This window comes from Priestia aryabhattai (genome assembly GCF_023715685.1).
In the GTDB taxonomy this organism is placed as follows: domain Bacteria; phylum Bacillota; class Bacilli; order Bacillales; family Bacillaceae_H; genus Priestia; species Priestia aryabhattai_B.
Map to the genome: position 1 here is coordinate 1 of NZ_JAMBOQ010000003.1, position 57,671 is coordinate 57,671.

The following is a 57,671-nucleotide window of genomic DNA, read 5'->3' on the forward strand; positions in this document are numbered from 1 at the left end:
ACTATATTACCTATTACAACAATGCCCGTATTCAAACGAAACTAAACAACCGGTCACCAGTACAATACCGGCAAATGGTTGTTTAAAAGGTGCTTTGATTCCTGTCTCACAAACAGGGTGCAGTCCCACGGTTCCGCCGAGGGTTCTTTTTCCGGAGTATGCAGCTTTTTATACATCGTTGATAAATCAACGTTTTCTCAGTAGGTGGAGAAGAAACTAATGTATAAGAAGTGCACCTTTTATTCATATGCTCGTTCCTATAAGAATAGTCTTTTTGAATGATTACAGATGAGGAAATAACCCGTGAATACCTTCTGCAATCATTTGTATAGCCATCACTGCCAGTATTAATCCCATTAACCTTGAGATAACATTTAAACCATTCTGTCCGAGCTTGTTGATAATAGATGTAGAATAATAGAAAAGGATAAAAGTAACTCCTAATATAAGGGTGTAACTAATGAATACACTCCCTAGATTTGCTATCGAATAAGAACTGTGAGACATGACTGTCGCAATTGTTCCGGGTCCAGCCATAATCGGCAGAGCAAGGGGGGTGATGGAAATATCATTTTGGGAAGCTGCAGCTTTTTGTTCATGCGAATGAGGACTTTGTGCATTAGAAGGTTTAGCATGAAGCAAGCTATAGGCGATGCCAAAGATTAAGATTCCTCCTGCTACACGAAAAGCATGTATGGTGATCCCAAAGGCGGAAAAGATAAAACTTCCTAAAAGTAAAAATAGGGTAAGAATAATAAAAGAGATAAAGACAGCCTTCCTTGCACTATGACGTCTTTCTTGAATAGAATAATCATTCGTAAGAGTAATGAAAATAGGTATGTTTCCTAGTGGATTCATAACAGCAAAAAATGAGATAGTAAGTTTAAGAATTAAAGCTAACACTGTAAAAACTCCTTTCATCTTAATAGTACATACCCATTTAGCTTACTTCGTTAACCTATCCACCTATATTTTCACTTTTTAATAGAAAAAAGGACCCTGTAAGGTCCTTCTAGTATTTGCTTAGTTGACTAATGCAGCATTTAATTTAAGTGAATGCCTTAAAATTATGTAGATTAATTAGTCAATTATCAAAACAAGTTTACCATTTCCTATACCTTTTTCTAGTTGTTTAAAGCCCTGCGATACTTGCTGTAGTGGAAAAGTTGTACCAATAACTGGACGAAGTGCACCACTTGTTAGCATGCCAATTACACCATGAATACTTTGTTCATATTCATCCTTTGGTGCATTCCAAAGAGCTGTTGCTAAAATATCACATTCTTTTTGCATTGCAAGGCGTGGGTTTATGTCTATTGAACCACGGTTTCCAACAATTATAATTTTACCGAATGGTGCAATCAGCTTTAAATCTGTTTCTAAATTCTTATTTGCTAAAAACTCAATAATTACATCAGGTCCATTGCCATCCATTAAGGCTAACATATCTTCAATCGTTGCTTCTGTCACATGATCAGTGACAAAATCTGCACCAGCTTGCTGAACCATTTTTTTACCCTCTGGCTTGCTTGCTGTTCCAATCACTTTAGCACCGTTAGATTTCGCCATTTGTACAACCTGCAATCCAACTCCACCACTGGCTCCATGAATAAGCACGGTTTGACCGGGCTTCAGGCAGGCACGTTGAAATAGCGCACGATAGGCGGTTAGTGCAGGTACCCCTAATGCCGCACCTTGTTCAAAAGATACATGGGATGGTAATGGATGAACCAACGTTGCATCACATACTACTTTTTGGGCAAAGGTGCCTGTATTTTTACTTCCCATTAAAGACGCAATAAATACACGATCACCGACATGAACATTTGTAACTTCTTCTCCAATCGCCTCCACAACCCCTGCCCCGTCTAATCCTGGAGTATAAGGCAACTGAGGTATACTAAACGCATATGTACCTGATAATGTGTAAGTATCACTCGGATTGACACCTGCCGCATACAAACGAACACATACTTCTCCCTTTTCTGCTACTACATCCTTAACGTCCGTAAATACTAATTTCTCAGGTCCACCAAATTGTGTGACTTGAATTGATTTCATGTTCCAAACCTCCTTGTTAATTATTATATATCGAAAGGTTTGAAATTACAGTAATATCAAGGTTTGAATTACTAGTTTTCACAAATTTGGACATTTTGAAACAAAATCAAATACACCGGCCGTAAAAGTATACGTTTACGGACTTTTCTTTTGTATAAGAAATCTATCATTTTTATCGTTCGTTTAAACTTTAAAATAAATTACGAACGTATTCTAAAATACACACACTTTTACGAACGTTTTTAGTAGGTTAAGAGGAAGAGAAAAACAAAAGGAGTATAAAAATGGAAAACAGAAGATGTGGATACATACGTGTGAGCAGTCGAGATCAAAATGAAGGTCGTCAACTTCAAACAATGCAAGAAGTTGGTATTTCTCCCCGTGATATTTTTTAGAAAGAGACTCGTCAATAAGAAGTCTTTGCTTAATAAAACAAAGACTTCTTAAAGAGAGAAGTAGTTCACAAGTGTAACTACTTCCTTATAGTTTTATAATAGTCTTTTATGATGATACTACTGTATGTTGTTAATTCTTGATTGGTTGAAGATACTCAGTTTTGGGTAGTAAAATTTGATGAGATACGGGAGAAGCAATAATCAAAGATGTATTGACTTTACCATAAAGGGTTAAACGGTTTGTAAAGTCTTCTACCTGTTTTATGGATGAAACTGCCGTTTTCATAAAATAACTGTTTATTCCGGTTATCCGATGACATTCTAAAATATCTTTTTCCTCTTTGATAATTTCTTCAAATTGCTGAGTTTTTATTTTTAAATTCTCTATTTGAATAATTGCTTTTACACTTTTTCCAATTGCGTCAGGTGGAATAATTACCATAAAACCTTGTATCACACCATTTTTTTCTAAACGTTGTAGTCTTTTTCTTATACTTAATTGACTTAGAAGTAATTTTTTAGACAATTCATTGACAGTAATTCTACTGTCTTCTTGTATAAATTGCAGTAAGCTACGATCAATCAAATCCATTTTCATCACTCCATCTTCAAATGAAATTGTTCCTATATTCCTTTATAAAGACACTATTAGCATGAACCTAAAAAGGATACTTGACTATAGATGATTATTATATTAATAAATTAATCGTTAAATTCATTTTTAATCTTGATGATTAGAAATAAACCGAATTTAAGATAATAAGTTAAAAAATTAAATAGGTGACTTGTAATACCATAACAGAAAATTCTTCCACGCAAGACGATACTATACTATAAGTCCAACATTATATACCTAATATGTATCAAAGGTTCAACGAAGCACTTGTTGTTTATTAGAATTACAACTTCCACACCCTCCACAATTCACCTGTAGATTTGTTTTGCTGCAATTTGTCTTTGTTTCTTCGAGATGTTCTAAAATATTTCCAAGAAGATCATTGACACTATCGCTGACAATGTTTTTACCGTTGACTATTGCAAATGGCTGTACTAAACATTGGCCGCAATAAAGTAAACATTTTTCTTCTATAATTTCTGCATTTGAAATTTGTTGCAATTTCTCTTTTACATCATAGAGCTCTTCTTCAAAATTACAAGGGCAAAATTTAACAGTATATTCCATTTCATTCTCTCCTTTAGGCTAATGATTTGTTGATAAGATTTAGAATGATTTTACAAATTATTTTTAAAAAGATGCAAGAGTATACAGCGACGCAGTCGTGCTTTAGCACGTTAAGGAGGAAACCTTTCACAGAATAAACGCTTCAATGTAAGCGCTTGCTTAATGAGAAAACTAGTTATAATATTTAGATTGTTGGAAATATTATCCCCTTATTTGGGAATAAAACTATTCATCTATTAAAAAATAGGAGGTTGTTTCAATGTCAGAAAAAGTATTAGAAACGAAAAAAACAAAAAAAGAAGAAATCTTTCCGGTGCAAAGCATCCACCACTTAGAACTATATGTAGGGAATGCAAAGCAAGCTGCTTATTATTATTCAAATGCCTTTGGTTTCAAAATTAAGGCTTACCGCGGATTAGAGACAGGTTGTCGTGATCGTGTTTCTTATGTGCTTGAACAAGGAGCAATTCGTCTAGTGGTTACGGGAAGTCTTGAGGAGAGCACAGATATCGCTGCATTTGTAAAACTACATGGTGAGGGAACAAAAGACATTGCATTAAAAGTTTCTGATATTGAAAAGACATATAAGGGAGCAGTTGAGCGAGGAGCAATTGCCATTCGAGAGCCATGGTCTGAAGAAGATGAGAATGGAATTGTTAAGAAAGCGATTATTGGTACGTATGGGGACACTGTTCATACGTTAGTCGAGACAGTAAATTACAAAGGCAGTTTCTTACCAGGGTATCAATCTTATGAATTAGAGACTGGTACATCTTCTACGGGAATCATTGGCATTGACCATATCGTAGGAAACGTAGAGATTATGGATGAGTGGACAACTTATTACGAAAAAGTATTTGGTTTCAATGTACTTAAACACTTTGATGATGAAAACATCTCAACAGAGTATTCAGCTCTTATGTCTAAAGTAATGATGAATGGAACAGGGCGTATTAAGTTTCCGATTAATGAGCCAGCGGAAGGAAAAAGAAAATCACAAATTCAAGAATACCTAGACTTTTACAAAGGCCCAGGTGTTCAGCATCTAGCATTACTTACAAACGATATTATTAAAACAGTTAAAGCGTTGAAAGACAATGGTGTAGAGTTTCTTGACACACCAGCTACTTATTATGAAGAACTAAGTGAACGAGTAGGAAAAATTGATGAAGATCTACAAAAGCTTCAAGAACTTAGTATTTTAGTTGATCGCGATGATGAAGGATATTTACTTCAAATTTTCACAAAACCTATTGTAGATCGTCCGACTTTGTTTATTGAAATTATCCAACGTAAAGGTGCCCTAGGATTTGGAGATGGAAATTTTAAAGCACTATTTGAATCCATTGAACGTGAACAAGAACGTCGAGGAAATATTTAAGGTATAGTTAAAGCTAACTCAAGATTTGTTGTTTGGTAAATATGAGAAAGAAAGGAGGAATACGTCATGAATATAAAGAGTATAGCTGAAAGTGGTGTTGAGATGAGCGAGAGCTCGAAATTGAAAGCTAGTATCCATGCTTTTTTATCAAATCTAATTGATTATGCTGGGTTGTTTCCACCCGCTAATTTATCCCTGGACATCTCAATAAAAAATTACAAAGAATTTCAAATGTGTAAAGATTCATGGATGCTAGGACGGTTTATCATTCCTATCTCACAACTAAATCAACTTACTCCGTATGTATCAATGTTTTCAAAAGAACGTCCATTAATTATCTCAACTTTAGGATCTAGGAGTAATAATAAGATAGAATGTCTAAATAGCCTACATGCGGATCTTGAAGTAGTTAGGGCTTTTCATAATGAATATAAGAGGAATATCAAAATTGACATATGTGAGATTCCTCTCCCGCCTCATATACCTGACCGTGCTTTATTGCAAACTATTGCAAAAGCAACAGACAAGAGTGGGCTCCAAACCTTTTGTGAAGCGACAATGCCTTTAGATAGGGACTGGAAATCTAAGATACTTGAAACTCTGGATATTATTGCTGCGCATAATAATGAAAGCGATCTCTTACTAGGGTTTAAATTACGGACTGGCGGAGTTACAGCAGAAGCATTTCCAACTTCTCAGCAAGTAGCAACCGTACTTGTTGGATGTCGTGATCGAGATATTCCCTTAAAGTTTACAGCGGGATTACATCATCCAATTCGTATGTATCGTGAAGAAGTGAATACACAGATGCATGGTTTCCTCAATGTTTTTACAGCGGGGATGCTAGCTTATGTCAAAAAACTAGATATAGTATCAACAGTAAAAATTCTTGCTGATGAGAAATCAAAGAATTTCAAATTTACTGATAAAGGATTACAATGGCACGATTTAACCGTCCCAACTTCTGAAATTATAAGATTACGAGAAAAATTACTTTGTTCCTATGGAAGCTGTAGTTTCGACGAGCCCCGTGAAGACTTACGTACATTAGGAATTTATAGTATAGAGGAGGATTTGAGATGATGAAGTCATTTATAGAGGTAGATCCCAAATCTCATTTTCCCATTCAAAACCTTCCTTACGGTGTATTTCGCCCCCTTATGATGGGGGTTCCCCGTATTGGAGTTGCTATTGGTGATTATGTATTGGATCTTTCCGTGCTAGACGCTGAGGGATATTTTGATGGTACGGCTGTAGAGGGGAAAGGAGTTTTTGAACAAGCTTCCCTTAATGAATTTATGGCTCTTGGAACTAAAGCATGGCGGGAGGTAAGGGGACGTATCCAACAATTACTACGTGAAGATGAGTCAATTTTACGGGATAACTATGCTCTTCGTGATATTGCTTTAATTCCTCAAAAAAATGTCAAAATGCTTTTGCCTGCACAAATTGGGGATTATACAGATTTTTATGCTTCAAAAGAGCATGCAACTAATGTAGGGATTATGTTTAGAGGAAAGGAAAATGCCCTCATGCCGAATTGGACTCACTTGCCAGTTGGGTATCATGGACGAGCTAGTTCAGTGGTTCTTAGTGGTACTGATGTAAGGCGTCCACAAGGACAAATGAAACCAGCGAATGCAAATGCACCTTTATTTGGTCCAAGTTGTCAACTTGATTTGGAATTAGAGATGGGATGGTTTATTGGTCCAGGTAATGAGAGAGGGGAAAACATTGCTTTAGAAAATGCTGAGGAACAAATCTTCGGTCTTGTATTAGTCAATGACTGGAGCGCTCGAGATATCCAATCCTGGGAATATCAACCGCTTGGGCCATTCTTATCCAAGAGCTTTGCTACTTCAATTTCTCCTTGGGTGGTGCCACTTGAAGCTCTCGAGCCTTTTAGAGTAGCTGGACCAGAGCAGGAGCCAGAACCGTTACCTTATTTACGTACAAATAAACCTGGTTCATTTGATATTCATTTAGAGGTGAATCTTAAGGGAGAAGGAATGAAAAATTCCAAAACCATCTCTACAAGTAACTTTCGTTATCTTTACTGGTCCATGGCTCAACAGGTTGCTCATCATACAGTAGGGGGGTGTAATTTACGTCCTGGTGATTTGCTTGCTTCGGGAACAATTAGTGGACCTGAAAAAGAGATGCGAGGAAGTTTATTGGAGCTAACATGGCGGGGAACTGAGCCGATAGAAATAGAAAATGGAGAGCAAAGAGTTTGGTTAGAAGACGGAGATCAGCTAACGATTACAGGGTGGTGTCAGGGAGAGGGATATAGGATTGGATTTGGGGAAGTGACAGGTCGTGTTCTACCAGCCCTTAAACAATCTTATACCTTATCCCACATTTAACTCGTAAAGCTCGTTCAGTATGCTCCAAGACAGATGTGTTTGGGAATGACCAAAGGGATTAGAGTGAACTGATGGGCTTTACGACTAGGTAGAACTTATGTTTGAAGGTAGAGAAAAAGAGTTGGAGAGCTCACTGTATCAGTCTGTAACAAAATTACATAGAACAGGGTGGGGGAAAGCATGGAATTACTGGAACATAAAATCATCTCACGGAAAGAATTAGAAGGTCTTGATGTTTATAAACCAGGTAAGCCTATTGAAGAAGTGAAGCGAGAATTAGGTCTTAATCGCATTATTAAACTTGCTTCGAATGAAAATCCATTAGGTTATTCACCAATGGCAAAAGAGGCCATGATAAAAGAAATGGAAAATTTAATGTTTTACCCGGAAGGAACAGCGCCTGTTCTGGTAAAAAAGATAGCGGAACAATTAGAAGTTAAGGAAGAGCAAGTTATAACAGGGAATGGGTCAGATGAAGTACTTCGTTTGCTCACACGCAGCTATATCCGTTCTGGAGACGAGGCTATCATGGCAGACGTCACATTCCCTCGTTATGAAACGAATGTCATCATCGAAGGGGGCAGGGCGATTAAAGTACCACTTGTGAACGGGGGGCACGATCTTGGAGGTATGCTCGCTGCTATTACGGACAAAACGCGCATGATTTTTGTGTGTAACCCAAACAATCCTACTGGAACGATTGTTGGAAAGAGGGAACTGACATCATTTATTGATCAAGTTCCTAATCATATACTGCTTGTTGTTGATGAAGCTTATTTTGAATATGTGACAGCAGAAGACCACTTGGATACGGTGCCACTTATTCACTCTCATGCAAACTTGATTGTCTTACGTACTTTTTCAAAAATTTATGGATTGGCTGCTCTACGTATTGGTTACGGAGTGATGCATTCAAATTTTGTACAGGAACTTATTAAGGTAAAGGAACCCTTTAACACTAATCGTATGGCACAAGTTGCAGCCATTACCTCTTTGGAAGATTTAGAGTTTGTTAGCAAGTGTAAAAAAGAGAATGAGAAAGGAAGATTATATATTTCAGCAGAGGTCGAAAAAATGGGTCTCAGCTATTTTCCATCCCAAGGTAATTTTGTAATGATAAAGCTAAATTCATCTGGTGATAATGTGTTTCAATCGTTACTGCATAAAGGAATTATCGTTCGTTCCGGAGGAGTATTGGGACTTTCAAACACAATTCGTGTATCAATCGGAACAAAAGAAGAAAACGAAGCGTTTATCCAAGCACTTCGCGAAGTAATACAATAAGAGAGGAGCAGTGTTTATGCCGCATTATGTAAAGATGGGGAAGGTTCCTGCTAAACGCCATACACAATTCCGAAAAGAAGACGGGAGCTTATACTATGAGCAAGTGATGGGAACAAAAGGTTTTTCGGGTATTCAATCACTCATTTATCATATCAATCCCCCAACACAAGTAAGAGAGGCTAAAAAAATCACAGAAATCCATTATGAGATTGAAGAAAAAGAGGCACTTAAGCATCGTCACTTTCACACTTGGGAAACCGAAGCAGGAGGAGATTTCCTTGAAGCAAGAAAAATCTTTATGGTTAATGATGATGTAGCGATTGGAGTTGCCCGGCCAACACAACAAATGTCATATTTTTATCGCAATGGAGAAGGCGATGAAATGCTGTATGTTCATGAAGGAAAAGGAAAAATAGAGAGTATCTTTGGTGAACTGTCTTTCCTTCCAGGTGATTACCTAGTTATTCCTATTGGTACTACATATAGAGTAGTTCTAGAATCAGAACAAGCACGATTTCTCATTGTGGAATCAAACTCAGCTATCATGCCTCCAAAACGCTATCGTAATGAGCATGGTCAACTTCTAGAGCACTCTCCCTATTGTGAGCGTGATTTAAGAACACCAGAAAAACTAGAACCAAAGGATGAACGAGGAGAATTCGAGGTTCGTGTGCGGGCTCAAGGTATGTTGACTTCTTATTTATTTGACTTTCATCCATTAGACGCTGTAGGTTGGGATGGGTATTTATTTCCTTATGCTTTTAGTATTCATGATTTCGAACCAATTACAGGTAGAATTCATCAGCCACCTCCAGTTCACCAAACATTTGAAGCTCATAACTATGTAATTTGTTCATTTGTGCCACGATTATATGATTATCATCCAGAGGCCGTTCCGGCTCCTTATGTGCACAGCAACGTAGAAAGTGATGAAGTATTATACTATGTGGATGGAGAGTTTATGAGTAGGCGTGGAATTGAAGAGGGATCTATTACTCTTCATCCAAGTGGGCTGCCACACGGTCCACACCCAGGGAAAATGGAAGAAAGCATCGGGAAAAAAGAAACGCGAGAACTAGCTGTTATGATTGATACATTCCGACCGCTTCATGTCGTTAAGCAAGCGCATCGTTATGAAGATTCTTCTTACATGCAGAGCTGGTATAAATAGAAAAAATATACTGGGTTAAATTTTAGAGCAGATATCATAACCTTTATGCTTTTTGTGCCGGGCGTTATTTAAACGCCCCGCTCCCTTTTATTTAATCATTATTGAAGATAACTTGAAGCATGCTATTAAACTTTTTAAAGATGAGTATTCATGAAAACAGAAAAGTGGTATGGGAATAATCTAATAGATATATTAGTGAATTTTTTCCTTTTTTAATTATTAAGGCCACTAATACGCTTATTCTAGAAGAAGTGCAAATCATAAAACAAATATTCCATTTTTGAGGGGAGAACCTACATGGATTTATTTCGAAAAAAGTCAATTTCTCATATGTTGGCCAGTGTTCAAGAAACAGATAAATCTTTGAACAAAGTACTTGGAGCTAAAGATTTAACAATGATGGGGATTGGCTGCATTATTGGCACAGGAATTTTTGTTTTGACAGGAGTAGCCGCTGCAGAACACGCAGGACCGGCTCTTGTTCTTTCGTTTATCTTTTCAGGACTTGCCTGTATATTTGCTGCGCTATGTTATTCAGAGTTTGCTTCTTCTATACCGATTTCTGGTAGCGCTTACACTTACAGTTATGTTACTTTCGGTGAAATGGTGGCCTGGATTCTTGGTTGGGCATTACTGTTGGAATATGGACTTGCAGCTTCGGCGGTTGCTAGTGGCTGGTCAGGTTATTTTCAAGGCTTATTAAGTGGGTTCGGGTTGAAATTACCACTTGCTATAACAAGTGCTTACGATCCCGGAAAAGGGACCTTTATTGATGTTCCAGCTATTACCGCTGTTTTAGTTATTACCTTTCTGCTCTCTCGTGGTTTACGTGAATCTACACGTGCAAATAATATTATGGTTGTGATTAAGATTGCTGTTGTTCTCTTATTCATCGTCGTTGGAATGTGGTATGTAAAGCCAGAAAACTGGACACCATTTATGCCATTTGGTTTCTCTGGGGTAACAGCGGGTGCTGCATCTGTCTTTTTTGCTTACCTTGGCTTTGATTCTATAGCTTCTGCAGCCGAAGAAGTAAAAAATCCTCAGCGCAATATGCCTATCGGGATTATTTCTTCCCTTGCTATATGTACGATCTTATATATTATTGTTTCCTTCATTCTAACAGGTATTGTTCCCTTTACTGAATTAAATGTGAAAAACCCGGTAGCTTTTGCTTTAAGCTATATTCACCAAGATTGGGTAGCAGGCTTTATTTCGGTAGGAGCTTTGACAGGAATGACAACAGTGTTACTTGTACTTTTATACGCACAAACACGTTTGTTTTTTGCTATGAGTCGGGATGGCTTATTGCCTAAAACAATGTCTAAAGTCGATTCAGTAAAGAAAGCCCCTATTATAAATACGTGGATTACAGGAGTCCTAGTTGCAATTTTTGTTGGATTCATCCCTTTACATAGATTAGCTGAACTAGTTAATATCGGAACACTCTTTGCGTACTTGGTTGTTTCGGTAGGCGTATTGGTTTTGCGTAAAACACAACCTGAACTACCACGTGCTTTCAAAGTCCCATTTGTTCCGTTTATACCTATTATCTCTATGTTATTTTGTGGCTACCTTATGTTTAATTTACCAATGGCCACTTGGATTGGATTCGGAACCTGGTTGGTGATTGGCCTTATTGTTTACTTTATATTTGGTTACAGAAATAGTGAATTAGGAAAAAGGGAGAAAAATTTGAAAGCTGATAAAGAAATAGATAAGAGAGAGATTCTATAAGCCTTTTGCATGCACTTATCTAATTAATATATTCAAGTTAATTAAAAAAGTCTATCTTAATACACGTAATCTTCTATTCATTAACTGCCTTAGGACAAACAATTTCGTGCAGTAGAATCTGTTCAATCAAACATTTTATTATAAATAAAGCTAAAAAGGATGCCTATTGGCATCCTTTTTGTAGGTGAAAATCGTTTCATTTACCGTCTCTCTAAATACGAATATTTTTTATGCGATTTGTTCACACTAAGTGCCTGACTATATTGTGTGTTATCTAGAATTTTTAAGTAGCTTACTTATTGGTTCCTTTTACCGCCCTTGTAATCCATTTCTTCCTTTTCTCTAATTATGTTTAATAACTATGGATTTTTTGAAGGATTTTAGGTTTTTAAGTCCAAGTAATAGGTTAATATTGACTTATAAAGCGACTGAAGGGTGTAGAAATGGAGGAGAGTAAGTTGCCTAACAAAGAATATCGATACTATTTTATAAAGTTAGGTAAGTTATATTATGTAACTGAATTATGTAGACACATAAAAAGGAAAGAAATATCCAGTTACGAATTTACAAATGATGAATTGGTTGCGTTCCCCTTTGACACACAGTCCATTGCGAAACAGACCGCAGATGAATGTGGTGGTTATATTGTAGTCAGAAACGCTACATTTGAGGATTATATTAGTCAAGGAGAACGATGGAGCAATTATATAGATTATAAAGAGAAAAATACCTGTAAGGTCTATACTGTTAAGTAAATGGTAAACTATTTCTGCTATAATACTTTTAATATTTATATAAAATGTAGAAAAAGCGCCCATTTGGGATGATGGATACAGTCAATCAAAAAAATTAACAGAAGAAATGGTCAACGAAGCAGAAAAGAAGTTGGGTGTGAAGTTACCAGAATCCTATATTGAGTTATGTAAAATGCAGAATGGGGGCTATTTAAAATACTGTAACTACCCTACCTCTATTCCAACAAATTGGGCAGACGATCATGTAAATCTCCCTGAGATTTATGGAATAGGGAAAGAAGGCATTTTATCTAGTGATTATTATATAGAAGAATGGGAGTTACCAAAAGATATTGTTCTACTATGCGGAGAGGGACATTGGTGGGGTGCATTCGACTATTGGAATACAAAAGATAATCCTCCTATAATTTATATGGATTTAGAATGGGGAACAGACACACTTATTTTTGAATTAGCTCCTGATTTTGAGACCTTGGTAAATAGCTTATTTATTTATGAAGATGAAGAATGATTACATTTATACAATACAAAGGAACTGGCATTCAATTGTCGGTTTTTTTGTATTAGTTTCATATGATTTGATTCACCAAGCTCTCCCTTCTCCTCATTACGTTCTACTTTAGTCCTTGAGACATCTTTTAATCTCTCGTCCATTGCATGAAAAAATAAACCTCTAGGCCAATCCCCGACATAAAAAAAGAGCACATATTCTATGACCATCTATCGATTACCTACTGCGGTAAATTTTCCTTTTCGTTTATTAGGGTAAACATGCAACCTTACTGCGGTAGCTATTTAGTATCTAAAGAATAGCTACTTCATTCGGTAATCAGTATCTACTTCGTTAGTGTTCCTAATTGCAGACTAAAAAAATCAATCTCTATCCGTCTTTCTTTCATTTAAATAGTCTTCTGCTCTATAGCATGTAGTCAAATTATTGTTGGAGAAATATAGCTTTACCTTTTAATTGATGCATCGCAGGGACATACTAAAAAATGAGGTGATCACATGGAAATAAATCGAGCTAAACAAATTCTTTCTTCTCCTAAGGAAATTGATGTTCATTACCACGGAGTTCCTATTTGGATTAAGAGTGTAGATGAAACATCAAGTATGGCTACCGTACATGCGAGAGGAACACATGATGAAGACCGTATGGTGCCAGTCCTTGATTTAGAAGAAAAATAAAAAGTTGGAAAGAAAGAATGTAGGTTTTTACATTCTTTTCTTCCCAACTTTTTAAATTAAAACAGAAAGCTTTAAATAGAAATATCCAGATAAGGTAAGTGACAGATGCGACAGCTGTAACTCAACTTACTTCAAAAGTTCCGTAACAGGCGGCGTTTTCTTGAGGGAATGCAGAGAGTGTGGAATGAAGAAGAGTATCTAAGGATAGAGGATTATATAGCCAAAAGAGAAGGAGTTGTGCCCTTCTCTTTTCTATTTGCATTTATTTGCTTCACTTTAGGATCTGGAACATACAATTTGTCATGCTTCTCCTGATCCTTACTACGTTCGGTTCTATTCGTTTAGGCATCTTTCAATCCCTCGTCCAGTTCATAAAAAAGATAAGCTATTAGGCCAACCACCAGCTTATAAAAGCCAACCACATATTTTTTTATGTAAGGTGTTTGAATTTTATTTTTTTGGTTAAAATCTATAATCAACTAACTTTTTTTAGCAGTATGTGATCCATGTGACCTTCTACTCTCTATGAGTAGAAGGGTTTTTTATTTGTTTAAGTTCTTTCCTTTTGGGTATAAAAATAAATGTAAAGTTATCTAAGTCATCTACCTTTGTTTATAGTATGTTTCTATCTTGCCTTCTATCTATAGGATAGAGGGCTTTCCTATGTAATCTGTTTAAATTATGAGTTTATTGGCAATGAATAAAGGTGTTACCTTTCTCGCAGGTTATACAATGACATTTCAATCACACAAATGACCTTCTACCTGACAGGAGTAGAAGGTTTTTTGGTATCAATTATTTATCAATATTAACATTAAATGCTGAATTATCTATATTATTTAAAGTAGTTTTATTTTTATCATCTACTTCATTACGTAAAAGTGAATCACGTGTAGCTTCGTAAGCTCATCGCTTTACATCATTATTTCAGCTTTATTAATCAGGGTTACATGTTATCTTTCCATATCTCAATGCATCATAAATAGCACGCCCATCGCTTGAATTAGTTTCTGAAAATTTAATGGGCAGTAGCGAAAAAATAATATAATAAACAGAAAAATAGACAAACTGGTAAAAAAAGAGATTTGCTGGAAGGATGTCAGCTATAATTAAACTATTTATAAGGAAAATAGAAGCTAAATTAGCAATGGCACCTCCAGCATAGACACAAGCATGGGTAAATCGGTTGTCGTATTTTAGTTTTTCATATACACAAAAAGAATCCAAAAAGTAAACTGATTTTATTTTAACTTTTCTCCATTTAAAAATCGTTTTTCCTTTTCCAATTGTAAAATCCACTCTCCCTCCAAAAAAGATTGCCATGATAGAATGACCTAATTGATGAACAAGAGATACAAGTGGTAGTACAAGTAAGAATGAAAACAAGAACTTAGGCATATCACTGAATCCAAACACACTTCCATCTCCTTTATTATGAAATGATTTAATAAATAGCTAACTTATTAAGATATGTACATTCTTTTTGATAGTGGACAGACTTTTGTCAGCAGAGAGTCTCCCTTTTTTAATCATATGTGCAATCATCCGTTTGGCACTCCGAAAGGGCTTCAATCGAAGGATAGGACCACCAAAGCAGTAGTTAAAGTTATCAATAATCTTTAAGCATTGCCTATAAAGAAGAATATCTTCACTTTATTTTTAAACATTCTCCATAACAATAAACGACCCTATATATTGTAAACAAAGTTACTAAGGTCGCTTATGCTATATTCTGATTTATTATTTTTTTGTCTTTTTCTTTATAATAAAATATCTGGTTTCTCATTAAGCTTCTGACAGAACTTTGATATCATGATTAATTTGATCGAACAAATAAGTAAGGTAAGAATCTAATTCAAATTGATTATCTTCAACAAAATCATCTAACACAGACTTACTTTCTTCTCTCATCTTTAGTCCCTCCAATTTAGGTTTTTCAATTTTTTATGCATGATGACCATGATTCTTTTTTTGGCCCATTTTTCTTAGAACAAAGCTTACAATTAACACCAAAATGATTGATCCAATAATGGCTGGGATGATTGCAAAACCACCAACGACTGGTCCCCAACTTCCCAAGATCAGACTACCTAACCAAGAGCCAATAAAACCTGCGATAATATTACCGATAATACCTCCAGGAACATCACGCCCTGTGATTAAACCAGCGAGCCACCCAATAATTCCACCTACAATTAGCATCCATATAATTCCCATAAATCATTCTCTCCTTTAAAATAGTTAGTTGACTTTACCCCCGACTAAAACCCATTAATCCTGTTATTTTTTTCCTTAATAAAGTTTTTCTCCTTATGTAATAAGGTGAATTTATATAACTTTTCTTACTCTCTACTTTATTCTTTTGGACATCTTCCAATGTCTCGTCGATTTCATAAAAAGAATAAACCATTAGGACAACCCTCAGCATATAAAAACAAACACATCTTACATCATTATCTATTCATCCCTTACTTCAGTAAGGGTTCTTTGTTATTTTTTGAGTGGACAGGTAAGCTTACTGCGGTAGCTACATAGTATCTAAAGAATCACTACTTCACTCATTAATCAGTATCTATTTATTTAATGGTAATGATTAAATATGCGCGATGATATGTAAAAACTAAGCATTGCTATCTTATAAACAATGACATCAATATAAGCTTCTTTTCATACTATATTTTGGGGGTGAATAAATGCCAAGAGTAAATTACCGAAGTTCAGACATTAACTTAATGGCAAGAATGATGCGAGCAGAAGCTGAAGGTGAAGGAAGACAAGGGATGTTATATGTTGGAAATGTAATTGTTAATCGTCTTGCAGCAAATTGTTTAGACTTTAGAAATTTAAGAACCGTGTCACAAGTCATTTATCAAGTACAGGGGGGGAATTATTCGTTTGAAGCTGTTCAAAAAGGGAATGTATTTTATCAAAGAGCGAGAGGTGTTGAAAGAAGATTAGCAAAGCAGAATTTGGATTATTGGAGACAACACCCAGCGAAATTTGCTCTTTGGTATTTTAATCCACATGCTCCGTGCCCTCCAACATGGTACGGGCAACCTGCATCTGGTCAATTTAAAAATCATTGTTATTATGAACCAAAACCTGATACATGTGCTAGTGTTTATGGAGGTTAGGTTATCGAGGAGTTATGATTAACTCTGGAGTAGTATGGTAGAGCTGCGAATACAACATTTTAGTTGTAGGTGATGGTAGCTATCCCTATTTATTCAATGCAACTCCTATAGATCATATAACAGTAGTCGGTTGAAAAAAACTTTGCCCCCCATCGTAGCCTATTTAATCTTTGTTTTAATGTATTTTTATCTGGCGAAATAAAAAGGGAACTTCCTGGTTAGCAGGTGTTCCCTTTTTTATATGAAACATAATAATCATTTATCCAAGAAATTTGTTTCAAAATAAATTCGACTGTGCAATGAGCTTTTTAAATAGATGCGCAAAATGTAGGCGTCATGAATATTTAATGTAGATTAAAAGTCCGTAGAAAGAATTGAAGAACTTGAGGATAATGGTTAGCTAACTAAAAGGTTGAAAAGGAGTGTTCCTCAATGATAATTAGTTTTTTATTAATATAAGAAATTAATTATTAATTTCTTAATAGATGGTATTATAAGGTAGTTAAAATAAACTGTCTTGGAGGATGAAGGACCTCAATGAAACTATCTCAGCTAGAAGAGGAGATTATAGCTTTACAAAAAATGATTTATAACTTAGCAAAGGAAAATCACGAATATTGTGATGGAGACATCCTTAAAATAAGTCAAGAATTAGATAAGAAAATTTTCACTTATCAAAAAATGATAAATTCCATTGACTAATATATATCTAGATATCAAACTAGTCATAAAGTAATATCTCGTAAGATAATGGATTAATATTTAAAAATGTACTTAATTAAGAAGAATATGCGGATATATAAGTTTGGGAGGCATCAACTTTGGAAACTACAGAAAAGTATATAATACAATCACATGAAAGATGTGAAACATTATATCATTTAAACCCTAAAGATATACCAATTCCCAAAGTGTGTTTAGTAAGAAAAGAATTACAACGACAAAATTCTAAATATGAAAGTATCCTCCAAGTAACAAGGTATTTCATGGAGAAAATTTTAGAATATTCAAAAGGAATTCCTACATTAGTGGTAGTTTCTAATGAAAGTGGATTTATCTTAGACATGTATGGAGACAAAACTATTCAACAAATGGTTGATAATCTAGGAATAACACCTGGAGTGCGGTTTGATGAGAAAGATGTTGGAACTAATTCTATTTCGTTAGCTCTTCAGTTAAAGAAGCCTGTTGAGATTATTGGTAAAAATCATTTTCAAGAAGTACTACATAGCGCAGCATGTTTTTCTGCACCTTTTTATTATTCTCCTTCTAAAGTATTAAGTGGCACTATCTCGTTAATGACGACTATTGATTATGCTAGCTCTTTACATTTAGGGCTTCTATCTTCAGCTATTGATTCAATCGAACGTGAATTAAAGCTCCAAGAACAAAATTACAAGTTAGATTTATTAAATCAAATACTTATGCATTCAACTCAAGATGGTGTTTTGATCACAGATACAAAAGGGAAAATAAGAGATTTTAATGAGGCTGCAAAGAATTTATTTGAAGCCCAAGAGAATTTCACAGGTTGTTTTGAAAATGAACAAGCGGAGATAGTTCAGAAATATATTGACTCTGTTCTTCAAACTAAAAAACCTCTTAAAAATATCGAAATTGATATAGATAATGAACATAAAGAAAACTTAATTAGGTGCTTAGTAGATGTCTTACCTTTATTTGATAGTTATCAAAAGTTAAATGGGGCTTTTCTACAATTTAGAGATATGAGTGAATTTTATAAACTACAGGAGCAAGTTATTGCATCAGAAAAGCTATCTACCTTAGGGGTACTGGGAACTGGCTTTGCACATGAAATTAAAAATCCTCTAACAGCTATTATTGGTTTGATTCAACTTTTACAGAAGCAAGATATAGACCTCAATACCCAAGAAAAATATTTAAACATTATATCTAAAGAATTGGAAAGAATAAAAGATTTAACTAATCAATTTGCTTCATTAGGGAAGCCTACGTTATTTAAACGAAAGTCATGTGATATTGATGTATTAATAAAAAATACAATTGCCCTTGTAAAAAGTCATGCTCTATTACATAATATTGCAATTAAATATGAAAATAAGAGAAATTCGTTAAAAACTAAAGTAGATGAATCACAAATTAAACAAGTGCTGATTAATCTACTTCAAAATGCTATTGATGCAATGCAAGATGGTGGAGAAATAACAGTATCTCTAGATTTTAACGAAGAAACAGAACAAATAAAAATTGTCGTTCGAGATAATGGGGTTGGAATGACCGCAAAAGAGCTAAAAAGCATATCTAAGCCCTTTTTTTCCACAAAAGAAAGGGGAATAGGGCTTGGTTTACATATTTCTTATCAAATTATTGAATCCCATGGTGGAAAAATTAGGGTTAATTCTATAAAAGATAAGGGTTCAACTTTTACGCTTTATTTGCCAGCTTACTCTCAACAGGAAGGTATATGACTAACATGAAAACAGTAGTTTCTTTATTGATTGATCATTTTAAAGAATGGGGAGTTACTCATATCTTTGGGATCCCTGGTAAATCTATCGTTCCTATATTAACTGAAATAGAGGACAACGGGCTAGAATTTATAGTTACTAGGCATGAAAATGGAGCAGGTTTTGCAGCATCAGGCTATTCATTGATAAAAGATACTATTGGGGTTGCAATAGGAACCTCTGGTCCTGGAGGAACAAATCTTTTGACATCTGCTGGTCAGGCTAAAGCCTATCATCTTCCTGTTTTGTTTATTACAGGCCATCCGTCCATAAAAGATACGGGAAAAGCTTTAGGGCAAGATTCCTCAATGTTTGGAACAGATTTAGTAAAAATGTTTGAGCCCGTAACGTTATTTAGTGCACGAGTTGAGCGCAAAGAACAGTTTGAATTATATTTTAAACATGCTATTGAAAAAGCATGTGTGGGGGTTAAAGGTCCGGTGCATCTTTCTATTCCCTTTGAAGTTTTATTAGAAGAAATTAATCCTTTCAAATTTGAATTACCGAGAGAGGTTCCTGTCGTATCAACACAATTGGAGAAAGTAATACACCAATTAAATCAAGCTGAAAATCCAATATTATTTTTAGGAAAAGGTGTACAGATTTCTAAAGCTTATGAGGAAGTGAAATGGCTTGCTGAAAAATGGGGGATTCCGGTGATTACAACTCCTGGTGGAAAAGGTACTTTTTCTACTAATCATTCTTTATCTTTAGGTGCATTTGGCTTAGGTGGTACAGAAAGAGCGACGAAGTATTTGCAATCTAATATAGATCTCATGATTGTAATTGGAAGCAAGTTAAGCGATATGTCTTTAGCAGGATTCAAGGAGAGTTATAAGCCTAAGAAAATTATTCAATTTGATATAGACTCCACCTTTTCAGGGAAATCAATTTCAGTTCCAACCCTAGTTATCCAAGGAGATGCAAAAAGAAACTTAGAAGAGCTCAAAAAGAAAGTGAATGGTATGAGATCAACTCCCTTAGCACCAATTAATTTACTTGCTCAAGAACAAGGGAATGAAAAAAATCAAACTGAAGAGCTAAGTGAAAGTTCACATTATATATCAGCAGCTAGTGCAATTAAAGAGCTTCGTAGATATTTACCAGATGAAACAATATTATTTGGGGATGATGGAAGTCATACTTTTTTTGCTATTAAGCACTATGATATCTATGAGCCTGGCACTTTCTTTTTTGATGATGTGTTTGGTACTATGGGACATGCTATTGGTTATGCAATAGGTGCTAAAATAGCTTCACCACAGAAACCTATTGTATGCCTCACTGGCGATGGATGTACACTCATGCATGGTACCGAAATCGCATCAGCTGTAAATGAAGGCGTTGCAGTAGTATTTGTTGTATTTAACAATGGCGGTTTAGATATGGTTGATAAAGGGATGAAACAATGGTTAAATCGCTCGGTTGGAGCCAAGTATAAAGAAAAAACTAATATTAAGAAATTTGCAGAATCATTGGGAGCTATTGCTTATAGGTGTAGAAATAAAAGCGAAATAGAGGATGCTATTAGACAAACGTTGGAATATAAAAATATCCCTTCAGTTATAGAGGTTATGGTTGATCCCAAAGAAATACCACCTATCTTAGATAGGATATAAAGATTCAGGTTCTAGTGTAAAAATACCACGAAAATTTCAAAAGATCTCTAAACCTTTGATATGATAATAACATTATTTGAAAAAGGTTTGTTTTCAGTAGAATAAAGTTTAATTTGTTGTAGCTGAAATTTTATAATGCTGAGCAATAACAAATGTAATTACCTTAAATTTCACACATAAAAACCACTTGCATATCGCAAGTGGTTTCTATTTCTAAGATTACATATATCCATGTGGTGAATCCATTCAAGGAGAGATTTCGCAAGCATGCCAGAACAGTACATAGGGTTAAAGAAAGTTATAAACAGGCAAGTAGATGTCCCTCAACCTCTTTAAACAGACGATCAAATAGAATTAATTAATTTCACGTTGATTGAAGAAGGGCATTTCATAAATTTGGAGAATATTATCACAGTCAAATAATTTGATGATGGACTGTACGGGTGTTAGGGTGACTGATTGAAAAATTGAACAGGAGTGTTCCTTAATGGCAAATAGTAGAACAAATCCTAAAGTTGATGAATTTTTAAGTAAAGCTAAAAAGTGGAAAGAAGAATATGAGACGCTGAGAAACATTGTTCTTGACTGTGAGTTGATTGAAGAATTTAAGTGGATGAATCCTTGCTACACGTTTGAGAAAAAAATATCGTTTTAATACATGGGTTTAAAGAATATTGTGCACTTCTGTTTCCTAAGGGTGCTTTGTTACAGGATTCTCATGGCGTTCTAATCCAACAAACAGAGAATGTACAAGGAGCGCGTCAGATTCGGTTTACCAATGTGCAGGAAATAGTTGAAAAGGAAGCCATCTTGAAAGCTTATATTTATGAGGCCATTGAAGTTGAAAAAGCCGGTTTGAAAGTGAAAGTTAAAAAACCGGAAGAATTGATGATCCCTGAAGAACTTCAACATAAATTTGATGAAATTCCTTCTCTGAAAACATCTTTTGAAGCATTGACTCCAGGACGGCAAAGAGCATATATTCTTTATTTTTCTACAGCTAAACAATCTAAGACTCGAGAAGCAAGGATTGAGAAATATATGGAGAACATTCTCAACGGAAAAGGGTTAAATGATTAGTAGGTTTTATTTAAAACATAGCTAATATAAGAAGCCACTTGTATAAAACAAGTGGCTCTTTGCTACGTTGAATACATTAAAACATTCACGTATCATTCCCGTTACCGTTATAGCATAAATTCTATATTTCTCATTAAATATATGAAATAAAAGGGCTATTAAAACCTTTATAATCATATTTTAAGGCATAAAATACGCATTACAAGACAAGGAGTTCGTATTTCTATATGCTTACTGTTGATATATAAACAATGCCTATTAGAGGGATGTAAATAAAAAATACCCCAAAAAGGGGGCGCTTTTTATGAAATACATACTATACACAAAGGTAATGAGTCGTTAGTAAAAGGATATAGTCAAGCTCCTTTTATATTCATTATTGCATTTTCTCTTTGAAACTATACCCCATAAAAATCAAAAACACTCGTACAGGAGGGTGTTTTTACAACTTTAAACTTGAAAGGAGAAACGATCCGTCAGCAAAGCAAGTTGCCGACCATTCGTAGTTTGTGCCCTTTAATTGTTTTTTATACTATATATCTTTTCATTAATCTTATACCAGCACCCTTCTAAGCCAATAATCTTTTGTCTACCCCTCATAATGGTCTTACATTTCTCTCTTGACTTATTTTCATTACCAATTTTGTAAGCCAATAAGAGATAAAAACGACCCCTACATCGATTACAAAGAAATAAAATAAGTTCATTGGACTTCTAAAGTGGAATAAGTATATATTAGCAATCACAGTCTTTGCTTTTTTTGCTTCCTTTGTGGGGGAAGCATTTTTAAATGGTTAGGAATATATAAATTACTGAAATGGGAACACATTTATTCTGTACCATTTTATATTTTGATTGGAATCTTTGTGAAAATTGTATTGCAAAAATTTATTTCTATTGAGGGAAAATCGAGACATGGAATTTAATTACGTAATCTGTAACAAAAAGATATTATAAAGAAAGTATAGGAAATATTCATTTTAATTGATACCCTCTTTACAAATGTAAAACTCAGGCGTATAGTACCTAACATACATATATGATCTTGCTATTTTCATACCTTTTATCGCTTAATCCACTAAGGAGTGGGGGACCCATTTTTGTGCACTTGCACTTGGGGTGAATCCTTCTAAAAGAAGGTAGGGCTACTCTAAAGGCCCGAATCCGACAGCTAACCTCATCAGCGTTTGGAGAGAAGGTTTGCTTTTATTTGTCCTGGAAAGAACACTAAGCAGAACCTTAGTGTTCTTTTTTGTGTTTTTTTTCTGAGATAGGGAATGATGAGAGTAAACCAATATAGGTAAATGGCAAAGGTTCCAGGAGGAGTTTAGATGAGTTATTCATCCATAAAACGTTTATTAATTGGGAGGCCACTTAAATCAAAGGAGCTAGGTGAACAAAAGTTAAATAAGATCAAGGCCTTAGCTATTCTTTCATCCGATGCACTTTCATCCGTGGCGTACGGCCCAGAACAAGTCCTTATTGTGCTTGCCACAATTGGGATGATAGCATTTTGGTACTCTATCCCAATTGGTATTGGTGTACTTATTCTTTTAACAGCACTTATCCTTTCTTACCGACAAATTATTTATGCCTTTCCAGAAGGTGGTGGCGCTTATGTTGTATCTAAACATAACCTTGGAGAGAATGCAGGGCTTATTGCTGGAGGATCTCTATTAGTAGACTATATTTTAACCGTATCTGTAAGTATTTCATCTGGAACTGATGCGTTAACGTCTGCTTTTCCTGTTCTTCATGACTATAGGGTCATAATCGCTTGCTTATTGGTTATTTTTATTATGGTTTTGAATCTAAGAGGAGTAACGGAATCTGCGTCAGCATTAGCGTATCCTGTTTATTTGTTTGTTCTTGCATTACTTTTATTAATAGGGATAGGAATGTGGAAAGTAGCGACTGGTCAGATCTCTCCTGACATTCATCCTGCCATCGGGACTGCAGTGCCAGGAATCAGCTTATTTTTACTATTACGAGCTTTTTCATCAGGGTGTTCAGCTCTTACAGGCGTAGAAGCTATTTCAAATGCTGTAACAAACTTTAGACAGCCAGCTGCAAGAAATGCGGTTCGTACGCTTGTTGCAATGGGCGTTATTTTAGCTATTCTGTTTTCAGGTGTAATGTTCTTGGCTTATTGGTTTGGAATTGTACCTAAAGCAGAGGAGACGGTTGTTTCACAGCTTGCTTCCCAAGTGTTTGGACGAAATGGTTTCTATTATTTTGTTCAGGGTACAACGGCTTTAATTTTAGTATTAGCTGCTAATACAGGCTTTTCAGCCTTTCCTTTACTGGCTGTTAATTTAGCTGTAGATAAGTATATTCCTCGTATGTTTACGATACGTGGTGATCGTTTAGGCTATTCAAATGGGATTGTGACCCTTGGAATTGCCTCTATTGCGCTCATCATAGCATTTCAAGGTAATACAGAACGGTTAATTCCTTTATATGCCGTTGGAGTATTCATTCCATTTACGCTATCTCAAACAGGCATGATTGTAAAATGGCTAAGAGAAAAACCAGCTGGCTGGCAAGGGAAATTAGTGACTAATTTTATAGGGGCTTTTATTAGCTTCACTGTACTGATTATTTTCTTTACAACAAAATTCTCACAAGTGTGGGCTGTTTTAATCTTCTTACCTCTTATCGTCTATCTGTTTCACCGTATTAAGAACCATTACGTAGAGGTAGGAAAGCAACTTCGCATCAAGCCAGGAGACAAAGAAGCATTAGCACTAGAAGGAAATGTAGTCATTATACCGGTTGCAGGCTTAACAAGGGCTGTCGAGAATTCAATTAACTATGCGAAAATTATTGGAGACACAGTTATTGCGGTCCATGTGGCATTTGACCGTGAAAGTGAAAAGAGAATGGAAGAGATATGGAACGAACGATATCCTGATATACGCTTAGTTACATTCTACTCACAATATCGAAGCTTAGTTGGACCTCTTTTACGCTTTATTGATCGTGTAGAAGAGCGAGCTGATGATAGCCATATGGCTGTCACTGTTTTAATTCCGCAATTTATCACAAGAAAAAGCTGGCATAACGCGTTGCATAACCAATCAAGCTTATTACTAAGAGCACACCTTCTTTACCGGAAAAATGTCATTGTAACCACATTGCCTTATAAATTTAAAAAGTAAAGTGAACAAAAAGCCCATTTACTTAATAAGTTGATGGGCTTTATCTTTCCTATATGAATTGCTAGTCTAACTAACGCGTTTTTTAGTTTCTGATTCCGGTTTGATTAGTAGAGAAGATAAAAATTCATAAATAATTGCAAATACCAAGGGTTGTTTACCCTCCTTCAGTTTATATTTAATTTAGCTTAGATATAACCATAAAAATCAAGATTTAAAAATTATTGGTATTATGTTAATTAGGCATGAAGTTGCATAGCAACATCGTACAGATAGATTATAATAAAAAAAGATAATTTCCCATAGCCCTATTTTAAAAAATTGTTAATTAATTTTTTCCTTTTTTCTCTTTCGTTAGTTGAAGATAGAGGATATAGGAAGAATTCCATATTGTAAATCGTAATCATTGCGTTTATAATAAATGAAACGATGATTTGTTGTAACGATGAAGGGTGGAGCGACGATGAATGAAAAGATGATGGAGGTTTTCGCAAGAAATATTATTGCTTCTCTTTCGATTAACAAACGAATGCTATATCAATTTATTGAAGGAGTCGAAGATCATTTAGCACAAAAGGCTGAGACGAAAGAACAGTTTTTAACACTTCTTAAAGAACAGTCTCCTCATCACCAAGCAGCCAATCGTTTTGGAATGACTATTTTTGAAACGGTTACTTTAATGCACGAAATTGAAGACGAAATTAATGAAAAGTTAGAAAGGAAATTAGATAGATACGAGTGGATAGATTACACGGATTACATTACATATTCAAAACAAGCCATTAATAGTACCCGTTATTACCTTATTATTTCCTAGTTATTTTACTGACTTTTTTATATTGTAGATGTATGAGATGAAAATAAGTTTGACTTCAAAAATGAGTGTATATACAAAAGCCGCTTTTGCATTAGAAGAAAAGCGGCTTTTATGATTTTGAATTTTGAGCGCGTATAGAAGAATTAAAGTATAATGAAACATAGTGCATCGGGTCATGATAAAGATAATCACTAATTTAAAATAAATGAGGGTACAAAATGAATCAAAGAAGTTTTAGTCAATACGGTCTTAGTGATAAGGTAGTTAAGGCACTTTCTAGTTTGCAATACAATCATCCTACAGAAGTACAAAGCAAGGTGCTTCCTATTGCGCTAGAAGAGAGAGATGTTGTCGTGAAGTCTCAAACAGGAAGTGGAAAAACAGCTTCCTTTGGCATTCCACTGTGTGAATTAGTTAACTGGGAAGAAAATAAACCCCAAGCCCTAGTGTTAACACCTACACGAGAGCTGGCTGCGCAAGTAAAAGAAGATATTACAAATATCGGCCGTTTTAAGCGAATTAAAGCAGCAGCTGTCTACGGAAAATCACCATTTGCCAAGCAAAAAGTAGAATTAAAACAAAAAACACATATTGTCGTGGGTACGCCTGGACGAGTACTTGATCATATTGAAAAAGAAACGCTTGCATTAGAGAAAATTCGTTATTTAGTTATTGATGAAGCAGATGAAATGCTAAATATGGGTTTTATTGATCAAGTAGAAGCAATTATTCAACATCTTCCTAGTGAGCGTGTAACTATGCTTTTCTCGGCTACACTTCCTGAAGATATTGAAGAGCTGTCTCGCAAATATATGAAAGAGCCGGTTGATGTTGAAATCAAAGCGAATGGTTTGACAACAAGCACGATTGACCATTCTATTATATCAGTAGAAAATGAACGTAAATTTAAACTGCTGAAAGACGTAATCACAGTAGAAAACCCGGACAGCTGCATCATTTTTTGCCGCACGCAAGAGCAGGTGAACACCCTGTTAGATGATTTGGATAATCTTGGATATCCTTGTGATAAAATTCATGGTGCAATGGTGCAAGAAGACCGTTTTGAGGTTATGAATGATTTCAAAAAAGGAAAATTCCGCTATTTAGTGGCGACAGATGTAGCTGCGAGAGGAATTGATATTGATAATATCACACACGTTATTAACTATGACCTTCCGTTAGAAAAAGAAAGTTACGTTCACCGTACAGGAAGAACGGGACGTGCCGGTAAAAAAGGGAAAGCTATCACATTTGTAACGCCTTATGAAGAGAGAATGCTATCGGAAATTGAAGAATATATCGGTTTTTCGATTCCAACATCCATTCCTCCTTCTGAAGAAGAAGTACAGCAGGCAGCAGCAGCTTTTACTGAAAAAATCAATGAGCGTCCAGAAGTCAAAAAAGATAAAAGCGAGTCATTAAATAAAGACATTATGAAGCTGTATTTTAACGGAGGAAAGAAAAAGAAAATTCGCGCGGTCGATTTTGTAGGAACAATTGCGAAGTTAGACGGGGTAACCGCAGACGATATTGGGATTATTACGATTCAAGAAAATGTCTCTTATGTGGAGATTTTGAATGGAAAAGGCCCAAAAGTGTTACAAGCAATGAAAAACAAAACAATTAAAGGAAAGAAATTAAAAGTTCATAAAGCGATTAAATAGCAGAAGGAAGTCCATCTTTTTAAAGATGGGCTTTATTTGTACAGCCAATAAGGGAGTTGAGAGTATGAAGTACATAAAAGAAGCGTGTGTAGAAGGGTATGAGCAAGCAAAAAAAGCCGAAAAGCTAGGAGCAGAACGCATCGAATTATGTGACAATCTCAGTCAAGGAGGCACTACGCCAAGTTATGGCACCATTCAATATGCAAGCGAACATCTTTATACAGATATCAATGTGATTATTCGCCCAAGAAGCGGTAACTTTGTATATTCCGAAGCAGAATTTCAAATTATGAAAAAAGACGTTAAAGCATGTAAGGACCTTGGAGTAAATGGAGTAGTATTTGGTATTTTAACAGAAGAAAGTGAAATCGATTATGGGCGTACTAAAGAGTTAATAACAGAAGCTCGTCCTTTAAGCGTTACGTTTCATATGGCATTTGATGAGATTCATGATAAATACAAAGCAATTGATGCACTTAGCGAATTGGGAGCAGACCGTATTTTGACCAAAGGTGGGAAAGGATCTGCTTTACAAAACTTGCATATGATTCGAGAACTTATCATATATGCTAATGACCGTATTGTTATTCTGCCAGGCGGAGGAATTCATGAAGGCAACGCGGATCGGGTTATGAAAGAAACAAAAGCAACTGAATTACACGGAACAAAAATTGTAGGGGATTTATCCGGTTAACGAAAAAAAGCTGTTCCAAAAGGAACAGCTTCTTTTATTTTGATGTATTTTCTTTTGCTGCTAAGCTGCTTGTCACTTTTGTACGTTGAAAGAAAAAAGAACCTACGACGAGTACAGCAATTAAAAGAGTTAAGAAGAACTGGGAACGTAATGAATCAATAAATGCCATGGCAATAAAAATACTAGTGATAGCAAGAATTGTAGCGTAAGTTAAGTAAGGAAATAACCACATTCTAATTTTTAATGCTTCAGGATTTTCTTTTTCATATTTTTTTCTCATTTTAATCTGTGAAAATGCAATAACAAGATATACAAGAAGCGCTACGCCGCCTGATGCATTCACTAAGAACAAAAAGATTTTATCTGGTGAAATGTAGTTAAAGATGACGCTAATGTACGAGATAACTGTACATGCTAATATCGCGCTAACCGGTACGCTTTTTTTATTTAATTTTGAAAATCTTGTTGGCGCATCACCATTTTGAGACATGGAAAACAGCATGCGAGAACTTGTGTAGAGACCAGAATTCAGACAGGAAAGGACGGCTGTTAAAATAATAAAGTTCATAATTTGAGCTGCGGCAGGTATATTCACTAATTCAAGAATAGATACAAATGGGCTTTTCATTAAGCTTGATGAATTCCATGGAAGAACCGTTACTAAAATAAAAATAGATCCTAAATAGAAAAACAAAATGCGATAAATAACGGTATTGGTCGCGATGGTAATGGCTTTTTCAGGCTGAGAAGATTCACCTGCCGCGGTTGCGACAATTTCTGTTCCCATAAAGGAGAACATGACAAGGGCAATGCCTAAAAATACAGAGCTAATTCCATTTGGTAAAAAACCGCCTTTGTGCAAAAGGTTGGAAGTGCCGGGAGAATCGATTCCTGGAATGAATCCACAAATAATAGCTATACCTAAAAGTAAAAAAAGAACGATGCTGACGACTTTAATGAGAGAAAACCAATATTCAAATTCTCCGAAAGATTTAACAGAGTACAGGTTAGTCATCGTTAATAAAAAAGTAAGAGCAAGGCTTACTCCCCAAGACGGTAAAGACGGGAACCAGTATTGAATAATATTTGCACCTGCAATGGCTTCAACAGCAATGACGATAACCCAGAAAAACCAGTAGAGCCAGCCAATCGTGTAGCCGGCCCAAGGGCCTAATGCCTCTTTTGCATAAGTGGAAAAAGAACCGCTGGAAGGATTTGCAGTAGACATTTCGCCAAGCATTCGCATGACTAAAATAACGAGCAAACCAGCAAATGCGTACGAAAAAATAGAGCCCGGTCCAGCGGTGTTAATGAGTGATCCGCTTCCGATAAACAATCCAGCCCCAATAATTCCTCCAAGAGAAATCATGGTGATGTGCCGGATCTTTAACTCTTTTTTTAACTGTGGTTGTGGATGGCTGTTCATTTGTGAAACCTCCTATATAACCTGAATTTTTAGTTAATATGGAGAATTATAGTATGTTGTCAAGCGCAAGAACAGGATATTGTTAGAAGTTCTTTCATGTAAAAAACCGGGCATGAATTATTCAATTCATATCCGGCTTACTCTGACACAGACATTCATTATGCGTATAAAGTATCTAATTAGCGTCTTTTTCCTTTATTATGATAAGCAATGTAGATGAATTTCTTATGAAAGTTAACTGAAAATCAGCTGAATGATCGTTTTAGATACTTTAAACGAAAGAGGTATACATCTAACTAAGTAAAGGATACTGTGGAATAAGTTTCAAACTCTCTGCAAAGCGCTAAATGCGGGTTTTCCTTTCTGAAAACGGGTATATATAGTAGTAATAAGTTTATTCTTTTGCTAAGTATAAAAAAAGATGTGCGATAGAAACAGGAGGTTATAAATAAGGAAACATGTTGAAGTAGTAGAAAACGGAGCGAATATTAACGAAGCAGTTAATCAATTTGCAGACAAAGGTTTTGAGAAGAATGAAGTATACGTGTTTACTTATGACAAGGAAAATTCTAAAGATTTAACAGAAGTAACGGACACAAATATTATTCGACTGTCTGAAGAAGGTCCTTTACATTCAGCAGCGAGTTTATTTTTAACAAGAGAAGATGAGCTTCGAACAAAAATGGCTTCACTAGGCTTATCAAAAGACGAAACAAAAAAATATGAAGAAGAGTTAAAGAAAGGCAGTGTGATCGTAGTGGCTGCTACAGGAGAAAGAAAAGACGTTTAGTTTTGATAGATGGGTGCTAATGCACCTATCTTTTTTTTGTTTTTTTTCAATCTATGATTGATAAAACTAATGGTGTTAGTTAAAATAAAAACTAATATCATTAGTTTTTATTTTAATAATAGGGGATGAGGAAATGAGAATAGTTCGTGAGAAAATGTTGTATCAACTGACGTTTTTGTCTCGCTTTTTTCCAGTGAATTGTTATTTAATCGAAGAGAAAGATAGCCTTACATTAATTGATGCAGCTCTTCCTTACAGCGCGTCAGGTATTTTGAAAGCTGCAGATCAAATTGGAAAACCGATTACTCGAATTGTTTTTACACATACTCATGAAGATCACATCGGAGCGATTGATACTTTGAAGAAAAGTTTGCCAAATGCTTCTGTTTATATGTCGCAAAGAGATTATCGATTATTTTCAGGAGATTTCACACTCGATTCTGAAGAACCTCAACACCCAATTCGTGGAGGAGTACCAAAACTAGGAAAGATTTCAACTAAAATTGATCATTTCATCGAAGAAGAGTCTTATATAGGCTCACTTGCTCCTATTTCTACACCTGGACATACACCTGGGTCTATGGCTTTTTTAGACCAGAGAACGAACGCATTAATTGCCGGAGATTCTTTCCAAGTGCGAGGAGGAGTTGCGGTATCAGGTCAGTTAAAACCATTGTTTCCGTTTCCTGCTTTTGGAACGTGGAGCAAGGAGCTGTCGCTTAAAAGTGCAGAAAAGCTATATCAACTAAACCCGTCACTTCTTGCTGTTGGACACGGAAGTCTCCTTTCTCAGCCGCTAAAATCGATGGGAAAAGCAATACAACAAGCAAAAGTAAAAATGGGAAAAAGGAGATGAAGAGATGTCGCCAAGACAGGGACTAGATTTCAGAAAGGTTGTTCAAACGGGTGTAAACTTAGCTAATCGTGAAGGGTTTTATGCTGTTACAATTGCTTCATTAGCCAAAGAATTAGGTGTACGTCCCCCGTCTTTATATAATCATATACAAGGGTTAGAAGAACTGCGTAAAGAACTGGCTTTAAGTGGACTGCAACAGCTATATCATCTTCTAAAAAGTGCTGTTGAACATGCTTCTGCAGAAGACGCTGTTTATCAGTTAAGTAAAGCGTACGTTTCATTTGTAAGAAAGTCTCCGGGAATATACGAAGCAACGGCAACGGTAGCATCAAGGATACAAGATGAAGAAGTACAAAAAGCATCTGATCACATTGTGTTTTTAGTGTTGGATGTGTTAAAACCGTATCATCTTCCGGAAAATGAAGCTCTTCATGCTGTTAGAAGTCTTCGTAGCATTTTACATGGTTTTTCTTCTTTGGAGCAGCAAGGGGGATTTGGAATGCCGTTAAGTACTGATGAGACACTAGATTTTTTAATTCGTACATTTGTATTGGGGCTACATCGGCATGAACAGACCACATAAATTCTATTAATGCCACTAAGCCTAACGCTTTAGTTGAAATTGAAAAAAAACAGAAAGAATGATAGATTACAAATAAAGACATTTATTTCTATTGTTTTAGGGTTGTTACTGATGGAGCAGGCAAAACCTAAGCTGCAAGGACAGAAAAGGTAGTTTCTGTTTGTTGCTGTTTAGGTGTTTTTTGTTTTTGTTTAAAATAACCAGCCCTTTTAATTTGTTTTATAAGGGGAAAATCTTCTGGGAATGGAGAGAAGCAAACATGCTTAATTCAAGAATGATCGTCATATTACGAGAACTAATGTCCGTACATTCTACATTATCAACCGTTACGAGCGAATATTTAGCAACAGTAAATCAGGTATCTTCTCGAACTATTCGAACCGATATAAAACAGCTAGATGACATTTTGTCTCAGTACGGAGCCAAAATTAAATCAGCTCGAGGGACGGGATATGAACTTAACGTTTTAGATGAAAAACAGTTTCATCAGCTATTAAAAGAACTTTCGGCTAATCAATTATTTGATTCAACTTCTATTCCAACCGTTCCTGATGACCGCGTGCATTATTTAATTAAAAGACTGCTGCTAGCAGACGAATATTTGAAGCTCGAAGATTTAGCAGACGAGTTGTATATTAGCAAGTCAACGGTTCAAAACGATTTAAGAGATGTTAAAAAACAGCTGTGTAAGTATGATATTCTTTTAGAAAAACGTCCTAACTATGGCTTGAAAGCTAAAGGGGACGAAATGAAAATGAGATTTTGTATGTCTGAGTACATATTCAACCGAAAAGATAAAGAAGTAGATATGGTATACAATGAAATATCCATTCTTCCCCAAGAATCAATCTTAACGATTAAAGCCCACATTTTAAATCAAATAAAACAATACAATATTATGGTTTCAGACATTGGATTAAACAATTTAATCATTCATTTAGCAATAGCTTGTAAGCGAATACAAGAAGAAAATTTTATCTCTTTGTATTCAGAAGACTTACTTGAGATTATGGAGCACAAAGAATATGAAGTAGCAGGTGAAATTGTGCGGGAAATTGAAAAGGCATTCAAGATTCGTTTTCCGAAGTCAGAAACAGCATATATCGCCATCCATTTGTTAGGTACAAAAATGCTCAACAGTAGCAATCATGAAGAAAAAGAAGTTAAGCAGTTTATTGACACAAATATTTATGAATTAACAGCGGCTATATTAGAAGCAATTGAAAAAGAGCTTCATTTAGGAATTAGTGAAGATTCAGAGTTGATTCTTGGCATGAGCTTGCATTTGAAACCGGCTATCAACCGCTATAAATATGGAATGAATCTACGAAACCCGATGCTTGAAGGAATTAAGAGCCATTACCCTCTGGCTTTTGAAGCTGGGATTATAGCTGGAAAAGTGTTAAAAAATCGCCTTGAAATTGACATGCATGAAACGGAAATTGGCTATTTAGCTTTACATATTGGAGGGGCCATTGAACGTCGGAAAATTATCAATCAGCCTAAGCGCTGTTTGATTGTATGCGCATCGGGGGTAGGGAGTGCCAAGCTATTATCATATAAGCTGCAGGCTACGTTTGGATTAAATCTTACTATTTTAGGAACAACACAGTATTATAAGCTTCACCAAATGTCGCTGCATTCTTTAGATTTTATTGTTAGTACCATTCCAATTCCAGATCATCTTCCTGTTCCTGTAGTAGAAGTAAGTACCATTCTAGGAAACAATGATTTTAAAAAAATTGAATGTTTAATGAAGAATAAACCGCAGCCTTCCTTAGAATACACGAAAAAAGAATTAGTATATTTACAGCAAGAATTTCAAGCAAGAGAAGAAGTGCTTCATTTTTTAGGAGAGAAATTAACTCATCTAGGACTAGTTCCTTCTCAATTTATAGAATCCGTTTTTGAAAGAGAAGCTGCATCACCAACAAGTTTTGGCAATCTCGTTGCGATTCCTCATCCTATGGTTCCTCAAACGGATACGACGTTTTGGGCCATTTGCACGTTGAAAAAACCGATTATGTGGGAAGGAAACCTCGTACAATTTATTTGCCTTTTAAGTGTGAAAGCGAATAATCAAGGCGATTTGCAAAAAATGTACAGTTTGTTAGTCCGCGTTGTGGATGATAAGCAGGTCGTGCAGCGCTTAGTAAAGTGCAAGGATTATGAGGAATTTATAGAGGTGTTTATGAAAAATATTAGATGAAAAAAGAAGTCCAAGAGAGGGGCTTCTTTTTTATCTGAATGTTCAAATATAATTTTTCCGTTAGTAACGGAAAAAGGTTGTGTATAAATGTAAGCGCTTTTATTTTAAGATAAAGCTATCAATAAAACAGATAGCAAAATAAAAAAACGGGGGAATGACAAATGAATATTCTATTATGTTGTGCAGCTGGAATGTCTACAAGTTTACTAGTAACAAAAATGGAAAAAAGCGCTCAGGACCAAAGCACGGAGTATAAAATTTGGGCGGTCCCTGGTGAATCTGTTCGCAACCATATTGATCAAGCGGATGTACTTTTATTAGGACCTCAAGTGCGCTACTTGTTGCCGCAGCTTAAAAAGCTAGGTGAAGAAAAAGGAGTACCAGTTGACGTTATTAATCCTGTTCACTACGGGACATGCAATGGAGAACAAGTGTTAAAATTTGCGGTTCAACTAGTTTCAAAATAGGAGCGTGGACTACATGAGCAAATTTAATAGTATGCTTGAAAACAAAATCATGCCTATCGCCGGAAAAATGGCGGGTCAACGCCATTTACAAGCACTTCGAGACGGTATTGTTCTGACAATGCCGCTCATTATTATCGGTTCAGTATTTTTAATTTTATCCAATTTACCGATACCAGGTTACAACGACTTTATGGCAGGGATTTTCGGAAAAGAATGGGCAGCAAAAATGGCCTATCCAGTTGGAGCTACATTCGATATTATGGCGCTGCTTGCTTGTTTCGGGATAGCCTATCGGTTAGCTGAAAAATACGGAGTGGATGCTTTGTCCGCAGGAGCAATTTCACTTGCAGCTTTTTTACTTGCTACTCCGTATAAAGTTTCCTTTCTTCCAAGTGGAGCCAAAGAAGCTATTTTAGTAGACGGTGGAATTCCCACCGCTTTAATGGGAAGTAAAGGGCTCTTTGTAGCGATGATTGTCGCAATTCTTTCTACGGAAATTTACAGATGGTTTATTCAAAAGGACATTGTCATCAAGATGCCTGATGGAGTTCCTCCTGCTGTTGGAAAATCGTTTGCGGCTCTTATTCCTGGCTTTACGGTAATAGCATTTATTTGGATTTTACGTTTGTTAGTAGAACAAACGCATTTTGGAAGTCTGCATAATATTGTTGGAGAATTGCTTGGAAAGCCTTTAGGTGTATTGGGCGGCAGTTTAGGCGGTACGCTAGTTGCCGAGCTTGTTATTATGCTCATGTGGTCTTGTGGACTTCATGGAGCGAATATTGTTGGTGGAATTATGGCTCCGATTTGGTATGGAGCTATGGATGAAAACCGAATTGCATTTGCTAATCATGAAGCATTACCAAATATTTTTACACAGCAGTTCTTTGATATTTGGATCAATATTGGAGGAAGCGGAGCAACGTTAGCTCTAGTTGTTGCTATGATTTTAAAAGCGCGCAGTCAGCAAATGAAGCAGCTTGGTAAATTAGGAATAGGACCAGCTCTTTTTAATATCAATGAGCCTATCATTTTTGGACTTCCGATGGTGATGAATCCAATGATGCTTATTCCGTTTATTATTACCCCTCTTGTAACGGTAGTAGCAACCTATATTGCGATGTCGACAGGACTGGTAGCAAAACCAGCAGGTATTGCGGTTCCTTGGACCATGCCTCCAATTATTTCTGGCTATTTAGCAACAGGAGGGAAATTATCGGGTGCAGTTATGCAAGCTATTAACATTGGGATCTCTGTTTGCATTTATTATCCTTTCTTTAGAATGTGGGATAAACAAAAATTCGCTGAAGAAAATGGGATACAGTCTACAGTTGAAGAGGTACCAAGTGATACACAGAAAGATATTGTGTGAGGAGGGATAAAGAATGGAAAGCGTTCAAGAATATATTTTTAAACTAATCTTACACGGTGGAAACGGCAGGAGTTCAGCAATGGAAGCGATAGCGGCTGCTAAAAACGGAAATTTTTCAGAAGCACGTGAAAAGCTTACACAAGCTGCGGAAGAATTAAATGCAGCTCATCATATTCAAACTTCGTTAATTCAAGGAGAAATTAGAGGGGAAAGCACAGAAATTTCTCTGCTCATGATTCATGCTCAAGATCATTTAATGAATGCGATGACAGTAAAAGAAATGGCTACTGAATTTGTAGATTTATATGAAACAATCAAAATTTCTGGGGGGATTACATTATGACAAAAGGTATTAAGATTGTAACGATTGGCGGAGGTTCAAGCTATACGCCTGAACTAATAGAAGGTTTTATTAAACGATATGATGAACTTCCAGTTCGAGAACTGTGGCTAGTAGACGTGGAAGAAGGAAAAGAAAAATTAGAGATTGTTGGGAATTTAGCGAAGCGAATGGTGAAAAAATCAGGTTTGCCAATTGATGTTCATTTAACGTTAGATCGAAGAGAAGCACTAAAAGATGCAGATTTCGTAACGACTCAGTTTCGCGTTGGTTTGTTAGATGCACGAGCGAAAGATGAAAGAATACCGCTTAAATACGGGGTGCTCGGTCAAGAGACAAACGGACCGGGCGGATTATTTAAAGGACTTCGTACGATTCCTATTATTTTAGATATCTGCCGTGACATTGAAGAGTTATGTCCAGAAGCTTGGCTGATTAACTTCACAAATCCTGCGGGAATGGTAACAGAAGCAGTACTTCGCTATAGTAACATTAAAAAGATTGTAGGACTTTGTAATGTGCCAATCGGAATGGAAATGGGGATTGCTAAACTGCTTGATGTAGACCACTCTCGCATCCGAATTGACTTTGCTGGTTTAAATCACATGGTCTATGGATTAGATGTATATGTAGATGGCGTAAGTGTCAAAGATCAAGTTATTGATTTATTGAGTGATCCAAATAACAGCAGCTTTGTAAAAAATGTAGCGGGACTTGGATGGGAGCCAGAATTTACAAAAGCGCTAAGTGCGTTAACTTGTCCATACCACATGTACTATTATAAAACGCGTGAAATGGTAGAAAAAGAAATTGTTAATTATGAAAAAGGTGAAACGAGAGCAGAAGTGGTAAAACAGTTGGAAAAAGAGCTATTTGAACTGTACAAAGATCCTAACTTAGACAGTAAACCGCCTCAATTAGAACAGCGCGGTGGCGCCTATTATAGTGATGCAGCCGTTCGGTTGATTACATCCATTTATACGGATAAAGGCGATATTCAGCCTGTAAATACCATTAATAATGGTGCTATAGCAAGCATTCCAGCTGATTCTGCCGTAGAAGTAAGCTGTATCATTACAAAAGATGGTCCGAAACCAATTTCAGTCGGCGACCTCCCTGTACCTGTCCGCGGTCTTGTTCAAACAATTAAGTCATTTGAGCGGATTGCAGCTGAAGCAGCAGTGACAGGGGATTATGACAAAGCTATTTTAGCATTAACCATTAATCCTCTTGTGGCTTCTGATAAACTAGCTAAGCAAATTGTAGATGAGATGTTAGAAGCTCATAAAGATTACTTGCCTCAATTTTTTAAAACTGTTCAAGCCTGAGAAAGAGCTGTTCGAATATATTATGTATTCGAACAGCTCTCTTTTTTCTGTTTGTACAGCTAGATTTCTGGCATCATCAATGTAACAATATAAGATAGAAACAGACAGCAAAGGGTGGCTAGAAATGATTCATTTATTAATTATGATGGTAGAACGAGTCGGAGTTATTGTCATTATAGGTTTTTTGCTGGCACATACAAAAGTTTTTCGGCAATTTCTCCGCAAACAGCAAGGTTATAAAGGAAAAGCTGTACTTATTTTCATCTTTTCTCTTTTTAGCATTATTAGTAACTACACGGGAATTGAAATTCAAGGAACGATTATTCGAAATGAAGATTTATTATTAAAGGTAGATCCATCAAGCTCGATTGCAAATACGCGAATTATGGGTGTGGAAATGGGCGGTCTGCTTGGCGGTCCTTTTGTTGGTTTAGGAGTAGGACTACTTGCTGGCGTTCATCGCTTTATGTTAGGAGGAAGTACGGCGTTTAGCTGTGCGGTTTCATCCGTTTTGGCAGGGGTGTTAACTGGATATATCGGCTATGCATACCGAAAAAAACATCGAACGATTACACCGCGCTTTGCTGCACTTGTAGGCATAGCGATGGAAACGCTTCAGATGCTAATTATTTTATTGTTTGCTAAACCATTTGATTCGGCATGGACGCTAGTGAGTATTATTGCTATTCCAATGATCATTGTTAATGGTACGGGAAGCTATATCTTCTTATCCATTATTCAGTCCATTTTACGACAAGAGGAGCAAATGAGAGCGCTTCAGACACACAAAGTATTATTAATCGCGGATCAAACTCTTCCTCATTTTCGTCAGGGTCTCACTGCTGAATCATGTGAAAATGTTGCAAACATTATTCATCGCTTCACAGGTACGGATGCTGTTTCGTTAACTGATACGCACAAAATTTTAGCTCATGTAGGAGAAGGAATTGATCACCACGTTCCTTCGCATAGTTTAATTACCGGGCTGTCTCACGAAGTGCTGAAGACAGGAAAAATTATGAAAGCGAAATCTAGAGAACAAATTGATTGTCAGCATAAAGACTGCCCGCTTCATGCTGCTATTGTAATGCCGCTTACTTCTCACGGTATCACAATTGGAACACTAAAAATGTATTTTAAAGATGCAAGCGGGTTAAGCCGGGTGGAGGAAGAGCTGGCAGAAGGATTGGCTAAACTTTTTTCAACTCAGCTAGAGCTCGGCGAAGCAGAGCTTCGAAGTAAATTGCTAAAAGATGCGGAGATTAAAGCCTTACAGGCACAGGTGAATCCTCACTTTTTATTTAATGCCATTAATACGATATCGGCGCTGTGCAGACAAGACGTAGAAAAAGCCAGAAAGCTGCTTTTGCAGCTAAGCATTTATTTTCGTTCCAATTTGCAGGGGGCAAGGCAGCTGTTGATTCCGTTATCAAAAGAGCTTGATCATGTTCACGCGTATTTATCGCTTGAACAAGCCAGGTTTCCTAATAAATACGAAATTGACATGTATATTGAACAAGGACTAGATGATGTCTTGCTTCCGCCGTTTATTCTCCAAGTGCTTGTGGAGAATGCAATTCGGCACGCATTTCCGCGTAAACAAAAGCACTGTCGTGTAGAAATTTATATTGAGACAAAAGATAAATATGTATACGTAAAGGTAAAAGATAATGGACAAGGTATAGACGCAAAACGATTGCAAATGCTTGGCAATCAGCCCGTTTTTTCAGAAAAAGGAACGGGGACAGCTCTTTACAATATTAAACAACGTTTGCATGGATTGTTTGGAAAAGAAACAACGCTGGAGTTTGACGTAACAGAAGGAACAACGGTTTCGTTTGTTATACCAATTGAATTAAAAAGCGAGGGTATGTAATATGCTGCGAGTACTAATAGTAGACGATGAAATGTTAGCGCGAGATGAATTAAAATATTTGCTGCACCGAACGAAAGAAGTAGACCTTATTGAAGAGGCGGAGAGTATCGAAGAGGCTTTGGATAAAATGATGGATGAAAAGCCGGATTTATTATTCTTAGATATACAATTGTCAGATGACAGCGGTTTTGATATTGCTAAAAGGCTTAAAAAAATGAAAAATCCGCCAGCTATTATATTTGCAACGGCGTACGATCAGTACGCTTTACAAGCCTTTGAAGTGGATGCAATTGACTACATTTTGAAGCCTTTTGATGAAGAAAGAGTGGTGCAGGCCATTCATAAATATAAAAAAATGCATGTCCCTCATCACGCTGTCAAAGAAGAAGAATCGATAGGAGAGTCTTCTTCTCAAACTGGAAAGTTAGCGATTTCTGTAGACGATTCGATTGTATTAGTGAATGTAGAGGATATTTTATTTACAGGATTGATAGAAGGAGAAGTCACGATTCAGACCATAACAGAATCCTATCATACTGCTGATACGCTGGCTATGCTAGAAAAAAAGCTCCCTTCTCAGTCGTTTATTCGTGTGCACCGGGCGTATATCGTTAACGTACATTATATTTCCGAAGTACAGCCATGGTTTAATTCTACGTATAATTTAGTGATGAAAAACGATGAGCGAGTTCCTGTCAGCCGTACATATGCTAAAGAATTGAAGAAACGTTTAGGAATTTAAGAAAAAAACAGCTTGCGTATGCATTTCGGCAAGCTGTTTTTTGTATTTCAAGGCTCAATTTTTGTAAGTGAGCACAAATATTTGACTCTTTAGTTTGAAAACGCTTTCTTGTTGATTTTCATTTTATATAATGAAGTCAACAAACAGAGAGAGGTGAAAGAAATGAGTGCTAAAAAAGTGTATGGCTTTTTAACACAAGCATTTATTTTTTCCGTAATTATGTTGATTTCAGATTTTATTGCAGAGCATTTGCCTTTTCCAATGCCAGCTTCAGTCATTGGACTTGTACTGTTATTTCTTGCGCTGTGCTTGAAAATTATTAAACTAGAGCAAGTTGAATCACTGGGAACGGCTTTAACTTCTTTGATCGGATTTTTATTTGTGCCAGCAGGTATTTCTGTTATGAATTCATTAGGTGTGATGCAGCAGTACGGCATTCAAATTTGTTTAGTTATCATCGTGGCAACGATTATTTTGTTAGGCGTTACGGGCTTATTTTCACAGCTTATACTTGGCATGACAAAAGATAATAAAGTAAAAGAAGAAATAAAAGATGTAGATATGAGTAAAAAAACGAAAAAACAAGACATTGCTTAATATCAATTATAAAGAGACAAGGTGGTTGGAAAGATGAATCCGTATTTTGGAATCGTGGTTTCTTTAGCTGCGTACGGTATTGGAACGTATTTATTTAAAAAGTCAAAAGGGTTTTTCTTATTTACTCCTTTATTTGTGGCAATGGTACTCGGGATTGCTTTTTTGAAAATTGGTCACTTTTCTTATGAGGAATATAGTAGCGGTGGGAAAATTATCAGCTTCTTTTTAGAACCGGCAACAATTGCTTTTGCCATCCCTTTATATAAGCAAGCCGATAAATTAAAAAAGTACTGGTGGCAAATTCTTTCTTCTATTGCGGTAGGATCAGTTTGTTCGGTGGCGATTATTTTTGCGATTGCTAAAGGTATTCATATGGATGAAGTCGTGATGAAATCAATGCTTCCACAAGCAGCTACAACAGCGATTGCGCTGCCATTGTCTCAAGATATTGGAGGGATTCCTGCTATTACTTCCTTTGCTGTTATTTTTAATGCAGTCATCGTATATGCACTGGGCGCTTTATTTTTAAAAGTATTCAAAGTGAAAAATCCAATTTCGAAAGGATTAGCTCTTGGAACTTCTGGACATGCGCTCGGTGTAGCCGTGGGGATTGAAATGGGAGAAGTAGAGGCAGCCATGGCAAGTATTGCAGTTGTTATTGTAGGCGTCGTCACAGTTGCAGTTATTCCAATTTTTGTTCAGTTAGTCATGTAGCAAAAGCCTGAAGAAGTCAGAGATTTTCTGACATCTTCAGGCTTTTATTTGTTAATAGACCACTCCAAAATGTCGTGATGCGCAGTTTTGGCAAGTTGTATGGTCGAAAAGACTCTCAGGAATGATAAATTCAAAACAAAATTGACATTGTTTGAATTGACTTTGTCTATAAAACATTGTCTCTAAGAAAATAGCTGTAATATGTTCGGTTATGTGCTTAAAGGAACGTTGTTCTAAAGTGGACCATGGAATAGACTGATGTTCTATGTAAACCGGAGAGGAAGTATAGGGTGTATCCCATTGAATTGTTTGATATCCAAACGTAAGGCCATAACGAGTTGCTGATGTAAATATGATTAGGTTTTGATGGAATTCTGGTAGAGGTAATTCTAGTTTTTGATCTTTGAGTGATCTAGTTTTGGAATGAAGGTTATACAATTTAATTTGAAAATGAATCCACTGAGTGGCATGAACGGTTATTGACATGTTTTAAACCTCCAATTCAGAATCTTTCTTTTATCATAATTGATTTCAAAATAAATAAATAGTAGGCAAAAGGAAGATAACAAAATTTTATATAGATTACTTATAAGGCGTAGGGAAAGGTGGTACAAGCACAGCATTCTTTTTTCTACCCCTTTTTAAAGCATATTAATCCTCTATATAAAACCCTGCTTTCAACGAACGATATCGGCGTACTCAAACGCTTTAAACAGATTTTAATGTTAGAAGTTATAACAAGGTTCATTTCTTTTAGAGAAGTTTATGAAATAATAAAAAATGTATATTTTACGGTCTTAATCTATGTGTTGGAGGTTTTTATATGAGGAAACAAAAGCTGATATTAATCGGAAACGGAATGGCAGGAATGCGCTGTATTGAAGAAATTCTTATTCATTCTCCAGATTGTTTTGATATTACTGTTTTTGGAAGTGAGCCTCACGTTAACTATAATCGAATTTTATTATCAACCGTTTTGCAAGGCAGTACAAAGCTTGAAGATATCAATATTCATTCTTTTGCATGGTATAAGGAAAATAATATAACCTTATTTAAAGGAGAAAGCGTCACGCGCATAGACACCGAGAGAAAAATAATAAAAACAGATAAAAACAGAGAGACGGTGTACGACAAGCTTATTATTGCTACTGGTTCAAGCCCGTATATGCTCCCCGTTAAAGGGTCTGAAAAAGAAGGTGTCCTCGGTTTTCGTACCATCGAAGACTGTCAGGAAATGATTAAAATCTCTAAACAGTATAAAAAAGCAGCGGTTATTGGAGGAGGTCTGTTAGGGCTGGAAGCTGCTAGAGGACTATTAAATTTAGGAATGGATGTTCAAGTTATCCATCATTCGGGTTTCTTAATGGAGCGACAGTTAGACAGAGCAGCATCTGCTATGTTAAGAGAAGAATTGGAAAAGCAAGGTATGAGTTTTCTATTAAACAAACATACGGATGAGATTATAGGGAAAAGCCGAGTAGAAGGCGTCCGATTTAATGATAACAGTAAAATTGCAGCTGATTTAGTTGTAATGGCTACAGGGGTAAGGCCAAATGTTAATCTAGCTAAAAAAAGCGGAATAGAAACAAATAGAGCAATCATCGTAAATGATTATTTAGAAACGAGCATCCCGGATATCTATGCAGTAGGTGAATGCGCTGAACATCGAGGGATGACATACGGCCTTGTTGCTCCTCTTTACGAACAAGGAAAAGTCTTAGCGCGACACCTTTGCCAAATAAAAAACAAAGGTTATCGCGGGTCCGTTCTTTCCACTCAATTAAAAATATCAGGAATAGACGTTTACTCAGTCGGAGAGTTTAAGGGAAATCAAGGTGCAAAAGCTATTACGATTTCGAATATGTTAGATGGTATATACAAAAAAGTAGTTTTTCGCGAAGGGAAAGTAGTGGGGGCTGTTCTTTTTGGAGATACCAGTGATGCTATAAAGCTATCACAAATGATTAGTGAAAAAAAGGATTTGTCGCAAGCGGAAAAAGTACAATTATTTCCTTCTCAACAAGAAAAAGAAAATGCAGTAGCTTCTATGCCACTTACAAATATCGTATGCAACTGTAACGGTGTAACAAAGGGAGCTATTATTGAAGCAGTACAGAAAAATGATTTAACGACAGTAGATGAAATAAAAAATTGCACAAAAGCTTCTGGTTCATGCGGAGGATGCAAACCCCTTGTAGCAGACCTTTTAACATATATTCAAAGCGATGAGTTTGATGAAATCATTGAACAAAAAACTTTTTGTACATGTACACATTTATCAGAAGATGAGCTGGTAAGAGAAATGCAGCAATACCAATTTGAGACGGTTCAGCAAGTAAGAGAAATGTTAAAGTTTAAAGACATGAAAGGCTGCTCGTTATGTGAAAGCGGTCTTCATTACTATTTAGATATGATGAATCCTCATTATGAAAACAATCGACATTCTTTATTTACTACGGAGAATGAACAGGCCGTTCTGCTTCACGACGGGACTTATGCAGTGGTACCACAAATTCACGGTGGTCTGACAAATGTACAGGAATTAAGGAACATAGCAAATGTAGCTGAAAGGTACAACATCTCTAATATTCGTTTAACAAGCGATCAACGCATTCAACTCATGGGAGTGAAAAAAGAATATCTTCAGTTGGTAAGTGAGGAAATAGATAGAGGACTTCAACGGCTATATGAACGTACAGTTAAAAATGTATCTGTTTATATAGGAAAAGGAACGTGTATTTGTCAGTATGAACCTGCTCTTGCTTTATCAAATGAATTGGATAAACAGCTTGAATATGTAAAGACCCCATGTGATATCAAAATCAGTATTGCTTCTTGTTCTCACATTACAGAGAATGTAACAACAAGTGATATAGGATTAAGAAGGATAGATAGAGGATGGGAGATATATGCTGGCGGAAGCAGCGCAGAAGCCAGAAGCGGGGAGCTGTTTTATGTGCCCGAAACGAACGAAGAAGCAGTAGAAATCAGCTGCTCTTTGATTCAATATTACCGTGAAACGGGGAATTATTTAGAAAGTATCGGCAGCTGGATCGAGCGAGTAGGAATTGTTCATGTCAGAGAAGTTTTGTTTGAGGTAGACAATCGAGAGTATTTAATGAAGCAACTTAGCTCAGAACGCTCTCGTGCAATCACATATTTATTATAGGAAAGAAAGGTGAACTACGATGACTGAGATGCTGTTGAGATATTTTCGTGAGCAGCAAAAGCAAGTTGAAACCGAGCGTATCTATAATACGCAGTGTCCTTACTGCAGCATGCAGTGCAAAATGCAGTTAGTTGAACAAACACATGTAAAAAGGAAAACGTATAAAACAATTGGAAAAGACAATCCTACTTCTCAAGGAAGATTATGTATCAAAGGAATGAATGCCCATCAGCATCCTTTGCATAAAGACCGGATTCAATATCCTTTATTAAAAGTAAACGGAGAGTTTGTAAAGATTTCTTGGAAAGAAGCTCTTCACTATATTAAAGAAAACGTTACAGAGATTCAAGAGAAGAATGGAGCAGATGCGCTAGGTGTTTATGGAAGTGCCTCTATTACAAATGAAGAAGCTTATTTATTAGGGAAATTTGCTCGAGTTGCGTTAAAAACAAAGTATATTGATTATAATGGACGCTTATGTATGTCAGCTGCTGCTTCTGCTGCTAGTAAAACATTTGGCATGGACCGAGGATTTACAAATAGCTTGCAAGAGATTCCGTTTACTGAATGTATTATGTTAGCTGGAACAAATATTGCGGAATGTCAGCCAACGATTATGCCTTATTTTGAAAAAGCAAAAGAAAACGGAGCTTTTATTATTGCCATTGATCCAAGAGAAACAGCTACAACTAAAATAGCTGATTTACACCTGAAACTTAAACCGGGCAGCGACGCGGCATTAGCCAATGGAATTTTGAAGGTCATTATCGAAGAAAATTATCTAGATGAACGATTTCTACAAGAACGTGTCAATGGATTTGAAGAGGTAATGCAATATGTTGCGTCTCTAGAATTTAATGTCATTGAAGAAATAACGGGAGTGCCACTTGAGGAAATGTATCAAGCTGCCCGTATGTTTGGCCAAAGAAAAACGGGAATGATTTTTACTGCTAGAGGGGTAGAACAGCAAACAGACGGAAGTGCTGCGGTGCGAAATTTTTTGAATATTCTACTTTCTGTCGGAAAAATCGGTAAACCTCGCTGCGGATATGGGGCGATTACTGGTCAAGGAAATGGGCAAGGAGCCCGAGAGCATGGTCAAAAAGCGGATCAGCTTCCAGGCTACCGTTCAATCGAAAACCACGAGCACCGGATGTATATAGCAGATGTGTGGAACATAGAGGAGAAAGATCTTCCTAGAAAAGGTGTTTCTGCATATGAGATGATTGAAAAAATTCATGACGGTGAAATTAAAGGGCTGTTTTTGATGTGTTCAAATCCAACAGTTTCAAATCCAAACGCTAATTTTGTTAAGAAGGCTTTTGAAAAGCTTGAATTTTTAGTGGTAGCAGATATGTTTGAATCAGAAACGGCAAAATTAGCAAACTTGATCTTACCAGCATCTTCCTACTTGGAAGATGAAGGAACCATGACAAATGTAGAGGGAAGAGTTACGTTGCGCGAAGCTAGCTTTCCGTGCCGTGGCGAAATCAAACACGACTGGGAAATACTATGTGAAATTGCTAAAGTTTTAGGGAAAGAGGAACATTTTTCGTTTTCATCAGCTGAAGAAATATTTAATGAACTGCGAATAGCAAGTAAAGGAGGGATCGCGGATTACTCCGGTATTACGTACGAACGATTACGAGAGGAAAAAGGAATTTTATGGCCATGCAGAAGCTTAACAGATAAAGGAACCGAGCGCCTGTTTGAAACGCGTTTTGCTCATAGTGATGGAAAAGCGATGATGGTCCCTGTCTCGAACCAAGCTATTGTTCCTAAAGCAAAAATAACGGAAAAATATCCTCTCTATTTAACAACGGGGAGAGTGATGTCGCACTATTTAACGGGTGTACAAACGCGAAAAAGTGCGTCTTTATCTGCTAGAAATTTCGAATCATTTATGGAAATTCACCCTTCAACAGCGAAAAAATATGAAATTTCGAATCAAGAATTAGTACAAATTGAATCTTCATATGGAAGTATTGTGGTAAGAAGCAAATTTTCAGAGGGCATTCGGCCAGATACCGTATTTGTTCCTTTTCACTGGGCAGATTCTCAAAATGTTAATAACCTTGTCTCTGAGAAATTAGATCCCGCTTGTAAGATGCCAGGATTTAAAGTAAGTGCTGTGAATATTAGCCCTTCTGTAAAAAGAAGCAGCTATTAAAAATGCTGATGCAAAAAGCCTCTTGAAAAAAAGAGGCTTTTTACATGGAATCAGGCAAGGTGCTTTTGGTTAATACGTACATTTTGTTTTTTGAATCCAGAATAATTCAGTAAGAGACAGAATAGGGAAAAAATCGCTAGTAAGGAAAAACCTACAACGTAATCTCCGCTTGTATCTTTTATAAAGCCTAGCACAATGGGAGGGAAAAAGCCGCCTACTCCTCCGAATGCTCCTACGATGCCGGTAACAGCTCCAATATTTCCTGTTGAAACAGATGGAACCATTTTAAAAACAGCTCCATTTCCGATACCAAGAGTAATGGCTGCAAGTAAACAACCTACGCTAAATAGGGAGAAGGCACTGATGGTAAATGCAATAAATAACCCTATTAGTAGCATTCCAGTAAAGACGAAGGTGAGTACTTTTTTTGCTCCGAATACATCCGATAAATATCCTCCAAGAGGCCGTACAAACGTTGCTAGTACAACAAAAACAGCTGTTTTTAGCCCACTTTCTACAGTTGAAGCATTAAATTGATCATGCAAAATGGTAGGAAGATAGATGCTGAACGTGACAAATCCACCAAATGTTAAAAAATAGAAAACAGACAAAAACCAAGTTTCTTTAAATTTTAATACCGATAAAGATTCCTGCAACGTTTTGGGAGAAGCAGCAGAAGGGTGGTCTGAAGTTCCTACCCATAATAAAAGAGCCATTAGGGCTACCGCAATTGCTAAACTCCAAAATACCCAAGGCAAGCCAAAAGAAGAAAAGATAAGTGGAATACTAAAGCTTGCTACCGCCGATCCTAAGTTACCCATCCCGGCAATCCCTAAAATAAAACCTTGCTTTTGAGGTGAATACCATTTAGAGACATATGTAATGGAAATAGCAAATGTTGTTCCAGCCATGCCGATAAAAAATGCCCAAAAGAGTAGCATGGAGTAAGAATGAGTAAAGCCTGCACAAATGGTAGGGAGTAAAAGAGCCAGCATAGTCAAAGAATACACTTTTCTTCCCCCGAAGCGATCTGTTAAAATCCCCATCGGAATTCGCATCAGAGAACCTAATAAGACGGGAGTGGCGATTAAGATACTTTTTTCAGCATTGGTTAATGAATACATCACTTGAATATCTGCAGCGATAGGTGCGAAGACAGACCATACTGCAAAAGCAATAATCATGGATAAAGTCGAGATAAGAAGTACAGATAAGGGCCGTTTAGAAAACATTGCTTAAAAACCTCCTTTTTTATATGCAGCGTAAAGCTGTTGCAATATGGTAATTATGATACTACGCTTTCTTTCTTATGTATCATTCTGTGTTAGGTTTTCTTCCGTACTTTTACTAAAGAACGGACGCAGATAAAAGTGGAGAGATAATTTAGACGTATACTCTGTCCAAGTGCTCATGAAGAAACGGTTAAAAAGCTCTGAAAGAACAGTAAGTAGAAATATAGTGGAGACTGGAAGAAAAATTGAAAATGGGAGAGATTAATAGAGTAAGCACCTATAAATTTGTGCTATCGAATTATAGCGAAATAAAAAATAATTCATATTTTATATAGAACACAAATTTTTGAAATAGAAGGTGGAAAAAGTGACAGAAAAGCATCCTCTTTCAGGTTATAAAAAGGATGATAATGGAGTTCTCTGGATATGGAGTTACGTTGGACAGGCTAGAGTGAAAATGGGGTATAAAGTAAAAAGTCTGCTTCACTATGAGCAATCTTCCTATCAACAAATCAGTATTGTGGATACAAAATGGTATGGGAAAATGTTAGTGCTAGATGGTACTCCACAAATTTCAACAGGAGAAGGGTTTATTTATAATGAAATGATTAGCCATGTGCCAATTATAACGCATTCAAATCCCCAAAAAGTTGCGATGATTGGCGGAGGAGATTGTGGTCCTGTACGGGAGGCAATGAAGTATGACGGAATTCAACAAATTGATGTAGTCGAAATTGATCCAAAAGTTACAGAAATCTGCCGCACATGGCTAACTCCGGCTTCTTGTTATGATGGTGAAACCAGGCTCAATATGATACATCGCGATGGAATAGATTGGATTCAAGAACAAAAGGGAGTTTATGATGTTCTAATAATTGATCGACCTGACCCTGTTGGACCGGGAAAAAAACTATTTCAACCTGATTTTTATCAATATGTCCACAACAGCCTTAAGGATGATGGCGTGGTTGTTTTTCAATCGGGATCTCCTTACTACAATACTTCTACGTTACAAGGCACAATTAAAAATTTAAAGGAGCTATTTCCAATTGTTCGCACATATCTAGTGACTATACCTCTTTTCCCTTGTGGCATTTGGAGTTTTACTATTGCTTCTAAAAAAATGGATCCTCTTCAGGCCGATTTGACGAAGTTACAGCATACACATACTCAATATATTGATCCTGAAATTTTCCGTGCATCATTTGTTTTACCTAAATATATAAAAGAAATAGTAGACGGAAAAGATTCTTAAAAACTAAGTAGCTACGAATGTTTGTTGAAAGTCATGAATAATCTCTGAAAATATATTTGTTATAGTAGTTCTGTGTTTGCTGCGGAGAGTACGGGATAATTCAATTTGAAACGTATTAAAATTATGACTGTAACCTAGATAGCCGCTATTGTCACCTTGTCTGTGAAAGGCAATTGATTCGTTTCCAATAAATTTATTATCAAATATTACATGGATTATCGGAAACGAATCTTTGGATTTTTTAGTCAGCGCTTGTTGAAACCAATCTTTAACTTCCTTTGAGCAAGATTGTCCATATAAGGTCCCCACTTCAATTGCATAAGGCCCGTAATGTGTATCCTTCATTCCATGAAAAGATAAATGTAAATAGGGTGTTAGAAGGCAATTATTACTATCTATTATCTTTAAAGATTTAACAATTTCTTGGATTGTTCTTCTATATTCATGTATCCCCTCATAGTTCGTTTTATTTAGATTTCTATTTAAATCTGCTACGGTTCTTGAAACCGTACTAACAATTCCTGCACATCCTGTTTTCTTTACTAAATTCTCTACGACTTTATCTGTAAATAAATCAGCAGCGGGTGGTTCTGCATGAAGTGCATCCACATGACAGCTTATAAAACCAGTTCCTTTGTTGTATTTTAAGTAGTTTCCATGAATGAATTTTAATGTCATTGATTATTTCTCCTTTTATATCGTTTGAAATCTATCCCTTCTATAATAAATGCAGTGAAAATAAAATCGGTGAATTATTACACGAGTTAAATAAATACATAAAAAAGTTTTTAGAGACGGTGGAAATAAATAGATAAATGTACAGGAGTATTTTATATAGTTACATACTATATGATTAGCTGATTATTGTTATAGGGCATTAAAGTAGCAAAATACGATAGAAAGTTCTAATTAGGAGGCTTTAAAATGGATCCAATGAGAGAAGAGTTAGGGATATTATCTGATAAAGAAATGACATTGCAAACTCTTAATCTGAATAATATACCGTCTGTTGAATTAGTTGACCCCAAAACCTGTTCATATCCAGTGATAGGGAGGAAGCATGGTCACCATAGCGGAAGAGATATTGTTATCGTAAATACAAAGGACCAAGCAATATATGAAGGATATGATTATTTTACGAAAATATATGCAATAGACAAAGAATATTGTCTAGAAGTGGAAGGGCTGAGCGTAAAAACAGTACAAGTAGTTACTAGTGAACATGTTGTATTTAATGAAATACCCATTCGAACGCAAGCCTTTGGGTGGAAATTAGAACAGATAAACAGTATGGATGTACCGGAAATGTTGATGAACGTAGCCATTCGAGCGCTCTACGTAACAGGGGCTAAAAGCGGCTTTGTTAAAATGGGGATATTAGAAAATGGAGAGTGTATTGTCACAGATATTAACTCATCAGAAAGCGAATGGATAGAAAATCCGTTAAAACCTAGTGTTCCTTTTAGCATGGGTGCTGATGTTGAGTTTATGTTAAGTTGTGATGGGGAGCTTCTACCAGCTTCTACTTTCTTTTCTGTTGAAGGTCCAGTAGGTTGTGATGAAAGGCAAATAGAGCAAGATAGCGGTGAGTATGCATTAGTAGAAGTTAGGCCTGAAAAAGCTAATTCATCAACAGAGTTATTTGAGAATATCCAAAAATTAATAGAAAAAGCATCTGCACAGGTACCATATGAAAATGTTCATTTTCGGGCAGGCAGCATGCCGTTTTCAGGGTATCAATGTGGGGGACATATTCATTTTGGCATTCCGCTTTCTTTATCCTTATTAAGAGCTCTTGACCACTACCTTGCTATCCCAGTAGCGCTGATAGAAGAATCTAAGACCGCTAAACTCAGACGGAAAACGAACCATGGAGGTCTTGGACGCTATCGTGAGAAACCGTATGGATTTGAGTATTTAACTTTAAGCTCTTGGATTATCGACCCTAGAATTACTCTCTCCACTTTAGCTCTTGCTCAGCTAGTTGCTACCCATCATCATGAATTAAAAAGCGAATTTTTATTTCACCCACTTACGCAGCGTGCCTACTATCAAGGGAATAAAATCTTTCTTAAACGGATGTGGAAAGATATCAAAGCGAATCTTATGAAAACATCTAGCTATCCACAATATCAAAATGAACTATCTTTTCTATTTGAAATGATAGAAAAAGAAATTCCTTGTGATGAATCAAATGATATTCGCGGGAATTGGAATGTAAAGATCTCTAAAGAAATCTATGACCGCGGATATATTATCCAAATCCCCAAAAAGCTCCGTTTAAAATACGGCCTCAAAGAGGGGCAGTCTACGATTGTTAGTGCAGGAAAGGCAATATCAACTGCAACTGTTCATTCTTATCCTTTTTCATTTCGCCATTCAAATATGGTTCAACTCTCTAAATCTCTCCGTGATAAACTATCTCTGCCAAAAGATTGGTGCCCCAAGCTATCAGCTTCAGAAGGCATCATAACTTTAGGTCCTATCATTGGCATTCTTGCTAACCGTCCTTTTGAAAGACAAACAACTTATTTCCATCATCTATGTCGCTTAGCAAATGAAAAGCGAATGCTTGTATATGTGTTTGAACCCGAAGATATTGATTGGGAGAAAAAACTGGTTAAAGGAACAACCATTAACGGTGAAGGGCTTTTTCCTTTTCCTGCTGTTATTTATGATCGTTATTTCATAGATGGTAGAAAAAATATTTTAATAGATGAAGTAAGGGCAAAACTTCAGGCGATTTATAAAATTCCTTTTGTTAATTCTTCAAACTTGTTTCAGCTTACTGGAGATAAGTGGGCAACATATCAACTTCTTATGAAAGAATATGAAGAATTTCTTCCAGAGTCACGTCTAGTAAAAAAATCTGCTGACATTGCGGAAATGCTTGATAGCTACGGAGAAGTTTATTTAAAACCGCTTGGCGGGGCCTTAAGTAAAGGAGTCATGCGCATAGTTCGCCGACCAACGGGCATCTTTTGGTTTGATCTTAATAAAAAAGAGTTGCATCAATTCAGTAATATGGAAGAATTATTTACTTTGCTCTCTCCTTTGATGAAAAACAATCCTTATCTTGTTCAAGAAGGAATTCGCAGAAAACAGCATAAAGATAAAAATTTAGAAATACGGGTTTATATGCAAAAAAATGAAAAGCAAATTTGGCTTCGAACGGGTATGGTTGCTCGTCTCACCGGTGAAGATGTGCTAACGGAAGATTCTGAAACGAATATGCGCCTCAGTAAAATATTGAACAGTTTATACCCTGATCCAACAGACAGAAGGCTCGTTATAAATCAATTAGCTAAAATATCTAAAAATATTGTTGCAACAGTAGAGGAGAAAGTGGGTCCTTTTGGGGAGCTGGCAGTAGATTTATGTATAGATCAGTATGGTTCCATAAAGTTACTCGAAATAAATGCAAAACCAGATAGTCTATTCTCACAAATTAGAGCCTATAAGCTGCGTACTTTGGCGGGGATTCGTCTGCTCAATTATGCGTCTTCACTGGCGGGTTACGAAGAAGAAAAGGAGGATTTAGCATGAAGAACTTCACATTAAATGAAATCCTTAAACAAACGGGGGGAGACCTTTGTTATGGATCAGGAAATCCTGTTATTAAACATACTATAAACTACGCTAAAAAGGATATAGAGGATCATACACTAATCTTTCATTTAGATAGAGAACCGATTAGAGGGAAGTATTGGAAAGAAAATCATTCAATTGTCGTTATAACAGACCGCCCGGAGCTGTGCACGAACTTAGAGGGAAATATTATTCTTGTTAAAACAGCTCAATTAGAAGATGCTTATTGGAAATTTATCGAATACTACCGAGGGCTTTTTGATCTTCCTGTTATTGGTGTGACGGGAACTTGTGGAAAAACGACCACTAAAGAGATGATCCGACAAATATTAATTGAAGATTATAAAGTGAAAGCTACGTGGATGAGTATGAATTCTATGTCTGTAAATCTACGTTATTTAACAGGTATTGATGATACGACAGAAGTAGCTGTTTTTGAGATGCCGGTCGCTTACCCAGGCTATCTAAAAGTTGCGTGCCGCTACTTTCAACCACAAATACGAATCTTATTAAATATAGGCATCCACCATCTCGCTGATTGTGAAACACCTGAAGAATATATGAAAGCAAAAGCCGAAATTGTAGAAGGCTTAGATCCAAATAGCGGCATTTTGATTTTAAACGCAGATGACGAAAATATTAAGAGAGTGCTTGATGTGAGTCATTTTCAAGGCGTTGTATATATAGGAAAAAATGATGATTCACAATTTCAAGCAAAAGATATTAAATATGCCAATGGGGGAATGGCTTTTACTTTAAAGCACCAAAACAAAGAGTACGACGCTTTTATCCCTGGATATGGTGAACATAATGTGTATAATGCACTGGCTGCCATTGCTGCTGTATTTTATGTTGGCGTTGATATTTCCGTTGCCATACAAAGACTTAGCTTATTTGAACAAGTAGAAGAACATTTGGAATTTAAAAGAGGAATGAACGAGTGTACGGTAATTAATGACACGTGGAACTCTTCACCTTTATCGATGGCTACAGCTCTTAAAGTTCTTAGTGATATGTCAAAAGAAAAACAATCTATCGCTTTATTAGGTTACATGCCTCAGCTAGGAGAAGGGCCTTATGCAATTAAACAATACGAAGAGATGGGGAAAAAAGCAGCGGAATCCAAAATTGACATTCTAGTTATAGTAGGAGATGAAGCAAAAGCTATCGGCACAGGAGCTTTAAAGTTTGGAATGGCTCCTAATAAAGTCTATTTTTGTAAGACCGGTGATGAAGTACACAATGTTTTAGCTCCGTATTTAAATGAAAATACAATACTTCTATTAAAAGTAACGCATCGTGTTATGAAAAAACCTACTTTTAAAGAATTAAGAAATAAACTTATTCCAGACAACGAAGAGTAAAAGGAGGATAGAAATGAAGAAGACTAAACAGCTACGAGAGTTGATAGAAAGTAAACAGCTAGAGTTTATTATGGAGGCTCACAGTGCGCTATCTGCAAAGATTGTAGAAGAAGCGGGATTCAAAGGGATATGGGCCAGTGGCCTGTCATTATCTGCAGCACTGGGTGTAAGAGATAATAACGAGGCTTCATGGACACAAGTATTAGACATATTAGAGTTTATGAGTGACGCAACGTCCGTTCCAATTCTTCTTGATGGCGATACAGGCTATGGGAATTTTAATAATGCAAGAAGATTGGTTAAGAAATTGGAGCAACGAGACATTCCAGGAGTGTGTATTGAAGATAAATTGTTTCCAAAAACAAACTCATTTATTAAAGGTGAAGCACAGCCACTTGCAGATATTAATGAATTTTGCGGCAAAATTAAAGCAATGAAAGATAGTCAACAAGATGAAGATTTTGTAGTGGTATCGCGCGTAGAAGCTTTTATTGCAGGGTGGGGGCTGAAAGAAGCTTTAAAGCGTGCAGAAGCTTATCGCCAAGCGGGAACCGACGCTGTTTTGATTCATAGTAAAAGGTCAGATATGACAGAGATTGAAGCTTTTATGAAAGAGTGGGGAAACAGGCTTCCGGTTATTATTGTTCCAACCAAATATTATTCGGTTCCAACTGATAAATTTAGAGATTTAGGAATTAGCTTGAGCATTTGGGCCAACCATAACTTAAGATCTTCCATTACAGCTATGCAGAAAACGTCCGCTCAGATTTATTACGATAAAAGTTTGATTAACGTAGAAAAAAATGTCTCTCCGCTTGAGGAAGTTTTCCGTCTTCAAAAAGCTGAAGAGCTTGATATTGCAGAGCAGCTTTATTTAAGCTCTTCTAATCATAGCACGAACGCTATGATTCTGGTAAAAGAATCAGCAAATAAAGTTTTAATAACTGAGCAGATGAATCAGTTAAAAAGAGTCGGCGTGACAAATATTATAAAAGTAGATAGTAACAAAGCTATGGAGGATAAGGCGTTTCCTAATAAAGGAGAATTATATCATCTTTATGCTGCAAGAGATAAGCTAGGAACTGCTACTTTAATAAGCGATAGTAACATCGTGTATAAAACACATGTTTTTGAGGAGTTAATTCATGAAAGTGGCGATATCACTATCGTAGCAGGAGCTGATTACGAGTTAAAAGGGAATCAAACATCTTATGTAACCGCTAAACTTCCCTATTCCAAACAGCTGTATTCCAAAACAGTAGACTTGATTCAAATGTCATGCAATCCAAACTCTAAAAACATTCATGGTGAATTCATTGGTCTTTGGAAAGTTTCAGGAAAAGGCACTGAGGTTGTAAAAAGAGCTTTAGAAGAACTGGCACAAAGAAAAGATTTTGCTCAGCTCACGTTCTCTGATTTCTTTAATTATATTAATCTAATTCATCCGGTTGCTGTTAAATATACGATGGGGTCATGGATAGATACCGAAACGTATACAAAGATTCAAAAAGATGGTGGGGAAAATGATTAGTACATCCGTATTTGGAACTCAATTAAAAAAACTAGGTTTTCAATTTTATAGCGGGGTTCCTTGTTCCTATCTTAAACATCTTATTAACTACGCTATCAACGAATGTGAATACGTTGCAGCAGCAAACGAAGGAGAAGCGGTAGCGATTGCTGCTGGCGCATCAATTGCTGGTAACAAAGCGGTTGTTTTAATGCAGAACTCCGGATTAGCAAATGCTGTTTCCCCTTTAACCTCTCTTATTCATCCGTTTAAAATTCCTGTCCTTGGATTTGTCAGTTTTCGTGGAGAACCTGGATTTCCAGATGAACCGCAGCATGAATTAATGGGAGAAATTACTCCTGCCCTGCTAAATACGATGAAAATAAAATGGGAATATTTATCTTTTGATTTTGTGGAAGTTAAAAAACAATTACAGCGGGCTAATCAAGCTGTTGAAAATAATGAAAGCTATTTCTTTATTGTAAAAAAAGGAACGTTTGAGCCAGTTAAGCTTTTAGAAAAATCAATGAAAAACTTTACTCCTAAAATGAAAAGTGAACAGGTAACAACTAACGAGTTACCTTCAAGGTATGAGGCATTACAAGTAGTTAATTCATTAAAAGACAATGATACCATTCAGGTGGCCGCTACAGGAAAAACTGGAAGAGAGCTTTACGAAATAGAAGACGCAAGAAATAATTTTTATATGGTTGGATCTATGGGGTGCGTTAGTTCCATTGGTTTAGGCTTAGCTTTGAGCAGAAATGAAAAAACCATCATTACGATTGATGGAGACGGAGCTTTGCTTATGCGCATGGGAAATCTAGCAACCAATGGATACTATTGTCCGGCAAATTTATTACACATTCTTCTAGACAATCAAACCCATGATTCTACAGGGGGACAACATACGGTCTCTCATAACATTAATTTTGTAGATATTGCTTCTTCCTGTGGGTATCAAAATTCCATTCATGTTCATAACTTAAATGAGTTAGAGACGTATATAAAACAGTGGAAAAGTGATAAAAAATTAACGTTTTTATATCTTAAAATAGCGAAAGGATCTAAAAAGAACCTGGGGCGTCCTGAAATGAAGCCTTATGAAGTCAAAGAAAGATTGCAGGTGTTTTTAGATGATTAAGACAGCTGTTATTCTAGCTGCAGGGATGGGGAGCAGGATTCGTAAAAGAGCTGGAAATCGCCCTAAAGGGTTTTTGATGATTGATGAAAAATCGATTATTGAACATTCCATTTCGAAGTTAGTAGAAGCAGGAGTTAAGACGATTTTTATTGGAACAGGTTATATGAAAGAAGAATATGAAAAGCTAATGCTTAGATACCCTCAAATAAAATGTGTTTATAATTCTAGATACGAAACAACGGGAAGTCTGTTTACGCTGTATCAATTTAAAAATTATATTAAAGAAGATTTTTTACTATTGGAATCAGATGTAATTTATGAAAAAAGGGCTTTGAAAACATTAGTAAACCATTCGAGATCAGATGTAATACTAGCGAGTAAATTGAACGGTGCTGGCGATGAAGTTTATATCGAAACTGATGAAAATAATAACCTTAAGAATATGTCAAAACAAAAAGAAGAGTTGAATAGTATCTATGCAGAATTAGTTGGTTTAACCAAACTCTCTTATGCTACATTTCAGAGACTTTGTGATGAAGCAAATACCCTGTTTCTGCTCAATCAATCGATTGATTATGAATATGGCCTCGTTAAAATTTCAGAAAAAGCAAATGTGTATATTCATAAACTGGACAATTTGGCATGGTGTGAAGTGGATGATGAAGATCACTGGGCAAGAGCAACTACTATTGTTTATCCGATTATTAAAGCTCGAGAAGGCATTCCACATGGCGTTAAGAGAAACATACTCCTAAATCCTGGA

General features: G+C 36.2%; 48 protein-coding genes, 3 pseudogenes and 1 riboswitch (1 of these 52 running past the window's edge). Of the genes and pseudogenes, 41 read left to right on the top strand and 10 right to left on the bottom strand.

The window, feature by feature from the left end:
• On the top strand, nt 1–86 hold an 86-nt coding region (locus M3225_RS13210; protein ID WP_251396070.1), incomplete at its 5' end, for an IS3 family transposase.
• A gap of 196 nt (nt 87–282) precedes the next feature.
• Here the strand turns inward: M3225_RS13210 and M3225_RS13215 are convergent.
• Nucleotides 283–921: a MarC family protein gene (locus tag M3225_RS13215; protein ID WP_285885572.1), complete on the bottom strand. Its 639-nt coding sequence runs from the start codon at nt 919–921 to the stop codon at nt 283–285.
• A gap of 159 nt (nt 922–1,080) precedes the next feature.
• The gene (locus M3225_RS13220; protein ID WP_251394428.1) at nt 1,081–2,061 is read right to left on the bottom strand and encodes an NADPH:quinone reductase; all 981 of its coding nucleotides are present in this window, start codon (nt 2,059–2,061) and stop codon (nt 1,081–1,083) included.
• Between the two features lie 284 nt (nt 2,062–2,345).
• Here M3225_RS13220 and M3225_RS13225 point away from each other — a divergent pair.
• Nucleotides 2,346–2,453 (top strand): annotated as a pseudogene (locus M3225_RS13225) (recombinase family protein); the annotation flags it as partial.
• Between the two features lie 133 nt (nt 2,454–2,586).
• Here the strand turns inward: M3225_RS13225 and M3225_RS13230 are convergent.
• A complete protein-coding gene (locus M3225_RS13230; protein WP_251394430.1) occupies nt 2,587–3,048 on the bottom strand; it encodes an Lrp/AsnC family transcriptional regulator in 462 nt (153 codons plus the stop codon).
• Between the two features lie 279 nt (nt 3,049–3,327).
• Nucleotides 3,328–3,639, bottom strand: a complete 312-nt coding sequence (locus tag M3225_RS13235) for a DUF1450 domain-containing protein (protein WP_251394432.1) — start codon at nt 3,637–3,639, stop codon at nt 3,328–3,330.
• Nucleotides 3,640–3,898: 259 nt separating this feature from the next.
• Here M3225_RS13235 and hppD point away from each other — a divergent pair, with 259 nt between their 5' ends.
• The 10 genes and pseudogenes from hppD to M3225_RS13285 form a co-directional block, all read left to right on the top strand.
• Nucleotides 3,899–5,020, top strand: coding sequence for a 4-hydroxyphenylpyruvate dioxygenase (gene hppD / locus M3225_RS13240; RefSeq protein ID WP_251394434.1), 1,122 nt, complete (start codon nt 3,899–3,901; stop codon nt 5,018–5,020).
• 66 nt (nt 5,021–5,086) lie between these two features.
• Nucleotides 5,087–6,103 (top strand): hypothetical protein, encoded by a 1,017-nt coding sequence (locus M3225_RS13245; protein ID WP_251394436.1) that lies wholly within the window; start codon nt 5,087–5,089, stop codon nt 6,101–6,103.
• Nucleotides 6,100–7,386, top strand: coding sequence for a fumarylacetoacetase (gene fahA, locus M3225_RS13250; protein ID WP_251394438.1), 1,287 nt, complete (start codon nt 6,100–6,102; stop codon nt 7,384–7,386). Before M3225_RS13245 ends, fahA begins: the two co-directional genes overlap by 4 nt.
• 180 nt (nt 7,387–7,566) lie before the next feature.
• Nucleotides 7,567–8,670, top strand: coding sequence for a histidinol-phosphate transaminase (gene hisC, locus M3225_RS13255; RefSeq protein ID WP_251394440.1), 1,104 nt, complete (start codon nt 7,567–7,569; stop codon nt 8,668–8,670).
• 16 nt (nt 8,671–8,686) lie between these two features.
• Nucleotides 8,687–9,841 carry a homogentisate 1,2-dioxygenase gene (locus M3225_RS13260; protein WP_251394442.1) on the top strand — a complete coding sequence of 385 codons (1,155 nt, stop codon included), beginning with the start codon at nt 8,687–8,689 and terminating at the stop codon, nt 9,839–9,841.
• A 297-nt stretch (nt 9,842–10,138) separates the two neighbouring features.
• Entirely contained in the window at nt 10,139–11,578 is a 1,440-nt protein-coding gene (locus M3225_RS13265; RefSeq protein ID WP_251394445.1) for an amino acid permease, read from the top strand.
• 458 nt (nt 11,579–12,036) lie between these two features.
• The gene (locus M3225_RS13270) at nt 12,037–12,333 is read left to right on the top strand and encodes a hypothetical protein (RefSeq protein ID WP_251394447.1); all 297 of its coding nucleotides are present in this window, start codon (nt 12,037–12,039) and stop codon (nt 12,331–12,333) included.
• Nucleotides 12,334–12,439: 106 nt separating this feature from the next.
• Complete coding sequence (locus tag M3225_RS13275; RefSeq protein WP_251394449.1) at nt 12,440–12,844, top strand: SMI1/KNR4 family protein; 405 nt, start codon at nt 12,440–12,442, stop codon at nt 12,842–12,844.
• 497 nt (nt 12,845–13,341) lie between these two features.
• Nucleotides 13,342–13,521 carry an H-type small acid-soluble spore protein gene (locus tag M3225_RS13280; RefSeq protein WP_013056420.1) on the top strand — a complete coding sequence of 60 codons (180 nt, stop codon included), beginning with the start codon at nt 13,342–13,344 and terminating at the stop codon, nt 13,519–13,521.
• Nucleotides 13,522–13,600: 79 nt separating this feature from the next.
• Nucleotides 13,601–13,723 (top strand): annotated as a pseudogene (locus M3225_RS13285) (hypothetical protein); the annotation flags it as partial.
• 734 nt (nt 13,724–14,457) lie between these two features.
• Here the strand turns inward: M3225_RS13285 and M3225_RS13290 are convergent.
• From M3225_RS13290 to M3225_RS13295, 3 genes are all read right to left on the bottom strand, one after another.
• On the bottom strand, nt 14,458–14,937 hold the full coding sequence (locus tag M3225_RS13290) for a hypothetical protein (RefSeq protein ID WP_251394451.1): 480 nt from the start codon (nt 14,935–14,937) through the stop codon (nt 14,458–14,460).
• A gap of 369 nt (nt 14,938–15,306) precedes the next feature.
• Nucleotides 15,307–15,432 carry a hypothetical protein gene (locus M3225_RS29585; RefSeq protein WP_285885573.1) on the bottom strand — a complete coding sequence of 42 codons (126 nt, stop codon included), beginning with the start codon at nt 15,430–15,432 and terminating at the stop codon, nt 15,307–15,309.
• A 33-nt stretch (nt 15,433–15,465) separates the two neighbouring features.
• Complete coding sequence (locus M3225_RS13295) at nt 15,466–15,738, bottom strand: GlsB/YeaQ/YmgE family stress response membrane protein (RefSeq protein ID WP_251394453.1); 273 nt, start codon at nt 15,736–15,738, stop codon at nt 15,466–15,468.
• 476 nt (nt 15,739–16,214) lie between these two features.
• Here M3225_RS13295 and M3225_RS13300 point away from each other — a divergent pair, with 476 nt between their 5' ends.
• The 9 genes and pseudogenes from M3225_RS13300 (at nt 16,215) to M3225_RS13340 (ending at nt 28,176) form a co-directional block, all read left to right on the top strand.
• Entirely contained in the window at nt 16,215–16,655 is a 441-nt protein-coding gene (locus M3225_RS13300; protein WP_251394455.1) for a cell wall hydrolase, read from the top strand.
• 537 nt (nt 16,656–17,192) lie between these two features.
• Entirely contained in the window at nt 17,193–17,357 is a 165-nt protein-coding gene (locus M3225_RS13305; RefSeq protein ID WP_251394457.1) for a Spo0E family sporulation regulatory protein-aspartic acid phosphatase, read from the top strand.
• A 119-nt stretch (nt 17,358–17,476) separates the two neighbouring features.
• Nucleotides 17,477–19,105: an ATP-binding protein gene (locus M3225_RS13310; RefSeq protein ID WP_251394459.1), complete on the top strand. Its 1,629-nt coding sequence runs from the start codon at nt 17,477–17,479 to the stop codon at nt 19,103–19,105.
• Between the two features lie 5 nt (nt 19,106–19,110).
• Nucleotides 19,111–20,763, top strand: coding sequence for a thiamine pyrophosphate-binding protein (locus M3225_RS13315; RefSeq protein ID WP_251394461.1), 1,653 nt, complete (start codon nt 19,111–19,113; stop codon nt 20,761–20,763).
• Between the two features lie 487 nt (nt 20,764–21,250).
• A pseudogene (locus tag M3225_RS13320) lies at nt 21,251–21,843 on the top strand (YdeI/OmpD-associated family protein).
• Between the two features lie 1,057 nt (nt 21,844–22,900).
• Nucleotides 22,901–23,043, top strand: a riboswitch (cyclic di-AMP (ydaO/yuaA leader).
• A 131-nt stretch (nt 23,044–23,174) separates the two neighbouring features.
• Nucleotides 23,175–25,004, top strand: coding sequence for an APC family permease (locus M3225_RS13325; protein WP_251394463.1), 1,830 nt, complete (start codon nt 23,175–23,177; stop codon nt 25,002–25,004).
• Between the two features lie 460 nt (nt 25,005–25,464).
• On the top strand, nt 25,465–25,818 hold the full coding sequence (locus tag M3225_RS13330; protein ID WP_251394465.1) for a hypothetical protein: 354 nt from the start codon (nt 25,465–25,467) through the stop codon (nt 25,816–25,818).
• Nucleotides 25,819–26,036: 218 nt separating this feature from the next.
• Nucleotides 26,037–27,482 (top strand): DEAD/DEAH box helicase, encoded by a 1,446-nt coding sequence (locus M3225_RS13335; RefSeq protein WP_251394467.1) that lies wholly within the window; start codon nt 26,037–26,039, stop codon nt 27,480–27,482.
• A gap of 64 nt (nt 27,483–27,546) precedes the next feature.
• Nucleotides 27,547–28,176, top strand: coding sequence for a copper homeostasis protein CutC (locus M3225_RS13340; protein WP_251394469.1), 630 nt, complete (start codon nt 27,547–27,549; stop codon nt 28,174–28,176).
• Nucleotides 28,177–28,210: 34 nt separating this feature from the next.
• Here the strand turns inward: M3225_RS13340 and M3225_RS13345 are convergent, their stop codons facing one another.
• A complete protein-coding gene (locus M3225_RS13345; RefSeq protein ID WP_251394471.1) occupies nt 28,211–29,602 on the bottom strand; it encodes an amino acid permease in 1,392 nt (463 codons plus the stop codon).
• A gap of 448 nt (nt 29,603–30,050) precedes the next feature.
• On the opposite strand from M3225_RS13345, the gene M3225_RS13350 reads away from it, so the two are divergent.
• From M3225_RS13350 to nasC, 14 genes are all read left to right on the top strand, one after another.
• Nucleotides 30,051–30,392, top strand: coding sequence for a general stress protein (locus M3225_RS13350; protein WP_308215753.1), 342 nt, complete (start codon nt 30,051–30,053; stop codon nt 30,390–30,392).
• Between the two features lie 133 nt (nt 30,393–30,525).
• Nucleotides 30,526–31,248, top strand: coding sequence for an MBL fold metallo-hydrolase (locus M3225_RS13355; protein WP_251394473.1), 723 nt, complete (start codon nt 30,526–30,528; stop codon nt 31,246–31,248).
• A 4-nt stretch (nt 31,249–31,252) separates the two neighbouring features.
• Entirely contained in the window at nt 31,253–31,831 is a 579-nt protein-coding gene (locus M3225_RS13360) for a TetR/AcrR family transcriptional regulator (RefSeq protein WP_251394475.1), read from the top strand.
• Nucleotides 31,832–32,090: 259 nt separating this feature from the next.
• Complete coding sequence (locus tag M3225_RS13365) at nt 32,091–34,040, top strand: BglG family transcription antiterminator (RefSeq protein ID WP_251394477.1); 1,950 nt, start codon at nt 32,091–32,093, stop codon at nt 34,038–34,040.
• Between the two features lie 161 nt (nt 34,041–34,201).
• A complete protein-coding gene (locus tag M3225_RS13370) occupies nt 34,202–34,507 on the top strand; it encodes a PTS sugar transporter subunit IIB (protein ID WP_251394479.1) in 306 nt (101 codons plus the stop codon).
• 13 nt (nt 34,508–34,520) lie between these two features.
• Nucleotides 34,521–35,879 (top strand): PTS cellobiose transporter subunit IIC, encoded by a 1,359-nt coding sequence (gene celB / locus M3225_RS13375; RefSeq protein WP_251394481.1) that lies wholly within the window; start codon nt 34,521–34,523, stop codon nt 35,877–35,879.
• A gap of 13 nt (nt 35,880–35,892) precedes the next feature.
• The gene (locus tag M3225_RS13380; protein WP_251394483.1) at nt 35,893–36,222 is read left to right on the top strand and encodes a PTS lactose/cellobiose transporter subunit IIA; all 330 of its coding nucleotides are present in this window, start codon (nt 35,893–35,895) and stop codon (nt 36,220–36,222) included.
• The gene (locus tag M3225_RS13385; RefSeq protein WP_251394485.1) at nt 36,219–37,547 is read left to right on the top strand and encodes a 6-phospho-beta-glucosidase; all 1,329 of its coding nucleotides are present in this window, start codon (nt 36,219–36,221) and stop codon (nt 37,545–37,547) included. Before M3225_RS13380 ends, M3225_RS13385 begins: the two co-directional genes overlap by 4 nt.
• 124 nt (nt 37,548–37,671) lie before the next feature.
• Entirely contained in the window at nt 37,672–39,423 is a 1,752-nt protein-coding gene (locus tag M3225_RS13390; protein ID WP_251394487.1) for a sensor histidine kinase, read from the top strand.
• A 1-nt stretch (nt 39,424) separates the two neighbouring features.
• Nucleotides 39,425–40,165 (top strand): LytR/AlgR family response regulator transcription factor, encoded by a 741-nt coding sequence (locus M3225_RS13395; protein ID WP_251394489.1) that lies wholly within the window; start codon nt 39,425–39,427, stop codon nt 40,163–40,165.
• Between the two features lie 162 nt (nt 40,166–40,327).
• Nucleotides 40,328–40,762: an antiholin-like murein hydrolase modulator LrgA gene (gene lrgA / locus M3225_RS13400; protein ID WP_251394491.1), complete on the top strand. Its 435-nt coding sequence runs from the start codon at nt 40,328–40,330 to the stop codon at nt 40,760–40,762.
• 33 nt (nt 40,763–40,795) lie between these two features.
• Nucleotides 40,796–41,476 carry an antiholin-like protein LrgB gene (gene lrgB, locus M3225_RS13405; RefSeq protein WP_285885574.1) on the top strand — a complete coding sequence of 227 codons (681 nt, stop codon included), beginning with the start codon at nt 40,796–40,798 and terminating at the stop codon, nt 41,474–41,476.
• An 823-nt stretch (nt 41,477–42,299) separates the two neighbouring features.
• On the top strand, nt 42,300–44,645 hold the full coding sequence (nirB, locus tag M3225_RS13410) for a nitrite reductase large subunit NirB (protein ID WP_251394495.1): 2,346 nt from the start codon (nt 42,300–42,302) through the stop codon (nt 44,643–44,645).
• A 19-nt stretch (nt 44,646–44,664) separates the two neighbouring features.
• Entirely contained in the window at nt 44,665–46,815 is a 2,151-nt protein-coding gene (gene nasC / locus M3225_RS13415; RefSeq protein ID WP_251394497.1) for an assimilatory nitrate reductase catalytic subunit NasC, read from the top strand.
• Nucleotides 46,816–46,865: 50 nt separating this feature from the next.
• Here the strand turns inward: nasC and M3225_RS13420 are convergent, their stop codons facing one another.
• Nucleotides 46,866–48,047 (bottom strand): MFS transporter, encoded by a 1,182-nt coding sequence (locus M3225_RS13420; RefSeq protein WP_251394499.1) that lies wholly within the window; start codon nt 48,045–48,047, stop codon nt 46,866–46,868.
• 367 nt (nt 48,048–48,414) lie between these two features.
• Here M3225_RS13420 and speE point away from each other — a divergent pair, with 367 nt between their 5' ends.
• Entirely contained in the window at nt 48,415–49,302 is an 888-nt protein-coding gene (speE, locus tag M3225_RS13425; RefSeq protein WP_251394501.1) for a polyamine aminopropyltransferase, read from the top strand.
• 3 nt (nt 49,303–49,305) lie between these two features.
• Here speE and M3225_RS13430 read toward each other — a convergent pair whose 3' ends face one another.
• Nucleotides 49,306–49,980 (bottom strand): hypothetical protein, encoded by a 675-nt coding sequence (locus tag M3225_RS13430; protein ID WP_251394503.1) that lies wholly within the window; start codon nt 49,978–49,980, stop codon nt 49,306–49,308.
• A 246-nt stretch (nt 49,981–50,226) separates the two neighbouring features.
• On the opposite strand from M3225_RS13430, the gene M3225_RS13435 reads away from it, so the two are divergent.
• The 5 genes in view from M3225_RS13435 to M3225_RS13455 are tightly spaced (at most 13 nt apart) and all read left to right on the top strand, a layout consistent with a single transcriptional unit that may run on beyond the window.
• On the top strand, nt 50,227–52,848 hold the full coding sequence (locus tag M3225_RS13435; protein ID WP_251394505.1) for a putative amidoligase domain-containing protein: 2,622 nt from the start codon (nt 50,227–50,229) through the stop codon (nt 52,846–52,848).
• Nucleotides 52,845–54,254 carry a Mur ligase family protein gene (locus tag M3225_RS13440; RefSeq protein WP_251394507.1) on the top strand — a complete coding sequence of 470 codons (1,410 nt, stop codon included), beginning with the start codon at nt 52,845–52,847 and terminating at the stop codon, nt 54,252–54,254. Before M3225_RS13435 ends, M3225_RS13440 begins: the two co-directional genes overlap by 4 nt.
• A 13-nt stretch (nt 54,255–54,267) precedes the next feature.
• Nucleotides 54,268–55,785: a phosphoenolpyruvate mutase gene (gene aepX / locus M3225_RS13445; protein WP_251394509.1), complete on the top strand. Its 1,518-nt coding sequence runs from the start codon at nt 54,268–54,270 to the stop codon at nt 55,783–55,785.
• Nucleotides 55,778–56,908 carry a phosphonopyruvate decarboxylase gene (gene aepY, locus M3225_RS13450; protein ID WP_251394511.1) on the top strand — a complete coding sequence of 377 codons (1,131 nt, stop codon included), beginning with the start codon at nt 55,778–55,780 and terminating at the stop codon, nt 56,906–56,908. Before aepX ends, aepY begins: the two co-directional genes overlap by 8 nt.
• Nucleotides 56,901–57,671: the start of a 2-aminoethylphosphonate aminotransferase gene (locus M3225_RS13455; RefSeq protein ID WP_251394513.1), read on the top strand. Its footprint extends 1,071 nt past the window's final position; only the first 771 of its 1,842 coding nucleotides appear in the window; the start codon lies at nt 56,901–56,903; the stop codon falls past the right edge of the window. The genes aepY and M3225_RS13455 overlap by 8 nt, the downstream gene beginning before the upstream one ends.

Excerpts from the sequence above, each read along its gene's own strand:
- M3225_RS13215 (WP_285885572.1), bottom strand. The coding sequence starts at position 921 with ATGAAAGGAGTTTTTACAGTGTTAGCTTTAATTCTTAAACTTACTATC.
- M3225_RS13220 (WP_251394428.1), bottom strand. The coding sequence starts at position 2,061 with ATGAAATCAATTCAAGTCACACAATTTGGTGGACCTGAGAAATTAGTA.
- M3225_RS13230 (WP_251394430.1), bottom strand. The coding sequence starts at position 3,048 with ATGGATTTGATTGATCGTAGCTTACTGCAATTTATACAAGAAGACAGT.
- M3225_RS13235 (WP_251394432.1), bottom strand. The coding sequence starts at position 3,639 with ATGGAATATACTGTTAAATTTTGCCCTTGTAATTTTGAAGAAGAGCTC.
- hppD (WP_251394434.1), top strand. The coding sequence starts at position 3,899 with ATGTCAGAAAAAGTATTAGAAACGAAAAAAACAAAAAAAGAAGAAATC.
- M3225_RS13245 (WP_251394436.1), top strand. The coding sequence starts at position 5,087 with ATGAATATAAAGAGTATAGCTGAAAGTGGTGTTGAGATGAGCGAGAGC.
- fahA (WP_251394438.1), top strand. The coding sequence starts at position 6,100 with ATGATGAAGTCATTTATAGAGGTAGATCCCAAATCTCATTTTCCCATT.
- hisC (WP_251394440.1), top strand. The coding sequence starts at position 7,567 with ATGGAATTACTGGAACATAAAATCATCTCACGGAAAGAATTAGAAGGT.
- M3225_RS13260 (WP_251394442.1), top strand. The coding sequence starts at position 8,687 with ATGCCGCATTATGTAAAGATGGGGAAGGTTCCTGCTAAACGCCATACA.
- M3225_RS13265 (WP_251394445.1), top strand. The coding sequence starts at position 10,139 with ATGGATTTATTTCGAAAAAAGTCAATTTCTCATATGTTGGCCAGTGTT.
- M3225_RS13275 (WP_251394449.1), top strand. The coding sequence starts at position 12,440 with ATGGTCAACGAAGCAGAAAAGAAGTTGGGTGTGAAGTTACCAGAATCC.
- M3225_RS13280 (WP_013056420.1), top strand. The coding sequence starts at position 13,342 with ATGGAAATAAATCGAGCTAAACAAATTCTTTCTTCTCCTAAGGAAATT.
- M3225_RS29585 (WP_285885573.1), bottom strand. The coding sequence starts at position 15,432 with ATGAGAGAAGAAAGTAAGTCTGTGTTAGATGATTTTGTTGAAGATAAT.
- M3225_RS13295 (WP_251394453.1), bottom strand. The coding sequence starts at position 15,738 with ATGGGAATTATATGGATGCTAATTGTAGGTGGAATTATTGGGTGGCTC.
- M3225_RS13300 (WP_251394455.1), top strand. The coding sequence starts at position 16,215 with ATGCCAAGAGTAAATTACCGAAGTTCAGACATTAACTTAATGGCAAGA.
- M3225_RS13305 (WP_251394457.1), top strand. The coding sequence starts at position 17,193 with ATGAAACTATCTCAGCTAGAAGAGGAGATTATAGCTTTACAAAAAATG.
- M3225_RS13315 (WP_251394461.1), top strand. The coding sequence starts at position 19,111 with ATGAAAACAGTAGTTTCTTTATTGATTGATCATTTTAAAGAATGGGGA.
- M3225_RS13325 (WP_251394463.1), top strand. The coding sequence starts at position 23,175 with ATGAGTTATTCATCCATAAAACGTTTATTAATTGGGAGGCCACTTAAA.
- M3225_RS13330 (WP_251394465.1), top strand. The coding sequence starts at position 25,465 with ATGAATGAAAAGATGATGGAGGTTTTCGCAAGAAATATTATTGCTTCT.
- M3225_RS13335 (WP_251394467.1), top strand. The coding sequence starts at position 26,037 with ATGAATCAAAGAAGTTTTAGTCAATACGGTCTTAGTGATAAGGTAGTT.
- M3225_RS13340 (WP_251394469.1), top strand. The coding sequence starts at position 27,547 with ATGAAGTACATAAAAGAAGCGTGTGTAGAAGGGTATGAGCAAGCAAAA.
- M3225_RS13345 (WP_251394471.1), bottom strand. The coding sequence starts at position 29,602 with ATGAACAGCCATCCACAACCACAGTTAAAAAAAGAGTTAAAGATCCGG.
- M3225_RS13355 (WP_251394473.1), top strand. The coding sequence starts at position 30,526 with ATGAGAATAGTTCGTGAGAAAATGTTGTATCAACTGACGTTTTTGTCT.
- M3225_RS13360 (WP_251394475.1), top strand. The coding sequence starts at position 31,253 with ATGTCGCCAAGACAGGGACTAGATTTCAGAAAGGTTGTTCAAACGGGT.
- M3225_RS13365 (WP_251394477.1), top strand. The coding sequence starts at position 32,091 with ATGCTTAATTCAAGAATGATCGTCATATTACGAGAACTAATGTCCGTA.
- M3225_RS13370 (WP_251394479.1), top strand. The coding sequence starts at position 34,202 with ATGAATATTCTATTATGTTGTGCAGCTGGAATGTCTACAAGTTTACTA.
- celB (WP_251394481.1), top strand. The coding sequence starts at position 34,521 with ATGAGCAAATTTAATAGTATGCTTGAAAACAAAATCATGCCTATCGCC.
- M3225_RS13380 (WP_251394483.1), top strand. The coding sequence starts at position 35,893 with ATGGAAAGCGTTCAAGAATATATTTTTAAACTAATCTTACACGGTGGA.
- M3225_RS13385 (WP_251394485.1), top strand. The coding sequence starts at position 36,219 with ATGACAAAAGGTATTAAGATTGTAACGATTGGCGGAGGTTCAAGCTAT.
- M3225_RS13390 (WP_251394487.1), top strand. The coding sequence starts at position 37,672 with ATGATTCATTTATTAATTATGATGGTAGAACGAGTCGGAGTTATTGTC.
- M3225_RS13395 (WP_251394489.1), top strand. The coding sequence starts at position 39,425 with ATGCTGCGAGTACTAATAGTAGACGATGAAATGTTAGCGCGAGATGAA.
- lrgA (WP_251394491.1), top strand. The coding sequence starts at position 40,328 with ATGAGTGCTAAAAAAGTGTATGGCTTTTTAACACAAGCATTTATTTTT.
- lrgB (WP_285885574.1), top strand. The coding sequence starts at position 40,796 with ATGAATCCGTATTTTGGAATCGTGGTTTCTTTAGCTGCGTACGGTATT.
- nirB (WP_251394495.1), top strand. The coding sequence starts at position 42,300 with ATGAGGAAACAAAAGCTGATATTAATCGGAAACGGAATGGCAGGAATG.
- nasC (WP_251394497.1), top strand. The coding sequence starts at position 44,665 with ATGACTGAGATGCTGTTGAGATATTTTCGTGAGCAGCAAAAGCAAGTT.
- M3225_RS13420 (WP_251394499.1), bottom strand. The coding sequence starts at position 48,047 with ATGTTTTCTAAACGGCCCTTATCTGTACTTCTTATCTCGACTTTATCC.
- M3225_RS13430 (WP_251394503.1), bottom strand. The coding sequence starts at position 49,980 with ATGACATTAAAATTCATTCATGGAAACTACTTAAAATACAACAAAGGA.
- M3225_RS13435 (WP_251394505.1), top strand. The coding sequence starts at position 50,227 with ATGGATCCAATGAGAGAAGAGTTAGGGATATTATCTGATAAAGAAATG.
- M3225_RS13440 (WP_251394507.1), top strand. The coding sequence starts at position 52,845 with ATGAAGAACTTCACATTAAATGAAATCCTTAAACAAACGGGGGGAGAC.
- aepX (WP_251394509.1), top strand. The coding sequence starts at position 54,268 with ATGAAGAAGACTAAACAGCTACGAGAGTTGATAGAAAGTAAACAGCTA.
- aepY (WP_251394511.1), top strand. The coding sequence starts at position 55,778 with ATGATTAGTACATCCGTATTTGGAACTCAATTAAAAAAACTAGGTTTT.